The sequence below is a fragment of the Acetobacterium sp. UBA5834 genome (assembly GCF_002435675.1).
Classification (GTDB): domain Bacteria; phylum Bacillota; class Clostridia; order Eubacteriales; family Eubacteriaceae; genus Acetobacterium; species Acetobacterium wieringae.
The window spans coordinates 1-45,753 of the sequence record NZ_DJGY01000025.1 but is presented as its reverse complement, the minus strand read 5'-3'; the positions used below and the strand labels follow the sequence as shown (position 1 = coordinate 45,753).

At 46.9% G+C, this 45,753-nt stretch carries 41 protein-coding genes; 31 read left to right on the top strand and 10 right to left on the bottom strand.

The genetic code is table 11. The features are described from left to right. The first annotated feature begins 38 nt into the window (after window positions 1-38). Both B3F51_RS05475 and B3F51_RS05470 read left to right on the top strand, forming a co-directional pair. Window positions 39-179: a hypothetical protein gene (locus B3F51_RS05475; RefSeq protein ID WP_175440908.1), complete on the top strand. Its 141-nt coding sequence runs from the start codon at window positions 39-41 to the stop codon at window positions 177-179. Beyond that, on the top strand, window positions 176-1,273 hold the full coding sequence (locus B3F51_RS05470) for a 6-phosphofructokinase (RefSeq protein ID WP_250933663.1): 1,098 nt from the start codon (window positions 176-178) through the stop codon (window positions 1,271-1,273). Before B3F51_RS05475 ends, B3F51_RS05470 begins: the two co-directional genes overlap by 4 nt. A 137-nt stretch (window positions 1,274-1,410) precedes the next feature. Here B3F51_RS05470 and B3F51_RS05465 read toward each other — a convergent pair whose 3' ends face one another. Then, the gene (locus B3F51_RS05465) at window positions 1,411-1,695 is read right to left on the bottom strand and encodes a hypothetical protein (RefSeq protein WP_070370436.1); all 285 of its coding nucleotides are present in this window, start codon (window positions 1,693-1,695) and stop codon (window positions 1,411-1,413) included. 225 nt (window positions 1,696-1,920) lie between these two features. Here B3F51_RS05465 and B3F51_RS05460 point away from each other — a divergent pair, with 225 nt between their 5' ends. Next, window positions 1,921-2,724 carry a ZIP family metal transporter gene (locus B3F51_RS05460; protein ID WP_070370437.1) on the top strand — a complete coding sequence of 268 codons (804 nt, stop codon included), beginning with the start codon at window positions 1,921-1,923 and terminating at the stop codon, window positions 2,722-2,724. Between the two features lie 47 nt (window positions 2,725-2,771). Then, window positions 2,772-3,599 (top strand): deoxyribonuclease IV, encoded by an 828-nt coding sequence (locus tag B3F51_RS05455; RefSeq protein WP_286945927.1) that lies wholly within the window; start codon window positions 2,772-2,774, stop codon window positions 3,597-3,599. 126 nt (window positions 3,600-3,725) lie between these two features. On the opposite strand, the gene B3F51_RS05450 is transcribed toward B3F51_RS05455, so the two are convergent. Together B3F51_RS05450 and B3F51_RS05445 are read right to left on the bottom strand one after the other, a co-directional pair. Next, window positions 3,726-3,878, bottom strand: coding sequence for a hypothetical protein (locus B3F51_RS05450; protein WP_228881208.1), 153 nt, complete (start codon window positions 3,876-3,878; stop codon window positions 3,726-3,728). 11 nt (window positions 3,879-3,889) lie between these two features. Further along, the gene (locus B3F51_RS05445; RefSeq protein ID WP_286945925.1) at window positions 3,890-5,047 is read right to left on the bottom strand and encodes a uroporphyrinogen decarboxylase family protein; all 1,158 of its coding nucleotides are present in this window, start codon (window positions 5,045-5,047) and stop codon (window positions 3,890-3,892) included. Between the two features lie 191 nt (window positions 5,048-5,238). On the opposite strand from B3F51_RS05445, the gene B3F51_RS05440 reads away from it, so the two are divergent. From B3F51_RS05440 to B3F51_RS05405, 8 genes are all read left to right on the top strand, one after another. Further along, window positions 5,239-5,550 (top strand): ArsR/SmtB family transcription factor, encoded by a 312-nt coding sequence (locus B3F51_RS05440; RefSeq protein WP_070370440.1) that lies wholly within the window; start codon window positions 5,239-5,241, stop codon window positions 5,548-5,550. 24 nt (window positions 5,551-5,574) lie between these two features. Then, window positions 5,575-7,785, top strand: coding sequence for a heavy metal translocating P-type ATPase (locus B3F51_RS05435; RefSeq protein ID WP_286945923.1), 2,211 nt, complete (start codon window positions 5,575-5,577; stop codon window positions 7,783-7,785). A gap of 337 nt (window positions 7,786-8,122) precedes the next feature. Continuing rightward, on the top strand, window positions 8,123-8,752 hold the full coding sequence (locus B3F51_RS05430; RefSeq protein WP_070370442.1) for a cobalamin B12-binding domain-containing protein: 630 nt from the start codon (window positions 8,123-8,125) through the stop codon (window positions 8,750-8,752). 244 nt (window positions 8,753-8,996) lie between these two features. Continuing rightward, window positions 8,997-9,776, top strand: coding sequence for a formate/nitrite transporter family protein (locus B3F51_RS05425; protein WP_070370443.1), 780 nt, complete (start codon window positions 8,997-8,999; stop codon window positions 9,774-9,776). A 249-nt stretch (window positions 9,777-10,025) separates the two neighbouring features. After that, window positions 10,026-10,676, top strand: a complete 651-nt coding sequence (locus tag B3F51_RS05420; RefSeq protein WP_070370444.1) for a cobalamin B12-binding domain-containing protein — start codon at window positions 10,026-10,028, stop codon at window positions 10,674-10,676. A gap of 28 nt (window positions 10,677-10,704) precedes the next feature. Beyond that, on the top strand, window positions 10,705-11,409 hold the full coding sequence (locus B3F51_RS05415; RefSeq protein WP_286945920.1) for a GntR family transcriptional regulator: 705 nt from the start codon (window positions 10,705-10,707) through the stop codon (window positions 11,407-11,409). Window positions 11,410-11,431: 22 nt separating this feature from the next. Continuing rightward, window positions 11,432-12,127 (top strand): DUF1638 domain-containing protein, encoded by a 696-nt coding sequence (locus B3F51_RS05410; RefSeq protein WP_070370446.1) that lies wholly within the window; start codon window positions 11,432-11,434, stop codon window positions 12,125-12,127. Window positions 12,128-12,312: 185 nt separating this feature from the next. Beyond that, window positions 12,313-13,800: a UDP-N-acetylmuramoyl-L-alanyl-D-glutamate--2,6-diaminopimelate ligase gene (locus B3F51_RS05405; RefSeq protein ID WP_286945917.1), complete on the top strand. Its 1,488-nt coding sequence runs from the start codon at window positions 12,313-12,315 to the stop codon at window positions 13,798-13,800. Between the two features lie 37 nt (window positions 13,801-13,837). Here B3F51_RS05405 and B3F51_RS05400 read toward each other — a convergent pair whose 3' ends face one another. After that, window positions 13,838-15,736, bottom strand: coding sequence for an ABC-F family ATP-binding cassette domain-containing protein (locus tag B3F51_RS05400; RefSeq protein WP_286945915.1), 1,899 nt, complete (start codon window positions 15,734-15,736; stop codon window positions 13,838-13,840). A gap of 137 nt (window positions 15,737-15,873) precedes the next feature. Here B3F51_RS05400 and B3F51_RS05395 point away from each other — a divergent pair, with 137 nt between their 5' ends. Next, window positions 15,874-16,347 (top strand): gamma carbonic anhydrase family protein, encoded by a 474-nt coding sequence (locus B3F51_RS05395; protein ID WP_084633523.1) that lies wholly within the window; start codon window positions 15,874-15,876, stop codon window positions 16,345-16,347. 56 nt (window positions 16,348-16,403) lie between these two features. Here the strand turns inward: B3F51_RS05395 and B3F51_RS05390 are convergent, their stop codons facing one another. Then, window positions 16,404-16,898 carry an ECF transporter S component gene (locus B3F51_RS05390; RefSeq protein ID WP_070370449.1) on the bottom strand — a complete coding sequence of 165 codons (495 nt, stop codon included), beginning with the start codon at window positions 16,896-16,898 and terminating at the stop codon, window positions 16,404-16,406. Between the two features lie 221 nt (window positions 16,899-17,119). Further along, window positions 17,120-17,710: a hypothetical protein gene (locus B3F51_RS05385; protein ID WP_148638454.1), complete on the bottom strand. Its 591-nt coding sequence runs from the start codon at window positions 17,708-17,710 to the stop codon at window positions 17,120-17,122. A 611-nt stretch (window positions 17,711-18,321) separates the two neighbouring features. Between B3F51_RS05385 and ileS the strand changes: the two genes are divergently transcribed. After that, a complete protein-coding gene (gene ileS / locus B3F51_RS05380; protein ID WP_286806278.1) occupies window positions 18,322-21,420 on the top strand; it encodes an isoleucine--tRNA ligase in 3,099 nt (1,032 codons plus the stop codon). 66 nt (window positions 21,421-21,486) lie between these two features. Here ileS and pheA read toward each other — a convergent pair whose 3' ends face one another. After that, window positions 21,487-22,383, bottom strand: coding sequence for a prephenate dehydratase (gene pheA, locus B3F51_RS05375; protein ID WP_250933645.1), 897 nt, complete (start codon window positions 22,381-22,383; stop codon window positions 21,487-21,489). Window position 22,384: 1 nt separating this feature from the next. Further along, window positions 22,385-23,020, bottom strand: coding sequence for a lactate utilization protein (locus B3F51_RS05370; RefSeq protein WP_070370455.1), 636 nt, complete (start codon window positions 23,018-23,020; stop codon window positions 22,385-22,387). Window positions 23,021-23,141: 121 nt separating this feature from the next. Between B3F51_RS05370 and B3F51_RS05365 the strand changes: the two genes are divergently transcribed. From B3F51_RS05365 to B3F51_RS05345, 5 genes are all read left to right on the top strand, one after another. Beyond that, window positions 23,142-23,876 (top strand): HAD family hydrolase, encoded by a 735-nt coding sequence (locus B3F51_RS05365; RefSeq protein WP_070370456.1) that lies wholly within the window; start codon window positions 23,142-23,144, stop codon window positions 23,874-23,876. 170 nt (window positions 23,877-24,046) lie between these two features. Next, window positions 24,047-24,319, top strand: coding sequence for a Veg family protein (locus B3F51_RS05360; protein WP_026395084.1), 273 nt, complete (start codon window positions 24,047-24,049; stop codon window positions 24,317-24,319). A gap of 139 nt (window positions 24,320-24,458) precedes the next feature. Then, on the top strand, window positions 24,459-25,691 hold the full coding sequence (locus B3F51_RS05355) for an arginine deiminase (protein ID WP_228881253.1): 1,233 nt from the start codon (window positions 24,459-24,461) through the stop codon (window positions 25,689-25,691). Window positions 25,692-25,746: 55 nt separating this feature from the next. Next, window positions 25,747-26,730 (top strand): ornithine carbamoyltransferase, encoded by a 984-nt coding sequence (argF, locus tag B3F51_RS05350; protein WP_070370458.1) that lies wholly within the window; start codon window positions 25,747-25,749, stop codon window positions 26,728-26,730. Window positions 26,731-26,772: 42 nt separating this feature from the next. After that, window positions 26,773-28,257, top strand: coding sequence for a phosphomannomutase/phosphoglucomutase (locus tag B3F51_RS05345; protein WP_286945912.1), 1,485 nt, complete (start codon window positions 26,773-26,775; stop codon window positions 28,255-28,257). A gap of 67 nt (window positions 28,258-28,324) precedes the next feature. On the opposite strand, the gene B3F51_RS05340 is transcribed toward B3F51_RS05345, so the two are convergent. Further along, on the bottom strand, window positions 28,325-29,035 hold the full coding sequence (locus B3F51_RS05340) for a FadR/GntR family transcriptional regulator (protein WP_070370460.1): 711 nt from the start codon (window positions 29,033-29,035) through the stop codon (window positions 28,325-28,327). A 622-nt stretch (window positions 29,036-29,657) separates the two neighbouring features. On the opposite strand from B3F51_RS05340, the gene lctB reads away from it, so the two are divergent. The 7 genes from lctB (at window position 29,658) to B3F51_RS05305 (ending at window position 36,835) form a co-directional block, all read left to right on the top strand. After that, window positions 29,658-30,461: a lactate dehydrogenase subunit LctB gene (gene lctB, locus B3F51_RS05335; protein WP_070370461.1), complete on the top strand. Its 804-nt coding sequence runs from the start codon at window positions 29,658-29,660 to the stop codon at window positions 30,459-30,461. Window positions 30,462-30,480: 19 nt separating this feature from the next. Continuing rightward, window positions 30,481-31,737, top strand: coding sequence for a lactate dehydrogenase subunit LctC (gene lctC / locus B3F51_RS05330; protein WP_286945909.1), 1,257 nt, complete (start codon window positions 30,481-30,483; stop codon window positions 31,735-31,737). 1 nt (window position 31,738) lies between these two features. Continuing rightward, window positions 31,739-33,139 (top strand): lactate dehydrogenase subunit LctD, encoded by a 1,401-nt coding sequence (lctD, locus tag B3F51_RS05325; RefSeq protein ID WP_148638465.1) that lies wholly within the window; start codon window positions 31,739-31,741, stop codon window positions 33,137-33,139. 8 nt (window positions 33,140-33,147) lie between these two features. Beyond that, on the top strand, window positions 33,148-34,689 hold the full coding sequence (locus B3F51_RS05320) for an L-lactate permease (RefSeq protein WP_286945906.1): 1,542 nt from the start codon (window positions 33,148-33,150) through the stop codon (window positions 34,687-34,689). A 235-nt stretch (window positions 34,690-34,924) separates the two neighbouring features. Then, complete coding sequence (larA, locus tag B3F51_RS05315) at window positions 34,925-36,196, top strand: nickel-dependent lactate racemase (protein WP_286945904.1); 1,272 nt, start codon at window positions 34,925-34,927, stop codon at window positions 36,194-36,196. Window positions 36,197-36,318: 122 nt separating this feature from the next. Beyond that, entirely contained in the window at window positions 36,319-36,582 is a 264-nt protein-coding gene (locus tag B3F51_RS05310; protein ID WP_070370466.1) for a type II toxin-antitoxin system Phd/YefM family antitoxin, read from the top strand. Beyond that, window positions 36,575-36,835 carry a Txe/YoeB family addiction module toxin gene (locus tag B3F51_RS05305; protein ID WP_070370467.1) on the top strand — a complete coding sequence of 87 codons (261 nt, stop codon included), beginning with the start codon at window positions 36,575-36,577 and terminating at the stop codon, window positions 36,833-36,835. Before B3F51_RS05310 ends, B3F51_RS05305 begins: the two co-directional genes overlap by 8 nt. A gap of 59 nt (window positions 36,836-36,894) precedes the next feature. On the opposite strand, the gene B3F51_RS05300 is transcribed toward B3F51_RS05305, so the two are convergent. Next, complete coding sequence (locus B3F51_RS05300; protein WP_228881267.1) at window positions 36,895-37,320, bottom strand: pyridoxamine 5'-phosphate oxidase family protein; 426 nt, start codon at window positions 37,318-37,320, stop codon at window positions 36,895-36,897. 266 nt (window positions 37,321-37,586) lie between these two features. On the opposite strand from B3F51_RS05300, the gene B3F51_RS05295 reads away from it, so the two are divergent. The 5 genes from B3F51_RS05295 to B3F51_RS05275 form a co-directional block, all read left to right on the top strand. After that, a complete protein-coding gene (locus B3F51_RS05295; RefSeq protein WP_286945902.1) occupies window positions 37,587-38,213 on the top strand; it encodes a hypothetical protein in 627 nt (208 codons plus the stop codon). Between the two features lie 357 nt (window positions 38,214-38,570). Then, on the top strand, window positions 38,571-40,940 hold the full coding sequence (gene hsdR, locus B3F51_RS05290; RefSeq protein WP_286945900.1) for an EcoAI/FtnUII family type I restriction enzme subunit R: 2,370 nt from the start codon (window positions 38,571-38,573) through the stop codon (window positions 40,938-40,940). Window positions 40,941-40,970: 30 nt separating this feature from the next. Continuing rightward, a complete protein-coding gene (locus B3F51_RS05285; protein ID WP_286945899.1) occupies window positions 40,971-42,440 on the top strand; it encodes an HsdM family class I SAM-dependent methyltransferase in 1,470 nt (489 codons plus the stop codon). Continuing rightward, on the top strand, window positions 42,441-43,901 hold the full coding sequence (locus B3F51_RS05280; protein ID WP_286945897.1) for a restriction endonuclease subunit S: 1,461 nt from the start codon (window positions 42,441-42,443) through the stop codon (window positions 43,899-43,901). Between the two features lie 53 nt (window positions 43,902-43,954). Next, a partial coding sequence (locus B3F51_RS05275) for a P-loop NTPase fold protein (RefSeq protein WP_286945896.1) occupies window positions 43,955-45,753 on the top strand: 1,799 nt, incomplete at its 3' end.

Sequence of the window (45,753 nt, the reverse complement as noted above, 5' to 3'; positions counted from 1 at the left end):
GTCAATTTAGTTGGTCAAAAACATAATATCAGTATGAGATGATAACAATCGAAGGGATCAATGCTATTTTAGAGTTGCATAAAGATCCCGATCATGCATCGGGCTGGTTGATGGCAACGAAAGACGGCTGGTTTGGGCAGATTAAATTTATTTACCCAGGAAATGGAGCAAAACAATGAACAATCAGGTAAAAAAAATTGGAATTCTAACAGGTGGTGGCGACTGTCCCGGTTTGAATGCCGTAATTCGGGCAGTAACCAAAGCGGCGATCGCCAATTACGGTTACGAGGTGATTGGTTATAAGTTTGGGTACCGGGGGTTATACAATAATGACTTTATCAAATTGGATGCCCATAGCGTATCAGGAATTCTCCACAAAGGAGGAACCATCCTTTATAGCTCAAATAAGGATAATCTTTTTGACTACCAGGTGGAAGAAAATGGCCAGTGTGTTAGAAAAGATGTGTCCGATGTGGCGGTAGAAAATATGAAGAAAGAAGGGGTGGATGTCCTGGTGGTTCTCGGCGGGGACGGGACCCTGACCAGTGCCCGGGATTTTGCCAGGAAAGGAGTCAAGGTTATTGGGGTGCCTAAAACCATCGATAATGATTTATCTAAAACGGATGTGACCTTTGGCTTTAATTCAGCAGTTGATGTGGTGGTGGATGCCCTGGATAAGCTGCATACAACAGCAGAGTCCCACCATCGGATTATGGTTCTGGAAGTAATGGGTCGAAATGCCGGCTGGATTGCCCTCCATGCCGGGATTGCCGGTTCTGCCGATGTGATTCTGATACCGGAAATACCCTTTTCGCTGGATGCCATTGTCACAAAAATGAATGAGCGCAGCCAGCGGGGCCTGCCCTTTAGCATCATTGTGGTGTCCGAAGGGGCCATGGAAAAGGGTGGGGAGCTGACGGTTGCCAAAATTGTCAGTGACTCTCCGGATCCGGTGCGTCTCGGAGGCATTGGCAATAAGCTGGCCATAGCGCTGGAAGCACGAATCACTGATCACGAAATTCGCAGTACGGTTTTGGGTCATCTTCAGCGGGGGGGCATTACCTCGGCTTATGATCGACTCCTGTCGACCCGTTATGGGGTGGCAGCGGTGGAGCTGATTGCTGAGGGTAAGTTTGGAAATATGGTGGCGCTCCAGGATGGCAAGATGACCAGTGCCCCGTTGGAAGAGGTGATCGGCAACAATAAACAAGTGGGCGTTGATTCGGAGTTGATTCAGGTGGCCAAAAGTCTGGGGGTATCCTTCGGCGAATGACCGGGGATCACTGCCAAGGTGATTCGTGTTTAGTAAAAAAATGCCCGGACAGAAAAGTATTTCTGCCTGGGCATTAAGGGAAATCAGGATAATTTAATAACTGCGGATAAAGACTGCAGTAGAAAATTACTCAGTTCTTATTCTGGAGTTACTTCGGGGGTGTCGCTGGTGATTTCGTCAAGATCTTCTTCGAGCACCACATCATCGTCGTCGACTAAAATTTCTGAAAGGACTTCAAAAAAGAAACCTTTTGCAGAAGCCAGCGATTCGTTGTGGGCGAACATTGCCAGTTTGTGGTAATCGACAAAACCATCTTCATCAGCATACGGTTTGAGTCGTTGCAGAAAAAATTCTTCGGTAATGGCATCTTCAAACTTTTCCTGAACCGTGTTAAAGACTGTAATTAATTCACTTTTTTTCATTGTTATTACCTTCTTCAGCGTTATTTCAGCCGGTGCCGACTGATAAATTAATTATAGGAGCGGGAAGCCAAATAAACAAGGTTTATTTGCAAAACCAGACAAGAAATTTGGGCGAAACCGTTTTAAAAGAAAGAATGGATTTTTGACGCCATTTTATAGTATACTTGATAATAAATTAGAATGATTTAAATTATCCACTGTAACGAAAGGAAGTGAAGCGAGTAAATGGACTTTTTATTGGAATATCCGCCAGTTTTGCTGGCTCTATTTGCCGGATTGTTCACCTGGTTTGTCACCGCTTTAGGGGCATCTCTGGTCTTCTTTTTCAAAGAAATTAACATTAAGGTATTAAATGCCATGTTGGGTTTTGCCGCCGGGGTGATGATTGCTGCCAGCTTCTGGTCGCTGTTGGCCCCAGCCATTGAGATGGCCGAGGGAAGTCCCTTGCCAGCTTATGTGATTGTGTCTCTGGGTTTTCTGGGGGGCGGTTTTTTCCTTTGGCTGGTGGATCGCCTGCTGCCTCATGTTCATCCTGGTACCAATCACCGGGAGGGGATTAAAACCTCCTGGCAACGCAGTGTATTGCTGGTTTTAGCAATTACTTTCCATAATATTCCCGAAGGTCTGGCGGTGGGGGTGGCTTTTGGTGGTCTGGCTTCCGGTTCTCCGGCAATGACCCTGGCCGGGGCCGTATCGCTGGCTTTGGGGATCGGTCTGCAGAATTTCCCGGAAGGAGCAGCGGTATCGATTCCCCTGCGGCGAGAAAACATGAGCCGACGCAAGGCCTTTTTGATTGGTCAATTCTCTGGTATGGTGGAGCCCGTTGCAGCGGTGATTGGGGCAGCCGCAGTAGTCTTTATCGCCCCGATGCTGCCCTTTGCCCTGGCCTTTGCCGCCGGTGCCATGATCTATGTGGTGGCAGAAGAGTTGATTCCGGAAGCTCGGCTGGGTCATGAAGGCGATATTGCTACCATCGGCGTCATGTTTGGTTTCACCCTGATGATGATTCTGGATGTGGCTTTGGGATAAAAATTAAGACTAATAGTTAAATTGAGACCAGCGAACGAGGAGAAAAAATGTTAATAATCGGACCCCACCTGTCAATTGCGGGTGGATTTACGAAGGCGGGTCAGGAAGCCGTAAAAATTAAAGCCAATACCTTCCAGTTTTTTACCCGAAATCCCCGGGGTGGTAAGGCCAAAGCACTCGACCCGGAGGATGTGGCCGGACTCCGGCAGATTATGCTAGCGCACCAGTTTGGTGACCTATTGGCTCATGCGCCCTACACCTTAAATATGTGTTCGGCTACTCCGAAGACCCGGGAATTTGCCCGGATGGTATTTAAAGAAGATTTGCTGCGACTGGAAGAGCTGCCCTGTGAGCTTTATAATTTTCACCCCGGCAGCCACACCGGACAGGGGGTGGAGCAAGGCATTAGCTGGATCACCCAGATTCTCAATGAGGAAATGTGGCCCGAGCAGAAGGCCACCGTAGTGTTGGAAACCATGTCCGGCAAGGGCACTGAAATCGGCCGAAGTTTTGACGAATTAAAAAGGATCATCGATCAGGTGGCATTAAAAGATAAAATGGGGGTCTGTCTGGATACCTGTCATGTTTACTCAGGAGGATATGATGTGGTCGGAAATCTGGAGGGGGTGCTGGAAGATTTTGAGCGGATCATCGGTTTGAACTATCTCAAATGCCTGCATTTAAATGACAGCATGATGCCGTTTAACAGCAACAAAGACCGCCATCAAAAGATTGGTTTGGGAACCCTGGGGATTAATGCCTTTAAGCAGATTGTCATCCACCCCCAACTAAAAGACCTGCCTTTTTTTCTGGAAACGCCCCAGGCAGATACGCAGGATTATCAAAAAGAAATCGAATTGCTCCGATCTTTTTAGATCCGGGGGAAAATCCGGCGTAATATAACAAAAAAAGCAGGGATGGCTGACCCATCTCTGCTTTTTTGTTGTTTGGAGCTAATCCTTTACTGGCGCTGTGATACTGGCGCTGTGATTTTAATCGAGTTAGATTAATAAGGATAATACATAACCCAACAGGACATCTTCATTAATGTCCCAGGGATCCGCCATAATGCTTTCATCCGCTTCGGTTAATTCTGGATGTTGGGCCATATGGGTTTTAAAATAGTTCAGATATTCAGAGTCAATGGTTTCCATATCATACCTCGCTAGTACTTTCCGTGATCGACTACATATTGATGAACCGCCTGGAGTTTCTTAAGATCCAGGCCTTTGCCCCGGATAATTGCTTTGCCGGTGGTAAAGATATAGCCGCCGCCGGGTGCACCGGCATCGATCATCTTTTTTGCAATATCGATACACTCTGTGGTGGAGTGGGATTTCAGGACTTCAATGGGATAATTGCCCATGACGCACATGGTTTTACCGACCTTTTCTTTAATCGTCTTCATGTCGCCGTATTCAAAAATTCCGATCACATGGGGGGGGAGACTGGTCAGGTGATCATAAAACTTCGACCAATTCCCCTCAATAAATAAGGCGACGGTATAACCCATCCCAGTGAGGGTATTGACCAATCGGGAGAAGGTCGGCCAGTAAAAACGCTCAAACTGCTGGGGACTTAAAAAAGCGGGCATGTGCAAGGGCATAAAAATAGCAGGGATTCTTTTTGGCGGACCGGAATAGCTAGTCACCCCCCAGCGTAGCATCAGCGGCAGCAGCGCTTCACAGGCCTGCTCCACCAGTTCGGGGCAGCGGTGCATATCCACCGAAATGCCCATAAAACTGCGGAGCTGATCGGCCAGAAAATCAAAGGGGGCTTCGATCATATTGTCAGAAATAATTGGAACTTCCGCTGTATCACGGCAATGGGCATCAATTTCCTTTAAAATCTGGCTGTGGCGCAGATAACTCAGGGCTCCTTTGGCCAGGTTGAGTCCGCCCAGCATTCCGGGTTTTGCAAAGGCTTTGTACTGCCGGGGCAGAACCTTTTCTACCAGGGTTTTAAAGGGATCCTTGATCAGCTCTTCATACTCACTGGGCAGCATTCCGCAGACTTCAGGATGCTGCATAAAGCCATCCTTATTGGGCACGAAATTCTGAGATTCGATGATGGTGTACATTCCCGGACAGCGCAAAAAAGCCGCAAAGGCGGCATCGACCTTCATATCCTGATAGTAAACGGGCAGACATTCCCGGAGAATCTCCAGATTCCAGGTGGCTGTTTTAAGGTGCTGACCACAATAGTCCACCGCCACTTCCGGGCTGTTTAAGGCAAAAATAGGGATCCGGTCTGGTTTTTCCAGATTTACGGCTTTTTCAATACGGATCAATCGTTCGTCCAATAATCCTTTGGCATCACTCATTTATTGCGACCTTTATCCTTTTGCGTTGAAATCAGCTGAAATATTGTATGTGTTCAAATTATCATTATTTTTGACAATTGTCAATCTTTATTGAGACGAAAAGTGTTTGAAAATAAGGCTTGATTCGGGCACCAAAATGTGCTACTATGATGTTAATAAGTGAGCAAGTGTTCACATATTAAGGAGATACAATGAGTAAAGTTTTGAAAAACGATCATACCGAGGAAACCTTGTTTGAGGTGGCTGAATTTTTTAAGGTACTGGGTGATCCAACCCGCATAAAAATCGTCTCGGCGCTGTTTGAAAATGGCGAGTTGTGTGTGAATGATATTGTCAACCTGGTGGATGTCACCCGAACGGCGGTATCTCATCAATTGCGAATTCTTAAAGACAAACGGATCATTAGTTATCGAAAAGAAGGTCAAATGAAATTTTATCATCTGGATGATGCGCACGTGGAAGTGATTGTCCTCTTAACCATCACCCATTTAAGCCATCATTAGGAGTATTGAAAAGAGGTTATCAGCATGAAGCTATTTTTAGAAGGACTTAACTGTGCCAATTGTGCCGGAAAAATTGAAAAATTGGTTGGTAAAATGCCAAATGTTCAGGCAGCCAGTCTGTCTCTGGCCACCGGATCATTGGTGATTGATGAAGGGGAGGGATTTGCTCAGGACGAAACCTATGATGCCATTGTCAAACTGGTGCATTCGCTGGAGCCCCATGTTGTGGTTTCCAAAAATCGCAAATCAACGGCAGCAGCCGAGCCCTGTGGTTGTGAGGGTCATGGTCACGAACATGTTCATCATTCGGGTGAGAAATCTCAATCCGCAGGGCATTCCCACGCAGGAGCTCTGGGCGATATGGATAAACGGCAGAAACTGGAACTGATTACGGCCATTGGATTGTTTATTCTGGGTTTTGTGTTTCAGGCGTTTCTGCCCGCAAATCTGGAAGTCGTCACGATTGGGATTTTTCTGGGGGCCTATTTATTGGCCGGGTATCGGGTGATTCTGTTGGCCTTTCGTAACATCGGACAAGGTCAGATATTTGATGAAAATTTTCTGATGACCATCGCCACCTTTGGGGCCCTGGTTTTAACCGAATGGCCGGAAGCTGCTGGGGTTATGATCTTTTTTGGTATCGGCGAATATTTCCAGGATCGGGCTGTCGACAATGCCCGCCGTTCAATTGCCGAAACAATCAGCTTTAATGCCATTACTGCCAATCGGGTTGGCCCCGAAGGGGAGGTAGTTATTGATGCCAAACGAGTAAAGGTGGGTGATGTGCTGGTGATCAAACCCGGCGAAAAAATCCCTGCCGATGGGATCATCATGGATGGGATTTCCCATTTGGATACCTCGCCGCTGACGGGTGAATCCTATCCCCGGAAGGTCGAAAAGGGGGATGAAATCCTCAGCGGGATGATCAATGGTAATGCGGTGCTGAAGATGCGGGTGACGAAAGACTACGAAAACTCCACGGCCATGAAAATTATGCACCTGATTGAAGAAGCCAGTGATAAAAAAGGTAAAACCGAAAAATTCATCACCCGGTTTTCTCATTATTATACCCCGATTGTGGTCTTTTCAGCAATTGCTATGGCCATTATTCCGCCGCTTCTGATTCCTGGTGCGTCCTGGGAAACCTGGTTTTATCAGAGCCTGATCTTTCTGGTGGTGTCTTGTCCCTGTGCCCTGGTATTATCGATTCCGATCAGTTATTTTGGTGGGATTGGCCGGGCTTCCAAGGAAGGGGTTCTGATTAAGGGTGGAAATTATCTGGATGTTCTTTATCAAGCGGATGTCTTTGTCTTTGACAAAACCGGAACCCTGACTCAGGGTGAATTCAAGGTCATCAAAACTGTAGCGGCTCCAGGCTTTAGCGAAGCAGAAGTGTTAGCGGCCGCAGCTGCCGGGGAACACTATTCCAACCACCCCATTGGCAAGGCAATTACGGCCCATGCCCAAATTATTGTTGATGAAACCCGGTTAAAAAATTATGCCGAAATTCCCGGCAAAGGTACCCGGGTGGAAGTGGACAATCAGGTAATCCTGGCTGGAAATAAGAGTCTTCTGATCGATCATCAGATTGAACTGGCCGAAAATGATGAGGCGGGTACCATTGTCTATATTGCCATCAATAAGCAACTGGCTGGGTACCTGGTATTGGGGGACAAAGTCAAAGATAATACCTTTGCCACCTTGCAACAGCTCAAAAAACTGGGCGTCAAAAAAACCGTGATGCTCAGTGGGGATAATGCCCAGGTTGCCAACCAGATCGGTCAGCAGCTGCAGCTTGATGAAGTGATGGGCGATTGCCTGCCCCAGGATAAGGTGACGGCCTTTGAGCGAATCAAGGCTGACAATCCGGAGGGTAAAACCATCTTTGTCGGCGACGGCATGAACGATGCCCCGGTGCTGGCGATGGCTGATGCGGGGATCGCCATGGGGGCCCTGGGTTCAGACGCCGCCATTGAGGCAGCCGACATCATTCTGATGAAGGATGATCCCATGGATATTGTCAAGTCGGTGGACGTTGCCAAATATACTCGCCGGATTATGATTCAGAATATTGTTCTGGCTCTGGGGATTAAAATTACGGTACTGACTTTGACCTTCTTTGGCATGGGTGAGATGTATCTGGCAATTTTTGCCGATGTTGGTGCCGCCATCCTGACTATTTTAAATACCACCCGGATTCTCCGTTATCGGGGAAGCTGGCAGAAAACAAAATAGAAAAAATGAAAAATCGCTGTTTATCAGCGATTCAGACTGTCAAAAAAGATAACCTAGTACCGACAATTGTTACATCATGTTGTACGCATCGGAGCGGACACGGCAACGCCTGTCCGATTCCGCAGCGTACAACAGATTAACAATTGGTCGGTACGGGAGTTTTTCGACAACCGCAATCGCTGTTTATCGGCGATTTTTTTTGGTTAAAATTTACCCGTCAGAATTGGAAGCGTTTACTTGACAATCGGATGTTAAAGGTGTATCATACGACTAAACATGTACACACATGTCACACAAGTTTTTTATGAGATGATTTTTTTAAAGAAGGGGTATTAAAATGCTGGATTTAAAGGTATTAACACAGGCAGTTGGAGATTTAGAAGAAGAAGATGTAATGGATCTGCTCAATGATTTTGTGGCGACGAATCCTTCTGAAGCAGAAGCACAGGAAGCCGTTGCTGCCTGTCAGGGTGGTATGGCACTGGTTGGTGATCTGTTTGAAAAAGGCGAATATTTTGTTGGCGATCTGATCTTTGCTGGCGAATTGTTAACCGAAGCTATCAATGTGCTAAAACCGGTTTTAGGCGGTGATGATTCAGCAGTTGCTGGAACGATCGTTATCGGAACGGTTCATGGTGACTTACACGATATCGGAAAAAATATCTTTAAGAGTATGTCGGAAGCGGCAGGATTTGAAGTGATTGACCTGGGGATTGATGTGGCTCCAGAAATCTTTGTCGAGAAAGCCAAAGATTGCAATCCGGCGATCATTGGTATGAGTGGAGTCTTAACATTAGCGATCGATTCGATGAAAGAAACGGTCGATGCGCTCAAAGCTGCTGGCATCGATGCTAAAGTGATCATTGGCGGAAATCCGGTTACGAAAGAATCCTGTGAATATGTGGGTGCTGATCAATTTACCACCAATGCAGCAGAAGGCGTTAAAATCTGTCAGGGATGGGTCTAAGCCTTAATAACCCCAAAATAAAATAAAAATACGAGGATAAAGGGGAGCGTTAGCTCGGATCTTTATCCTTTTTTTATTTACACGAAAGAGAAATAGGATGACTCTTGATCAAATAGAGACATCTTTATTAGCGCTAAATTTATAAGATTTGTAGATATTTGTATATACAGGTCGATATAAGTATGGTATAATTTCGACAAACGATTTCATCAAAATCGGAAAACTTTATGTTTAGGAGGAGAGGGTGAATAATTTTTTTAGTCCCGCAGAAATCTGCGAGAACATGGTGAACGGATGTAATAATAAAGCCAAGCTGCCAATCAGTAAAATGCTCGTTTTGGGTATTTTTGCTGGTGTCTTTATTGGTTTTGGGGCTTATGGTTTTACGGTTATTACATCGGGTGCCGGTACTGGTTTTGAAGCGACCTTTGCCAAGTATATTGGGGCTGGGGTTTTCCCGGTGGGCCTGATGCTGGTGGTTATTTGTGGTGCAGAACTGTTTACTGGAAACAACCTGATGACCTTATCACTTTTCAAAAAAGAAATTACCGTCGGCGCAATGTTGCGTAACTGGGGTGTGGTCTGGGCAGCCAATCTGGTGGGATCTGTTTTACTGGCTTATTTAATGTCACAAAGCGGTCTCTATGGTGAAGCGATGACAGCAAAAGCTATTGGCATTGCCGAAGCAAAATGTGCGATTCCTTTAATGCCAGTGATCATCCGGGCGATTTTCTGTAACATGCTGGTTTGCCTGGCGGTCTGGATGCAATCCGGGGCCAAAGATATCATCGGTAAGATCTTTGCGATCTGGTTCCCCATCATGCTCTTCGTTTTGTCTGGTTTTGAGCATAGTGTGGCCAACATGTTTTTTATTCCCATGGGGATCTTCTGCGGCGCAGATGTAACCTGGGCCCAGGCTTTTCTGAACAATATTCTTCCAGTAACCTTGGGAAATATTATTGGTGGGGCCGTTATCATTCCTGCTTGCTATCATTTTACCTATGCTAAAAAATCAGCGGCATAAAAGTTGACAGTTTAGTAACTTTTGCTCTTCATTAAGAGAAGAGCAAAGGCCTCTAAACTTAAAGAAATAAAAATTTGTATGATAAATATCAATTATACCATTATCAAAAAAAATAATTTAGGTTATAATTAAAAGAACTTTGAAAAATATTAAACTAGAAATTCCAGGTGTGATCATTTAGATAAAGCCAGGTTGATAAACGTGGTGGTGGTATTCAATTTACACCTTTAAGGGAGTGGAACTTAAATTATGAAACATAGCATTGTAAGATCCATCGAAGGATTATATGAGGATCGAACCCTGGAACTGGTACGGATTGCTATTCGAAAAGGGTTTAAACCAATTGACATTTTTAATTGGCTCCAAACCGGAATGGAACGGGTTGGTAAATTATACGAAACCAGTGATTATTTTATTGCGGATTTGATTTTTGCCGGGATCATTTTTCAGGAAGTGATGGAGCTGGAAGAATTAAAAGAAGTTACTAAGGTAACCCCTAAAAATAAGATCGGGCGACTATTGCTTTTTTCGGTGTTTGGAGATTGTCACGATATTGGCAAAAATATTTTTGGTTCCTTTGCCAGAACTGCCGGATTCGAACTCATTGATTTAGGGACGGATGTATCGCTGTATCAGGTCATCGAAGCTATTGAAACCGTCAAACCGGATATCATCGGCATGAGTGGTATGCAGCAGGAAACCATTTATGAAATGCGGGCGGTAGTCTGTGAATTGGTTAACCGGGGCATCCGGGATGATTACCGGGTCATTATCGGTGGTGCTGTCATTGATGAAAAGGCAGCTCAGATAGTTGGTGCCGATTTTGCCACTAAAGATGTGATGACTGGGGTCGAGAAATGCAAATTATGGATGATTGAAAAAACCGGAAAAAAACAATAAATAGAAAATAGACCAAGGTGGTAGAGAAATGGGATCCCCCGAATATTTAAAAATAGTCGATGCAATAAAAAATAGAATAACCAGTGAAGAAATTAAACCGGGTGATGCCATACAATCTGAGAATCTTCTCTGTGAAGAATTTAATGTCAGTCGCATGACGGTCAGAAAAGGGTTAGCTGTACTTGTCAATGAAGGGTATATTTACTCCATACCAGGTAAAGGAAACTATGTTTGTGAGCCGAATCTGGATTCGTACACCCTTCATTTTGATGAAATGATGACGACTGAAAAAAAAGGTGAGGAAATCCGACTGATTGAAGTCAACGTCGTGAAGCCCAGCTATGAGGTGGGCTTTAACCTGGAAATCTCCGAAAACAAACATGTCATCGTGGTCAAACGGGTATTTGTCAGCGATGGGGTGGTAAAGGCCTTTGATGTTAAGTATATTCCGTATTACCGGGGCATTCCGATTGTCGAGAAAGAAATTCGCTATGCGACCTTTCCCGAAATGGTGGCCAAAAAGAACTCCATTTTTGCGATGACCAAAAAGCTGAAGATTCGGGCCATGGCAGCAACCGGCGAAGTTAGTCAGGTGCTGGATATCATGGAAGGTGATCCGGTGCTGGTGGTGGAACAGAAGCTGATGGATGAAAAAGATCACCCCATTGGATGGGGTCTTATGTACTTTACCGGTGACGATTCAGGGTTGGAGGCAGTCGCTTCCTTCGATTAGTTATGAATAACTGAGGTATGGGATGAAAGAAAGTATCTTATTAATTGCGTGTGGAATGATTCAGGACGAGATGAGCTTGGCGATGAAAAATACCGGCATCAATTATGACACCATTTGGATGAGTGCAGAACTTCATAACAACCCGGATATGCTAAATCAGGAACTGCAAAAAGAGATCAACCGTCATCAGGAATACGACACCATTCTGCTCAGCTACGGGAATTGCGGCAAAGCCCTGATCGGATTGCGTAGTGACCATGCCAGATTGGCGCTGTTGCGCTCTGAGGATTGTATCCAGATTCTGCTTCATAATAAGGAGAAACTCAAATCGATCCGGGGTGAAACCTACTTTATCACCCGCGGTTGGATGATGGGGAAAAAGTCTTTAAAAGAAGAATATCATTATGCCATCAACAAATATGGGCCCAAGCGGGCTGAAATGATCATGGAAATTATGTTTAAAAACTACAAGTCCCTGATGATGATTGATTCAGGTGCCTATGATCTGGATGAGTGGATTCATTGTGCCCGCCACCTAAGCCAGGTGCTGAAACTGGATTTTGTAATCACCCAGGGTGATGTGGAAATCCTGGAAATGTTTCTGTCGCTTAAATGGGATCACCGGGTGGCCGTGATCGAGCCGGGACAGGAAGTGACTAAGGACGATTTTGGGGTGGAATGTGTTGTGGCATCCTGTGCCAATATGTTTAAAATGTAAAAATGCGGATTTGATTGACTTACTCGGGAGATACGAAAAACGTGTCTCTCTTTTTATTTTGTGTTGCCGCAGACTATTGTGCCAAAGGGTTGACTCCCGGCAGTCATACAGGTGTAGACAGACAAATGGGAAAACAGTATAATAATAAATGAGTTTTACGGATGATAAACAAGAGAGGAAAACCAATGAAACTGGAACTATTGTTAAACGAACTAAAAATAATCGAAGTAAGAAACAGTCTACCGGACTGTGAGATAGAAAAAATTTGCTATAATTCCCGGGAAGTCGTCCCCGGCAGTCTGTTTGTGGCCATCCCTGGCTACGTCACAGACGGGCATCGCTATATCGGTAATGCCATCGATGGTGGTGCGGTTGCCGTAGTTTACCAAAATGATCTGGCTGACTATCAGCCGGAGGTCTGCTACATTAAAGTCGCTGATTCCCGCTATGCGCTGGGAAGCCTGGGAAGCTGCTTTTACGGGAAGCCATCGCAGTCGATGTTGGTCACCGGGATTACCGGAACCAATGGAAAAACCTCGCTGACCTATATGCTTAAGCATATTTTTGAAAGCGAAGGTAAGAAATGCGGTTTGATTGGCACCATCCATAATCTGATTGGCGACCAGGTGGTTGATAATCGAGGCCGGACGACCCCGGAATCGCTGGAAGTCCAGGAGATTATTAAAGAAATGAAGGATGGCGGTTGCAGTCATCTGTTTATGGAAGTTTCTTCCCATGGTCTGGCTCTAGATCGGGTCAATGGGGTGGATTTTGATTATGGTATTTTTACCAATCTGACCCAGGATCATCTGGATTATCATAAAACCTTTGAAAATTATTTCGAAGCGAAAGCCAAACTTTTTTTTCAGCAAAACAAGGCTAGCATTGTCAATGGCGATGACCCCTGGGGGCAGAAGCTCTGTGAACTGCTGGCACAAAAATCGGCGACGTCGGTGATTACCTATGGCTTAAAACCAGGGAACGATTATTATGCCAAAGATCTGGTTTTGGAAACGACGGGAACGGCGTTTACACTGGTTACTCCAGTGGCACAAGAAAAACTGTTTTTAAATATTCCCGGTGAGTTCATGGTTTATAATGCCCTGGCAGCCATCTGTGTCGCCGTCGCCGAAGCGGTGCCGATGAGCGTGATTCGGGAGGCCCTGGCGACGATGCCGGGGGTTTCCGGCCGGATGGAAATTCTCGATGTGGAAGCCCCCTTTGATGTGGTCATTGATTACGCCCATTCGCCCGATTCGCTGGAGAAATTGCTCCAGTCGGTGCGAAAAATATTTTCGGGTCGGATTGTTCTGGTCTTTGGCTGTAACGGCGACCGGGACAAGGAAAAACGGCCAATCATGGGCCGGATCGCTGGCACCTATGCCGATATGGTGGTGGTCACCTCGGACAACCCTGCCAGTGAAAATCCGATGGATATTATCAATGCGGTGGTGGCGGGGGTTCGGGAGAAAACCGATCAGGTTGCCACGGTTGAAGTCCGGCAGGAAGGGATCTATTATGGTGCTACCCTGTGCGGTCCGGGAGATGTGTTGGTGCTGGCTGGAAAAGGCCATGAAAAACAGGAGATTATGAAAGACGAAACCCTCTATTATAACGAATGGGACACCGCCCGGGAAGCCGTTGCCCGGTTGAAAGGGAAGTCCGATAATTAGAAAAGGACAAGCAAAAAGCGCCCATGAGGCGCTTTTGTCATTTTTCCAGGTTTTCCAGAGTTTCCAGCCGATCCATGATGGCCAGCAATTCGTCTTCCAGTAGGGCCTTTTCGTTGGCCAGTTCCTCTAAGACGGTGTAATCCCTGGTGGTTTCTGACAGCTTCTGAGTGACAAAATCCAGTCGTTGATCCTTGGCTTCGAGATCCAGCAGCAGGGCTTCCTGCTCCCGTTTTTCCTTATAGGTCAGGCCGGGCTTGCGGGTTTTCGGTTTTTCACTGGCCGGGGCGGCGGTTTTTTTCTCCGGCTGTTCCGGGCTATTGTCTTTGGTACCCAGGCCAGTCAGGGGATGTTTTTTGATATAGTCCGAATAATTCCCGGTTTGGCTGGTGATCTGGCCTTTACCGTCAAAAGATAAAATCTGTTCACAGGTACGATCCAGAAAATAACGGTCATGGGAAACGGTCAGTACCGAGCCCTGAAACTCGTCCAGGTAGGCTTCCAGAATCGTCAGGGTGTCAATGTCCAGATCGTTAGTGGGTTCATCAAACAGCAATACATTGGGAGCCATCATCAGGATGCCCAGCAGATAGAGCCGCCGTCGTTCGCCGCCGGAGAGTTCGGAGATATACACCCATTGGCTGTTTTTATCAAACAGAAAAAGCTCCATCATTTGAGCGGCGGTGACCGTTTCACCCCGGGAATTTTCCATGACTTCGGCTTTTTCCCGGATATAATCAATGGCCCGGAGGCTCAGATCCATATCCTCGGATTCCTGGGAAAAATAACCGAGTTTAACGGTATCCCCCAGGGTGATGGTGCCGCTATCCGGCTTAAGTTTTCCGGCCAAAAGATTGAGCAGGGTCGATTTGCCATATCCGTTTTTACCGATGATCCCAATCCGTTCACTGGGACCGAGGATCATCGAAAAATCGCTGATAATTTTCTGGGGGCCAAAGGATTTGCATAAATGCTCGATTTCAATGACTTTTTTACCCAGCCGGGAAAAGCCCACCGAGATTTCCATTTGATTTTCGGACAGATCGGTGGCCTGGTCTTTAATTTCTTCAAACCGCTGAATTCGGGCTTTCTGTTTGGTGGTTCGGGCCCGGGCCCCCCGGCGGATCCAGGCCAGTTCCCGGCGGTAGAGGTTTTGACGCTTGGCTTCAATGGCGTTTTGAGCTTCCCGGCGATTGGCTTTCTGTTCTAAAAAGTCTGAATAATTGCCGGTATACTCATAGAGCTGGCCTTTGTCCAGTTCAATGGTGCGGTTCACCACCCGATCCAGAAAATAACGGTCATGAGTTACCATCAGCAGCGCCCCTTTGCGGTTTAACAGGTAGTTTTCCAGCCAGGCAATGGTGTCATTGTCGAGGTGATTGGTCGGCTCATCGAGAATCAGCAAATCACAAGGTGTCAGCAGGGCCGAGGCCATCGCCACCCGTTTGCGCTGGCCACCGGAAAGCTGCTTGATTTTTTTATGGTAGTCGTGAATACCCAGCTGGGAGAGGATTGTTTCGACCTGGGATTTTAGATTCCAGAGGTTTTCGTCATCAATACGCTGAGATAACGACAGCAGCCGCTTTTGCAGGGGGGCATCTTCCGGGGAATCTTCCAGGGCGGCCAGGGTGGACTCATAATCCCGGACCAGGTTCATTTCCGGCGAGTTGGCGCAAAAGACCTGGGAAAGCACCGTGGTATCCGGGTTAAGATCGGGATCCTGGGGCAGGATTTCGACCCGCTTGGTGCCAAAAAATTTAACTGCACCAGCGTCGGGGCTGTCGAGGCTTCCAATAATCTTAAGCAGCGAGGTTTTACCAGAGCCGTTGACCCCAATCACCCCGATCTTGTCAGTGTCGGCGATGGAAAAAGAAATATCATGAAAAAGGGTTTTGACCCCATAGGTTTTTTTTAAGTTCTCAATACTGGCTATATTCATTGACTCGTCCTTTGTGTTTTTGTTTTGCTGATATTTTATCATAAATTGGGGGATCTTGGAAAAACTTTACAAAAAGTCCTGAAAATAGTATCATGTAGTCATAATAATTCGAAGTAGATTAAGGTGGGGTGAACAGAATGATGTTGGGTAAAACCGTTTTTATTGCAAAAAGTGCCGATGTAGTGGGTAAAGTAAAGCTGGGTAATTTTATCTCGGTGTGGTTTCAGGCAGTCATCCGGGGGGATGTGGACAGTATTACCATTGGCGATCGCACCAATATTCAGGATGGTACGGTGGTGCACGTGGCTCCAGGTTATCCCACAGTCATCGGTGCTGGCGTGAGCATTGGTCACAATGCCATTATTCACGGCTGCGAAATCGGGGATAATGTCTTAGTGGGGATGGGGGCGATTATTCTTAACGGAGCCAAAATCGGCGATAACTCCATTGTCGGTGCCGGTTCACTGGTGACTCAAGGCAAGGTCTTTCCGCCCAACTCACTCATCATGGGCAGCCCAGCTAAGGTGGTTCGGGAACTGAAGCCGGAAGAAATCCAGAGCATCCGGGACAATGCCGAAGAATATCTGGATACCATGAAGGGTTATATGTAAACCGTCTGCTAACTCTGAGCAAATAAAAAAAGACCCAAGGGGTCTTTTTTAGATGGTTAAAACTTGACCGGGGTCAGGCGAAAGCGTTCCAGTGGTTTGTGTAAAATGGTGACCAGGACAACCCCAAATACGCCCTGCAACAGGCTAAACGGGACGTTGACCAGCGGACCGGCAATATTGCCGTACATAATCACTTCAGAAACGTAGTAAACGGCCGTCATGGCAATCACTGCCGGGAACATCCCAAGGAGGATATTTTTGTCAGGGAAACGCTTCATCAGATAGCCAAAAATAAAGGCCATTGAGCCTTTGGCAATAAAAGTCGGCAGCACATAGGCGCCGTAACCGCCAAAATAGTCAGCGCTGGCCGAGCCGATGGCGGCAGCAATCAGACCGCCCCAGGGCCCCAGGATATAGGCAGATAACAGTACCGCCCCATCGCCGGGATGGATGTAACCGGTCGGCAGGGGAATCTTGATCAGGGAGGTCATGATGAAAGTCAGGGCCATCATCAGGGCAGTGTAGGTGATTTTTCTGGTTTGTTCGTTCATTTTCTTTCCTCGTTTTCTAAAAAATGCCAGGCATTTGCAAAATGGATCAAGATTGCGCAATCATGATGGGTGAAAACAGGCCACAGCGGCCAGGTGTTTTTGCAATTGCCGATAAAAAATACTAAGCCGCAGAAAACCCTTGGCTTAGTATAGAATTATCCCATATTATTTTTAGAATACAAGGGTTTGAATGACCTGATTTTTTTAAAAATCTGAACCCATCAAACCTGCTCAATAAAGATACTGACAGCACTCACACCGGGAAGGTCAGTTTTATCCGGATTGTTGGGGGAAATGGTCAGGCTGATGGTATAGCCGCTGACAGTTCCCTTCAGATTGGTGGATTCAGAAACGGTTTCCTCGCTATAATCCGGGGCGACAGCCAGCAGACTCTGGTAAAAACTAAGGATTTCATCAGTGGAAAAATCCGAAACATAGGCCGCTTTCCAGCCTGGTTTGCCTGCGGCGGTGGTGATCTGGTTCGATTCGGAAACGCTGGTTACGCCATACAGCGGAACCATCTGGATGGGATAATTGCCCGCCAGTAGACCGGCTTCATCAACATAGAGATCGGCCTGATTTTCGGAAATGACCGTTTGCATGTCCTGGGGCACCACAATAGCAGTGGTAGCGGTGGTATCCGGCAGATTATTTTTAATTTGGTCAGGTTGTTTGGTCGTTGTTGTTTCTTCAGCGGTTGTTTTTTGATCGGTCGTTTTTTCGTCATTCATCAGCTTTGGGATCATAAAGACGGCGCCAGCAATCAGAACCCCAATTAGGACAACCGAAAGAATAATATAACGTGTTTTCATAATGACTCCTTTTTGGAAATGGACAGATCAATTGGAAACGGCGGTAGTCAAATCGTTTTGTTTCCCAATGATCTGTGTAACGAATGAATAGTTCGCCCTTATTATAACCCATATTCTTAATTTTTTGAATAAACATTTCAAAAAACTTGATTTTATTAAGGATATTGGATAGAATATAAAACAGACCTTTTTACTTTTAAATCGTTATTAACTATTGTATTCAACTAACTAAAAAAATAAATGTCAGGATAAGGACGCTGTGGGGAATGCTTTAACAGAGAGATGATCACTTCGGTGAAAGATTGTCAAAAGATACCTCAGAGAGATCACCTTTGAACAGGATTTCTGAAGACTTAAGTTGGCCATTGGTTAATTAAGCTTAGGAAATCCCGGGGAATCGTTAACTTCATGGAGTGGGCAGTTGCTGCCAACTTGGGTGGTACCGCGATTTTTCGTCCCTTGGATTTTTCAGGGGGCGTTTTTTGTGTTTGGCGAGTCTTGTGCGATTACGGATTGCGTGATCCCAAAGCGTATTACTTAAGCGCAGAAAATAAACACAGATTAAGCAATGCAGTTATGTAAACTAAGAGAGACTTAATGGAGGTAGAAATATGGCGCAGTTTAAAACATTAATAGAAGGAAAAATTGGCGACAGAGAAGATGCAATCTCAAAACAATGGGAAGCGATGAATCTGTTGCAGCAGAGTATTGATAACCGGGCGGGGAAACAGGACTTTGTTTTTTATGAGGGTCCCCCAACGGCTAACGGCCGTCCCGGAATCCACCACGTGCTGGCCCGGACACTGAAAGATACGGTCTGTAAATATAAGGTCATGGATGGCTATCGGGTGCTGCGTAAAGGCGGCTGGGATACCCATGGTCTGCCGGTGGAAATCGAAGTGGAAAAACAGCTGGGGCTGTCCAGCAAACCGGAAATTGAAGCCTATGGCATCGATAAGTTCAACGAAAAATGTAAGGAGTCGGTCTTTAATTACGAAGGTCAATGGAAGGAAATGAGCCGCAAAATGGGTTATTTCATTGACATGGAAAACCCTTACATCACCCTGGATAACAATTATATTGAATCGGTCTGGTGGATTCTCGATAAATTCAATAAAGAAGGGTTTCTCTATGAAGGGCATAAGATCATGCCCTATTGCCCCCGCTGTGGTACTGGTCTGGCCTCCCATGAGGTCGCTCAGGGCTATCAGGAAATCAAAAGCAACACCGTTGTTGCGGCCTTTAAACGCAAGGATGCCAACGAATACTTTTTAGTCTGGACCACTACCCCCTGGACGCTGGCGGCCAATGTGGCACTGGCCGTTCATCCCGAGGCCGATTACATCAAAGCCCGCAGCAATGATGACGTGTATATTTGCGCCAAGGTGCTGGCGCCCAAACTCCTGGGCGATGACTACGAAATCATTGAAGAAATGAAGGGAAAAGACTTGGAGTACGTTGAGTATGATCAGCTGATGCCCTTTGTGACGCCCGATAAAAAAGCTTTTTTTGTCACCTGTGCCGACTATGTCACCACCGAAGATGGTACCGGGATTGTTCATATCGCCCCGGCTTTTGGGGAAGATGACTACAAGGTTGGCCGGGCCTACCATCTGCCGGTGCTGCAGCCGGTGGCCGAGGACGGCAAATATACCGACACCCCCTGGAAGGGACAATTTGTCATCGATGCCGATCTCGATATCATCAAATGGTTAAAAGCCGAAGGCAAGCTGTTCAAAAAAGAAAAGGTGCTCCATAATTATCCCCATTGCTGGCGCTGTAAAACTCCGCTTTTATATTATGCCAAACCGAGCTGGTATATCGAAATGACCAAGATCAAAGATACCCTGATCGCAAATAATAATGGCGTTGAGTGGTACCCGGATTTTGTCGGCGAAAAACGTTTTGGCAACTGGCTGGAAAACCTCAATGACTGGGCGATCTCAAGAAGTCGCTACTGGGGAACGCCGCTGCCGGTGTGGCGCTGTGATGCGTGCGGTAAGCTGGAAACCGTCGGTTCCCGAAAAGAACTGGTGGAACGGGCCATTGAGGGGATTGACGAAAGCATTGAGCTGCACCGCCCTTATGTGGATGATGTTCATTTCACCTGCCCGGATTGCGGCAAAACGATGACCCGGGTCAAAGACGTTATCGACTGCTGGTTTGATTCCGGCTCGATGCCTTTTGCCCAACATCACTATCCCTTTGAAAACAAAGAACTGTGGGAAGAACAATTCCCGGCTGATTTTATCTGTGAAGGGATTGACCAGACCCGGGGTTGGTTCTATTCATTACTGGCGATTTCTTCCTTTGTCACCGGTAAAGCGCCCTATAAAAAAGTGCTAGTCAATGACCTGATCCTCGATGCCGACGGCCAGAAAATGTCCAAATCCCGGGGCAATACGGTTGATCCCTTTGAAATGTTTTCTGAATATGGGGCGGATGCGCTGCGTTGGTATCTGCTTTATGTCTCGCCGGCCTGGACGCCAACTCGTTTTGATGTCAAGGGGATTAAAGAGGTGCAAAGTAAATTTTTTAATACCTTAAAAAATACCTACCATTTCTTTGCCCTGTATGCCAATACCGATAGCATCGATCCAAGAGAATTCTTTGTGCCCTATGCCAATCGTCCCGAAATTGATGCCTGGATTCTTTCTAAATACAACCGTCTGGTTAAAGAAGTCCGGGAAGAAATGGACGTCTTTGACCTGACCAAAGCGGTCAAAAAAATCCAGAATTTTGTTAACGAAGATTTATCCAACTGGTATATCCGCCGCAACCGTCGCCGGTTCTGGGGAACCGAACTGACGGAGGATAAAAAAGCCGTTTACAACACCACCTGGGAAGTGCTTGAAGGGGTGGTTCGGCTGTGTGCGCCCTTTGCGCCATACATCACCGAAGAACTGTATCAGAAGCTGACCGATGGCGTATCCGTCCATCTGGCGGATTACCCGACCGTCAATGAAGCGCTGATTCAGGATGCCATCGAAGAACCGATGGATCTGGTACGGGAACTGGTCAGCCTCGGTCGTGGTGCCCGGGAAGAAGCCCAGATCAAGGTTCGCCAACCGCTATCCAAGATCATTGTCGATGGCAAGTACCGGGAAACCCTGGGCGATCTTTGCGTCCTGATTGAAGAGGAACTAAATATTAAAAACGTCGTCTTTGAAGATAATCTTGGTGACTTCATGAACTATGCCTTAAAACCCGACTTTAAGGTCGCGGGCCCGATTCTCGGTAAGAATGTCAAGCTGCTGGGCAAGGCCCTGGCTTCAGTGGAAGCCAGTGAGGTGGTGGCCAAGCTGGAAACTGACGGCAGCTTTGTGATTGAGCTGGATGGCGAAAGCCTCGAACTGCGCAAAGATTTCATCGACATCCGGATTTCCGCCAAAGAAGGCTTCAATGTCCAGATGTTTAACAATAAGTTTGTCATCCTCGATACCAGCCTCACACAAGAGCTACTCGATGAAGGCTGTGCCCGGGAGTTTGTCTCCCGGATTCAGCAGTTGCGAAAAGCCAACGGCTTCGAAGTGATGGATCGCATCGATATCACTTACAGCAGTGATGAAGCGATGGATCGGGCGATTGAGATCTATACTGATTTTATTAAAACCGAAACCCTGGCTGATACGATTACGGTTAAGGCCGGTGTTGGGGAAGTGTTTAATCTCAATGGCCATGATACCGGGATTGAACTGACAAAGAAATAAAATAAACCCCGATCAAACAGGTGTGATGCTTGATCGGGGTTTGTTGTTTTTTGCAATGAAATAATCCTATTTTTCTTCATACTGGGGATAATAGCCCAGAAACTGAAAATATTCGGCCTTTTCCTGAATAATCGGCAGTAGGTTGACCAGAGTGTTTTGGGAGATATTGCCGGTGAAATCGACAAAAAACAGGTATTCCCAGTTCTCTTTTAACAGTGGCCGGGATTCGATCTTACAGAGGTTGAGTGAAAACACCGAAAAGATCCCGATGATTTCATAGAGCGCCCCGGGACGATGGGGCAGATGAAAGGCGATGCTGACCCGGGTGGGGTTTTCAAACAGTTCAATCTGCCGTGAAATTATCACAAACCGGGTGACGTTGGTCTGGGAAAAGTTGATATTCTCCGCCAAAATCGATAGATTATAGATTTCCCCGGCCCGTTTGCTGGCAATGGCTGCCATTGTCGGGTCGTTCTGGCTGGCCACGTACTCGGCGGCAATGGCGGTATTGAAATAAGGAATGCATTTCCAGTCGGGATAATCCTTTAAGAATTCCTCGGATTGGGAAAAACCCTGGGGGTGGGAATAAACCTCGCTAATGCGCTCCAGACTGGCGCCCTTGGGGGCCAGTAGACAGTGCCTGGCCTTAATTTCCTGCTCGCCGACGATATAATACTGGTAGCGGGACAGCAGATCATAAACGGCTGCAATTGATCCGGTGGAGGAGTTTTCAATTGGTAGCACTCCGTAATCAATGGACCCCTGGCTGAGAGCGACAAACACATCTTCAAAGGTCTTGTAGGCAAACAGTTCACAGTCATGTTTAAAGAAAGACAGGCTGGCTTCTTCACCATAAGAACCCCGGGTACCGGCATAAGCCACCCGCGGTTCTTTTTTTAAGGTATGGGGATAGACCGCAAAGGCCTCATTTAAACAAACAATGGGATTGGCTTGATGCTGCATCTCAGTAGCCCAAGTTCTGGCCCACCAGAATCACCTTGATCCGGCCGGGAATGCGGCTGTGACGGGTAGTCACGATATTGACACACATGCAGTCATCACTATGGCAATTGGCACAGTTGCCGGTCTCATAACAGGGGGTTTTGGCGTTTAATCGGATGGCGTTGATTGGTGCCGCCACGTTCTGGGCCCGATAAATGGCGGCGTCGACATTGGCCACCACTTTGTTGATGCCAGCGATAACAATCACCTGTTCCGGGCCAAAGCACATCAGGGCCACCCGGTTGCTGAGTCCGTCGATATTAACCAGTTCACCAGACATAGTGATGGCATTGGTACCGGTCAGAAAGGTGTGGGCCAGTACGCCCTGGGCCACCACCTCTCTTTTTTCCTGGTGGGTTTTAGCCAGGCTGCGGTCAATATATTGATAGTTGCCATTTTTAATCGCATCGAGTAAGCCAATTTCCTTGATCGATTCGGAACCGCCATGGGTGACGCTGGCACCTTCTGGAATCAGTGACAGGGCCAGTTCCAGGGCCTCACTGGCAGTTTGGCAATAGTAGCCTTCAAAATTTCGTTTTTCAAGTTTTTTGATTAAAGATTTACTGAGATTTTGATAATTCTCTTCCTTATAACCCAAAATATTACCTCCAGAGATAAGAATAATCTTATTATAATCCAAAGCTGTTAAAAAAACAAAATTTATTGTTAAAATGGGGTATAATATTAAAAAACATGCAATCGCAGAAGAGGAGGACGTCATGCATAAGTATAAAGGAATTGTTTTTGATTTAGACGGTACCCTGGTCAATTCACTGGAGGATCTGATCGATTCGGTCAATGGGATTATGAAATATCATCAATTTCCCACCCATTCCTATGAAGTGGGAAAACGGTTTATTGGCAGAGGGCTTAGAAATCTGACCCGGGATGCCTTGCCGGAAAAGTATCGGGATGATGAAGCCTTTGTTGACAAGTTGACAGAGATGGTACGGTCGGAGTATTCCGCCAACTATTTAAAAAAAACCAAACCCTACCCGGGGATTACCAAACTGCTTGATTATCTTAAGGCCAATGATATCCCCTGGGCGGTTTGTACCAACAAGCCTGATCTTGAGGCCAAAACATTGGTTAAAGCCCTGCTAGGGCAGTATGATTATGTGGATGTCCGGGGCTTTACCAAAGATGCCCTGCGAAAACCCAATCCGGCGGTGTCCCTGGAGTTGGTGGCCAAAATGGGGCTGACACCCCAGCAATGTCTTTACGTCGGGGATTCCACTGTCGATTATGAAACCGCGATCAGAGCCGAAATGCTGCCGGTTTTATGTACCTGGGGCTTTGAATCTTTTGAAGTTCTGACCAAGCTGGAAGATGCCATTTGGCTCCATAACCCGATGCGGATTGTCGATGCCCTGCGTTACGGTCGGGAAATGTACTCGGTATTTAATGAACACCCGGACCCCAACCCCGATGCCCAGAAGAAAAAACATCGCTAAGGCCCGGGAAAAAATTTAGCAATGAAAAAATGTAAACGTTAAACAATATGTAAACGAAAATCAAATTTACATATTGACAATAAAACCAGGTCTTGTTATAATAAAAAATTTTACTTTTGCTTTAATCTGTGGTATACTAACGTAGAGAAAACCACAGAGAGGTGAAGTTCATGCCAAAAGCTACGATTATGGACATTAGACGCGAGGTGGAAAATTATCTGGGCAGACGAGTCAAACTTGAAGCACATAAAAGCAAGAAAAAACTCTACCAAAAAGAAGGGGTAATTGAAAGCACTTATCCCAGTATTTTTACCGTCCGGGTTCAAGAAGATCAACGGAAAGAACAGAAACTATCGTTTAGTTATTCCGATCTCTTAACTCAGAGTGTGAAAATTGTATTACTAGATGAGAATGAAGCGGATGGGGCACTGTTGGTTTCATAACGACAAGATAAACGATTCACATAAAGGGAAGAACTCCGGTTCTTCTTTTTTTGTTGCGACAATCTTGCGTAATTCTAGTAGGTTTTTTAGCAAACCGATGGTATAATAACCGGGTATTGAAAATTTTGGAGATAAAAAAATGAATGATAAGAACCTGAAAATCGAATCGGAAATTGGCAAGCTCAAAAAGGTGTTGCTCCATCGGCCAGGTAAAGAACTGGAACGGATTGTCCCGGATTCGCTAAAAGAACTTTTATTTGAAGATATCCCTTGGCTTAAGCGGATGCAGGAGGAACACGATGCCTTTGCGGCTATCTTAAGAAAACGGGGGTCCGAAGTCTTCTATGTTGAGGATCTGCTAAAAGATATACTAAAAGACACCTCAGTCCGGGAAAGCATCATAGCTGAAGTGATTGATAAAAATCCCTCATCGGGCAACTATATCGATGGGTTTTTAAATGAATACCTGATGTCTCTCGACAGCAATGCTCTGGGCGATGCGTTGATTGCGGGAGTGCTGCAAAAGCAGCTTGATCATCTGGAACGGCATCTGGTCTTGACCGATTATTTAAAAGGCCCGGAACCTTATGCCTTTTATTTAAACCCGCTGCCGAATTTATATTTCATGCGCGACCCGGCGGTGACCATTCATGACGGAATGGTGATTTCGGCCATGGCCACCCGCACCCGCAAACGGGAAAGTCGCTATCTGGCAGCGATTTATGAGCATCATCCGCTGTTTAAAAACTGTGACAATAAAACCTTTTACCAGGATACCAACTTCTTTTCGGTGGAAGGCGGCGACATCCTGATTTTAAGCCCGACGGTAGTGGCGGTGGGCTGCAGTGAACGGACCGAGGTTCAGGGGGTGGAAGAACTGGCCAAAAACCTCTTTGCTGCCGAGATTGGGATCACAAAGGTGCTGGCCGTAAAAATTCCCAGCAACCGAGCCTTTATGCATCTGGATACCGTCTTTACAATGGTGGACGTCGATAAATTCATTGTTTACCCGGGGATTCTGGAACAGGTCGAAACCGTCATTATGACGCCGGGAAAAGACGGCTATCTGCAGTATCAAAAGCAGGACAGTCTCAAAGAAGCCCTCAAAGCAGTGCTTGGTTTACCAGCCATTAACCTGATTGAAAGTGGCGGCGGTAACCCGGTTGCTGCTGCCCGGGAACAATGGAACGACAGCACCAACACCCTGGCGATTGCCCCGGGGGTGATCGTGGCCTACGCCCGAAATGAGCGCTCCAATGAGGTGCTCACCCAAAATGGCATTGAAGTGATTGGGATTGAAGCCTCTGAGCTGGTTCGTGGCCGGGGCGGCCCCCGCTGCATGACCATGCCCTTGTATCGGGACGGGTTTTGATTTCGAAAATTAATTTATAAAATAAGCTTAACAAGCGATAAACGGAGGAAACATGATGAATTTAAAAGGACGTCATTTATTGACATTAAAAGATTTTAGCCCGGCGGAGATCCAGTATCTGATTGACTACGCCGCCGAACTCAAAGCCAAGAAAAAATCAGGGGTGGTGGGCGAACTGCTTAAAGGCAAGAACATTGTGCTGATATTTGAAAAAACCTCAACCCGGACCCGTTGCGCCTTTGAAGTGGCCGCCTTTGATGAAGGGGCCAATGTCACCTTTTTGACCAATAGTCAGATGGGTAAAAAGGAATCGATTGAGGATACCGCCATCGTGCTGGGTCGTTTTTATGATGGCATTGAGTTCCGGGGCTTTGAACAAGAGACGGTTGAAATGCTGGCCAAACATTCCGGCGTCCCAGTCTGGAACGGCTTAACTGATCTGGATCACCCCACTCAGGTGCTGGCCGATATGCTGACCATTCAGGAAAATTTCGGCAGTGTTAAAGGCAAACGTCTGGTCTATGTCGGCGATGCCCGAAACAACATGGGTAACGCCCTGATGATCGGTTGTGCCAAACTGGGAATGCATTTTGTGGCGGTAGCGCCGGAATCATTATTTCCGGAAGAAGCCTTGGTCGCTGAAATGAAGACCCTTTGTGAAGAAACCGGGGGAACCATCACCCTGACCGCTGATATAAGCACCGGTGTGAAGGGCGCTGACGCCATTTATACCGATGTCTGGGTTTCCATGGGCGAAGAAGATCAGATGGCTGAGCGGATCAAACTGTTATCGCCCTACCAGGTGAACATGGAAATGATTAAGGCCACCGGCAATGATGAGGTCATCTTCCTGCATTGTTTACCGGCCTTCCATGATCAGGAAACATCGGTGGCCCGGGAAGTTAAAGAGAAGTTTGGGCTGGCTGAAATGGAAGTCACCGATGAGGTCTTCCGCAGCAAGCATTCCAAGGTTTTTGATGAGGCCGAGAATCGGATGCATACCATCAAAGCCGTCATGTGCGCCTCTTTGGTTGGCTAAAAGGCCCGATTGATACGGGTGATTGATAACCAGGAGAACAACATGGAAATTAAAGATATTAAAAAATTACAAAACGGTTCCGATGTCCGGGGGGTGGCCCTGGAGGGGATTCCCGGCGAGGCCGTTAATTTTACCCAGGACATGGCCATGAAAATTGCCTTTGCTTTTGCTACCTGGCTTGAGCAAAAGCTGGGGAAAACCCCGCTGACCTTTGCCGTCGGCCGTGACAGTCGACTGTCCGGGCCTCACATCGCCCAGGCGGTGGCATTGGGGCTGGTCAGTCGGGGACACCAGGTCTATCAATGCGGCATCAGTACCACCCCGGCGATGTTTATGACCACCCTCGATCCGGTTATCGAGGCCGATGGGGCGGTAATGGTCACCGCCAGTCATCTGCCCTTTAACCGCAACGGACTGAAGTTTTTCACCAAAGAGGGCGGCCTCAATAAAGAAGATATCACAGCCATTCTGACGCTGGCTGAGACCGTTGAAACATCGTTTACCCCCGGCGGACAGGCCCGGGATTATGATTTTCTGCCGACCTATTCCCAGAATATTTTAAACATCATCCGGGCCAAAACTGGCAGCGAGCAGCCCCTGGCAGGCGCCAAAATTGTGGTTGATGCCGGTAACGGGGCGGGCGGATTTTTTGCCAGCCAGGTGCTTAAGCCGCTGGGCGCTGACACCACTGGCAGCCAGTATCTGGAGCCTGATGGCCATTTCCCCAACCACGTGCCCAACCCCGAGGATGCCGTAGCCATTGCCCATATCACCAAGGCGGTGTTGGACAACCAGGCCGATCTGGGGATCATCTTTGATACCGATGTCGATCGGGCGGCGATTATTGATGAAAAAGGTAACGCCATCAACCGTAATGGCTTTATCGCCTTTATTGCCAGCATGCTTTTATCCGACTATCCCGGCTCGACAATTGTTACCGATTCGATTACCTCCACCGGGCTAACGGCCTTTATTGAAAGCCATGGTGGCCACCATCATCGCTTTAAGCGGGGCTATAAAAACGTCATTAATGAAGCCATCCGCTTAAATAACGAGGGGATCGAAACCCATCTGGCCATGGAAACCAGTGGCCACGGGGCTATTAAAGAAAACTATTTTCTTGATGACGGGGCCTATCTGGTGACCATGGCGCTGATCAAGTTTGCCCAGTTGTTTAAGGCTGGCCAACCAATCAGTTCGTTTCTGGCCGGTTTAAAAGAACCGGTGGAAGCTAAGGAAATCCGCTTAAAAATTATGACGGGTGAATTTAAAGCCTATGGCGAAAACGTGTTGACGGAGTTTGCCGCTTTCGCTGCCAGCCAACCCGGCTGGACGGTGGTCGATCCCAACTATGAAGGGGTCCGGGTCAGCTGTGACGAGGCCGCCGGAAACGGCTGGTGCCTGCTGCGGATGTCCCTCCATGACCCGATTATGCCACTGAACATCGAATCTGATACAGTGGGTGGTTGCGCGGTCATTGAAACGGTCCTGCGCGACTTTCTGCACAAATTTGAAGCATTGGTATAGTCAAAAAAACGATAAAAAAGCCGGATGGCAAACCCCATCCGGCTTTTTTTTCGTTTAAACCATTAAATCAGTGTTCATCAATTTCCAGCCCGGCCACAAAGCCGTCAATCAGATCCATATGCTGGGACATGGCAAAGGCGGCGTTTAAGGGCTCCTTTGCTTTAAGGGCGTTTAAGATATGGCGGTGCTGGGTGTCAATCACCGGTCCCCGGTCGGGATCATCGAGAATGGCAATCCGGATATCCTTGATCAGGGCTTCAATCAGGGTTGCCGAGGACTGCAGAACATTGCGGATCATCCGGTTTTCCGAAGCCAGGGCGATTTCGTAGTGGAAGCGTTTGTCCAGCTCGGCCCGGACGGTTTCGTCGGTTTCGGTTTCGATGGCATCACAAATTTTTTCCAGACTGGCAAACCGTTCCGGTGTCATTTTTTTCGCCGCCAGCTTGGCCGCCTCCGTTTCCAGGGCCCGCCGCAGCTCTTGCACTTCGCTGAGTTGACCGTTGCTGAGCCAGAACATAATCGTCAGCGGCTGGGTCAGGGTATCTTCAAAATTTTCGGCAATAAAATTGCCTTCACCCTGCTGACAGACCACCAGACCGATCATCTCAAGGGCCCGGATCGCCTCCCGGATCGTCGCCCGGGATACCCCCAGCTGCTCCGCCCATTGCCGTTCCGAGGGCAGGCGGTCGCCGCTTTTTAAATTTCCCCGGATAATATTTTCTTTAATCTGCTCGAGGATCTGCAAATAGATTTTCGTATGGGCTATTTCTTTAAACATCTCAAAGTCACTTCATTTCATTCGATTTTTTATAAACATCATAATACACTATTTTACCACAGTCGCTTTTAAAATTCAAAAAGATCAATAGTTGGTAAATAAATAATTTCTGCACAGTTTGTCAAAACAGCTAAAGTAGTACCGACAATTGTTAGATCGTGTTGTACGCATCGGAGCGGACACGGCAAAGCCTGTCCGATTCCGCAGCGAACAACAGATTAACAATTGGTCGGTACGGTGCTTGTGAGGACAACCCGATCAAAATAAATATTTTCTGAAAATGTTATTTTATTACTTGACAAAGATTTACGAAAGACATATAATGGCAACAGGTTAGTGGTCTGACCACCAGACCAATAGTAGAATTTTATCAGAATTTTGTCAAGTGGTTTATGAATGGGTTTAAGAGGGTTTAACAGTTTTTGTCAACGGAAAATTCGGTTGACGGCGAAATTTGTCCACCAGGAGTGAAGTCCTTGCTGTCTGTGCCAAAACGGACAGCAAAAGAAATTTCGCAGCGGTCTTCACTTAAACAATGATTAGTAGAATCAGGCGTTTGTCAAACTGGGCCCAAAGCTCACGGCAGCTCGCAATAATCAATTTTATTTTATGGAGGGTGAGTATGAAAATACTGGTATGTATCAAGCAGGTTCCCGGCACGTCCAACGTCGAAGTGGATCCGGAAACAGGGGTTCTGATTCGGGATGGGGTTGAATCGAAGCTCAATCCCTATGATTTATATGGTCTGGAAACGGCATTCCGTTTAAAAGAAGAGTTGGGCGGCACCATTACGACCTTGTCGATGGGGCCGATGCAAAGTAAAGAGGTGCTACTCGAATCCTTCTATATGGGCGCCGACTCTGGCTGTTTATTATCAGACCGCAAATTTGGCGGTGCCGATGTCGTTGCCACCAGCTATACCCTGGCTCAGGGCGCCAAAAAACTGGGCGACTTTGATCTGATCATCTGCGGCAAGCAGACCACTGATGGCGACACTGCCCAGGTCGGTCCGGAAATGGCCGAATTTTTGGGGATTCCCCACGTCACCAACGTCATTAAAATTCTGGTGGCCGATGAAGCGGGCCTGACTCTGCAAATGAATATGGAAGAATCCTTAGAAATCCAACGGGTCCCATACCCCTGTCTGATCACGGTTGATAAGGACATTTACACCCCCCGGTTGCCATCTTATAAACGAAAACTGGAAATTTCCGAAAATCCCGAAATTACCGTTTTGACCCTGAAGGATATGTACGACACCGATGCCAAAAAATATGGTCTCAGCGGGTCGCCGACCCAGGTGGAGCGGATCTTCCCACCGGAAAGTAATGTTGAAAAAGTAAGCTTTGAGGGCGATGGAACCGTGCTGGCCCAGGCACTTCATGGCATTTTGACTGAAAAAAAATATCTGAGTAAAGATAATTAGGCAGGAAAGGAATAAAATCATGGCAGGAATTAAAATAATTACCGAAAACGTCGATCAGAAAACCTTTGAGGCACTGGCAGAGATTTGCCCCTTTGATGCCTTTTCATATGTAAACGCTCGTCTGGAAGTCACCGCCGCCTGTAAAATGTGCAAGATGTGTTTAAAAAACGGCCCCGCCGGGGTGCTGGAACTCGAAGAAGACGAAAAAATCAGTATCGACAAAAGCCTCTACAAGGGTATTACCGTCTATGTCGATCACATTGAAGGAGTGATTCATCCGGTTACCTTTGAACTGATTGGCAAGGCCCGGGAACTGGCCGCCGTCATCGGTCATCCGGTTTACGCCCTGTTTATGGGCACCAACATCACGGCCGAAGCCAGTGAGTTGCTTAGCTACGGGGTCGATAAGGTCTTTGTCTATGATCAGCCGGAACTTAAACATTTTGTGATTGAACCCTATGCCAACGTTCTGGAAGACTTTATCGAAAAGGTTAAACCGTCTTCGATTTTAGTGGGTGCTACCAACGTCGGCCGGTCGCTGGCCCCCCGGGTGGCTGCCCGTTACCGCACTGGCCTGACCGCCGACTGCACCATTCTGGAAATTAAAGACAATACCGATCTGGTTCAGATCCGGCCAGCCTTCGGCGGCAATATCATGGCCCAGATTGTTACTGAAAACACCCGTCCTCAGTTTTGTACCGTCCGTTATAAAGTCTTCTCGGCTCCGGAACGGGTCGCTGATCCCTGGGGCAGCGTGGAAGTGATGGAAATTGGCAAAGACAAGCTGGTATCCGCTATTTCGGTGCTGGAAGTCATTAAAAAAGAAAAAGGGATTGATCTGTCGGAAGCCGAAACCATTGTGGCGGTCGGTCGGGGCGTGAAGTGTGAAAAGGATCTGGAGATGATCCATGAGTTTGCTGAAAAAATCGGCGCTACCGTGGCCTGTACCCGGCCTGGTATCGAAGCTGGCTGGTTTGATGCCCGCCTGCAGATTGGCCTCAGCGGCCGAACCGTTAAACCGAAACTGATCATCGCACTGGGGATTTCCGGGGCCGTTCAGTTTGCCGCCGGGATGCAGAATTCAGAATATATCATTGCCGTGAACAATGATCCTAAAGCACCGATCTTTAACATTGCCCATTGCGGCATGGTCGGCGATCTCTATGAGGTCATTCCGGAACTGTTAAAAATGATTGCCGATCCGGAAAGTGCTGCCGCCGGGAAAACCGTGGCAATGCCGGAAGCCATGGAAACACCAGAAAGGATGGTTGGCTAAGATGAATTACAAAAAAGTGGAAACAAACGATATCGATTTTTTAAAGGCCCTGATTCCCGCCGAACGGATTTTTGTTGGCGATCAGATTGGTGAAGATTTTAGTCATGATGAGCTGGGTAGCATTCATTCCTATCCGGAAGTGCTGATCAAAGTCACCACCACCGAAGAAGTGTCTAAAATCATGAAATATTCCTATGATCATAATATCCCAGTCGTCGTCCGGGGGTCCGGTACCGGCCTGGTGGGGGCCTGTGTGCCACTGTTTGGCGGGATCATGTTAGAAACCACGCTGATGAATAACATTCTTGAGCTGGACTCAGAAAACCTGACCGTTACCGTGGAACCCGGCGTCCTCTTAATGGAACTGTCGAAATTTGTGGAAGAGCACGATCTTTTTTACCCCCCCGATCCCGGTGAAAAATCGGCGACCATTGCCGGTAATATCAGCACCAACGCCGGTGGTATGCGGGCCGTCAAATACGGTGTTACCCGGGACTATGTCCGGGGCCTGACCGTGGTGTTATCCAATGGCGAAATCATCGAGCTGGGGGGTAAAATTGTTAAGAACAGCTCCGGTTACAGCTTAAAGGATCTGGTGATCGGTTCCGAAGGAACCCTTTGTGTGATCACCAAGGCGATCTTAAAACTGCTGCCGCTGCCCAAGATGACCTTAAGCCTCTTGATTCCCTTTGATAATATCAGCGATGCTGCCGGAATTGTGCCCAAGATCATCAAATCCAAGGCGATCCCGACGGCCATCGAATTTATGGAACGCCAGACGATTCTCTTTGCTGAAGATTTTCTCGGTAAAAAATTCCCGGATTCTTCCAGCAATGCCTACATCCTCTTGACCTTTGATGGCAACTCCAGGGAACAGGTGGAAGCCGAATACGAAGTGGTGGCAAACCTTTGTCTGGCCGAAGGCGCCAAGGATGTCTATATTGTCGACACTGCTGAACGGAAAGAATCGGTCTGGTCTGCCCGGGGCGCCTTTTTGGAAGCGATTAAAGCCTCAACCACCGAAATGGATGAGTGCGACGTGGTGGTTCCACGAAACCGGATCGCCGAGTTTATTGAGTTTACCCATGAACTGGCCCGGGAAATGGATGTCAGAATCCCCAGCTTTGGCCATGCCGGCGACGGCAACCTGCATATCTATGTCTGCCGCGACCAGCTTGACCAACAGGAATGGGAAGCCAAGCTTAACGAAGCGATGGACCGGATGTATGCCAAGGCTCTGACCTATGAGGGTTTGGTTTCCGGCGAACATGGCATCGGCTATGCCAAACGCCAATATCTGCTTAATGATTTTGGCACCGAACATCTGGCTCTGATGGCTGGCATCAAACAAACCTTTGATCCGAAAAACCTGTTAAATCCTAAAAAAGTCTGTCAGATGTAGGAGGAGATATGGATAACCTGTTACTCTTCTTCATCGCCCTGATCCCGGTAATCTGGCTGATTGTCTCCCTGGGGGTCTTAAAGATCCCCGGCCAGAAGGCCTGTCCGATTGCCCTGGCGATGACCATTGTGCTGGCCATTCTGGTCTGGCAGATGCCGGTACTCGATAGCCTGACGGCTGCCCTGGAAGGGGCGGCGATGGCGATCTGGCCGATCTTCCTGGTCATTATTGCCGCGGTTTTTACCTATAATCTGGTGACCCATACCGGCGGCATGGAAACCATCAAAAAAATGATGAGTTCGGTCTCCACCGATCAACGAATTCTAGTCTTAATTCTGGCCTGGGGCTTTGGAGGTTTTCTGGAAGCCATAGCCGGGTTTGGTACCGCCGTGGCAATTCCCGCCAGCATTTTGGCGGCTCTGGGCTTTAATCCGGTCTTTGCTGCCATTATCTGTCTGATTGCCAACACCACCCCCACCGCTTTCGGGGCCATCGGGCTGCCGGTCAGTACCCTGGCCTCGGTGACGGGCCTCAATGTAAACGATTTGTCCTTTACCATTGCCATCCAGCTGTTTGTGATGATTGTGATTATTCCCTTCATTCTGGTCAGTCTTACCGGCAAAAGTGTTAAAGCCATCAAGGGGGTTTTCCTGATTACCCTGATGGCCGGTTTATCTTTCGGGTTGCCGCAGATTTTTGTCGCCAAGGTGCTGGGCGCCGAACTGCCGGCGATTGTCGGCTCGGTGATCTGTATGGCGGTGGTGATCACCATGGCCAAGGTCTTTTATAAGGATACCGCCGCTAAAGATGCCGAAAAGATTCCGCTCAAAACTGCCGTGATGGCCTGGCTTCCCTTTATTCTGGTCTTTGCCATTATTATTCTCTGTTCGTCGCTGTTCCCGGCCATTAATGGGCTGCTCAAGCAGGTCAGCACCACCGTGCAGATTTACACCGGCCCCCATGGCAAGCCGATGACCTTCTACTGGCTGGCCACCCCGGGAACCCTGATTATCATTGCCACCTATCTGGGCGGGCTTATCCAGGGTGTCAAGTTTGGGGCGATCAGCACGATTCTTGGTAAAACCGTCAAGCAGATGTTTAAATCCGCCATTACGATTATGTCGATTGTGGCCCTGGCCAAGGTGATGGGGTATAGCGGCATGATTGGTGTCATTGCTCAGATTCTGGTGCTGGTCACCGGCGATTTCTACCCCCTGATTGCGCCGTTGATTGGGGCCCTGGGCACCTTTGTCACTGGTAGTGACACATCGGCCAACGTGCTCTTCGGCGGGCTCCAGGTGGAGGCAGCCAATGCCATCGGCATGAGTCCCTACTGGCTGGCCGCCGCTAACACCGCGGGTGCCACCGCCGGGAAGATGATCTCGCCCCAGAGTATTGCCGTGGCCACCGCTGCCACTGGGATTATTGGCAGCGAGGGCAAGATTCTCCAGGCCACCATGAAGGTTTGCGCCGTCTATGTCATCATCATCGGACTGGTGGTCTATTTCGGAGCACCGCTGATTGTCGGGCTGTTGAGCACCTTTGGATAATTCGTATGTCAAATGAAAAAAGTAACGTATCATTTGAATGAAATAGTGCAATGTAGGGGCGATCCTTGATCGCCCGTCACTGCTCAAATGCCATATGAATCGATGACGTACTTAAATTCAACTGATATCAAATAAAAGAAAAATTAAATAAAGAGAAGTCATCTTTGAAAGTTAAGACATTAGCAGAAATTAGAATTCTGTTAATGTCTTTCGTCTAATCAGAAAGGATACGTTTATGGAAATCAAAATACCTTATGGAAAAGAAAAACAAGCGTTGGTGCTTGATGAGGCGTGCCTAAATGGCGTGTTGCTCTCTCAGATTGAAGACTATCATCCCGAGCAAACTGAGAGCGAGCTGGTGGCAGCAGCCATTGCCAACCCCGAGGGCTCAGATAAGCTTTGTCAGCTGGCCGTGGGCAAACAAAAGATCGTAATTATTGCCAGTGACCATACCCGGCCGGTGCCCAGTAAAATTATTATGCCGCAGATGCTAAAAGAAATCCGTCGGGGCAATCCCGATGCGGAGATCACCATCTTGATTGCCACCGGTTTTCACCGCCTGACTACCCGGGAGGAACTGGTCGCCAAATTTGGCGAAACCATCGTCGATCAGGAGCGGATTGTCGTCCATGATTCCGGTGATGACAGCAGCCTGGTGGAAATCGGCACCTTGCCCTCCGGCGGGGCGCTGATCATCAACAAGTTAGCAGCGGAGGCTGATCTGCTGGTTTCGGAAGGCTTTATTGAGCCCCATTTCTTTGCCGGTTTTTCCGGCGGCCGGAAGAGCGTGCTGCCGGGCATTGCCAGCCGGGTCAGTGTGCTGGCCAATCATTGCGGTGAATTCATTGCCCATCCCAAGGCCCGGACCGGGGTGATTGAGGGCAACCCCCTCCATATCGATATGCTCTACGCTGCCCGCACCGCCAAGCTGGCCTTTGTGGTCAATGTCGTGATCAATTCCGAAAAAGAGGTGATCTATGCCGTCGCCGGAGATTGCGATGCCGCCCACATCAAGGGCCGGACCTTTCTGGAAAAACTCTGCAAGGTCAAGGCAACCCCCAGCGATATCGTCATTACCAGCAACGGCGGCTACCCGCTGGATCAGAACATCTATCAGGCCGTGAAAGGAATGACCGCCGCTGAAGCCGCTGTCAAGCCCGGCGGGGTGATTATCATGCTGGCCAAATCGAACGATGGCCACGGCGGGGCCGCCTTTTTTAACACCTTCCGGGATGAAAAAAATCTCGAACGGATGCTGGCCGGTTTTGTCAGCACCCCCCGAAACGAAACCATCCCCGATCAGTGGGAAGCCCAGATCCTGGCTCGGATTCTTTTAAAAGCCAAGGTCATTTATATCTCGGCTGCCCCGGATGAGATGATTAAAGAATTCCAGATGACTCCGGCTAAGGATGTCAATGAAGCGTTGAGCTTAGCCCGGGAATATCTGAACAATGAAGCGGCCACCGTCACGGTGATCCCCGATGGGGTCGCGGTGATTGTGGAGTAAAAAAACCGAAAGGGAAAAAGCCCATTTCTTAAATTTGAAGCAGTAGGCTTTACAGATGATGAGTAGCATGGTACAATTATTTGTACAAGATATAGTACAAATAAGAATATGAGGTGGAAAAAATGTTAGCCGTAAATTATTCAACCATTCGCAGTAAGTTAAAAGATTATTGTGATAAAGCCACCGACGAAAATGAGACTGTCATTGTAACCCGTAAGGATGAAAAGAATGTGGTCATTATGAGCCTGGATAAATACAACGAAATCATGAGAACGGCCCGTAATGCCGAATATCTTGATATGATTGACCGCAGCATCGAACAAGTCAGACAGGGCAAAGTGGTTGTCAAATCAATGGCCGAGTTAGAGGCGCTGGCTGATGAGTAATCTGACCTTTTCGGATAAGGGCTGGGAAGACTATCTCTATTGGCAATTGACCGATAAAAAGATGTTGCGGAGAATAAATGAATTGCTAAAAGATATTCAACGAAATGGCTATACCGGAATTGGTAAGCCTGAGCCCCTGAAGTATCGTAAAGCATGGAGCCGGCGCATCGATTTGGAACACCGTCTGGTCTATGCCCTGGATGAAGATGGAAATATTTATATTCTTTCGCTCAAAGGACATTATCAGGATTAAAAAAAAGCGAGGTTTAAGCGGTTAAGCTTAGACCTCGCTATTTTTATAAAGCGGTAAACTTATAATTCACCCTGCTCAGCGGCCACCGGGCCATCCAGCAGCAGATAGGACTGTAACTTAATCGCAAAGACAAGGCTGTCGGGATGACTGAGGATTTCGGCCAGTTCCGGATGTTTTTCGGCGAACGTGGTCTTGATCGGCAGGACTTCAGCCTCGGTCAGGGGCGTAAATAGACCGGCAAAGGTCACCGAAACGATGTTGGCTCCCTGGCCTTGGTGCTGGCGGCTATCGACCAGGATACTGACCCGGGGATTGGCCAGCAGATTCTTAAATTTGCGCGACTCCCGGGTGGAGACCAGATAAAGTGTCCCCAGATCGTCGCTGGGCAGATAGGTCATCAACGAGCAATAGGGGTTGCCCGCGGCTTCGGTACATAAAACACAGAGGGAATTGTCGCGCAGAAGCGATTCCAGTTTAGCTAACATATTACCACCTTTCATCAGCGGGAGGAAGGGGAAGCCATCCTCTGGGCCGCATAAATAAATTTTGACAGGCCAGGGATGGTTCTTCTGAACCACCCGGATAATCACCGTAAAGGAATCCTTAACGGTTGCGGATGTTAATCTGATTATAGCACAGGTAGGTAGCCTTGGGTAAAAAATCAGCTTGAATGGGTGGGGTGGTGATGATTAATCAGCTGGAAACGGGGTATAACATAAACACCATAAACTAATTTTACAGGAGGTGCACGATGATGAAGGTTAGTGCTAAAAACTGGGGTTTGATCGGGTTTGTGTTGCTTTGTTCACTGGTTCTACTAACCGGCTGCGGTCAGCCGGCGGGGCAAAAAGACAGCTCTGATCAAGTGGCTGGACAGACGACGGAAAAAGAGAGCACGGATCAGGCTGGCGAAAATGTCAGTGATTTTTTCAACAAGGTGCAAATCGGTCAGACTAAAGCGGAAGTCGATGCGGCATTGGGTGTCACCCCGACATCCCCTGTGGAAGGGGCCTTTGATTATGTGGATGAAAATGGTAATGGGGTGACCGTCATTTTTATGGAACGGAGTCTCGGCGATGGCAGTCCCAAGGTGGCTTTATCGAAAAAGTTGATCGGAACCGAAAAATATATTACCGAAGCGACGGATGATCAACGGATTACCGCAGAGCAAGCCGAAAAAATTACCGAAGGGATGACCTATGATGAGGTCAAAGGGATTTTAGGACAGGACGGATTTGTGGTGAGTGAGACTGAAGGGAGTGGCGGTGCCATTACAACCGAACGGTATTGGGTCAAGCCGGGGATCGCCTCAATGCTCAGTGTCACCTTTGCTGGCCCAGCGGGAAGCGATCTCAGTACCTTTATCTTGAATTTTTAGAGACGATCAAGGATCAGATAAGGCTTAACAATTTCAGCTTATCAAAAAAGTGCCACCGCTTTTAGTTGTGGCACTTTTTTTAGTGAGGGCAGGGCTGGGATGATGCAGGGATGGCAGGGCTTGGTGGGCCGCCCGGGACTACCCCCTGGAGCTGGCCTTTCTTTATCAGGGGGTGCAGTTTTGTGAGCTGAAATCGGCGGCGGCGCTTAAAAATTTGACATTTGCTAAATAAAGTGAATAGGGGGAAGGAACGTGGCGAAAAACGGTGATTTCTTCTAGCCATTTAAGCGGTTGAGGCGTATAATTAAAAAGACTGACAAATTTTAGGTGCGTAACGAAATGAAGGGGGTCAAATTCATGGGGAAGAGCCATTTGTCTGAAGAAGACATCAAAGCCAGATACATCACACCGGCCATCACGACGGCCGGATGGGATCTCAATAAGCAGGTGCGATTAGAATACGCCTTTACCGCCGGGCGGATTATTTTGCGGGGCAATATCACCGCCAGAGGCAAGCAGAAACGGGCGGACTATCTGCTATCATATAAAAACAATTTTCCGCTGGCGATTGTTGAAGCCAAAGATCAGAATCATCCGGTGGGGGCGGGGCTCCAGCAAGCCATTGAGTATGCCCGGGTTTTGGATGTTCCCTATGTTTACGCCTCAAACGGCGAGGGTTTTGTGGAGCAAAATTTGCTTACCGGTACCGTCAGGGAACTGAAGCTGAGCGAATTCCCAGCGCCGGAAGCTTTGTATCAGCGCTACCGCGAGGATAAGGGCATTGACGGCGCCAAAGAAAAGGTGATGTTTGCGCCTTACTACTATGTGCCCAATTATAAAACGCCCCGCTATTATCAACGGGTGGCCATTAACCGGACCGTCGAGGCGGTGGCCAACGGGCAAAACCGGGTGCTGGTGGTCAGTGCCACCGGCACCGGAAAAACCTTTATGACCTTTCAGATCATTTACCGGTTATGGAAATCGGGCCTGAAGAAAAAAATCCTTTTTCTGGCCGACCGCAATGTTTTACTCGATCAGACCATCACCGGTGATTTCAAGCCCTTTTGCGGCAAAATGACCAAGGTACAGCATAAAAATCTGGACAGCTCCTATGAAATTTATCTGGCATTGTATCAGCAGTTGGCTGGCGATGAGGGCGAGGAAACCTATCGTCAGTTTCAGCCAAACTTTTTTGATCTGATTGTCATTGATGAGTGTCACCGGGGCAGTGCCCGGGAAGAATCGGCCTGGCGCAAAGTGCTGGATTATTTCACCGCTGCCACCCATATCGGCTGCACCGCCACCCCCATCGAAACCAAGGATGCCTCCAGCTTTACCTATTTTGGCGAGCCGATTTATGAATACTCCTTGAAGCAGGGCATTGATGACGGCTTTCTGGCTCCCTATAAGGTCATCCGCATTGGCCTTGATAAAGATCTTGAAGGCTATCGCCCGGAGCTTGGCAAGGTTGACAAACATGGCTATGTCATCGAAGACCGGGAATACAATATCAAAGACTTTGACCGCAATCTGGTCATTGATGACCGCACCCGGGTGGTGGCCGCCAAAATTACCGAGTTTTTAAAAAAGACCGACCGTTTCAGCAAAACCATTGTTTTTTGTGTCGATATCGAACACGCCGAACGGATGCGCCAGGCTCTGATTAATGAGAATAAAGATCTCTACGCCCAAAACGACCGCTATATCATGCGGATCACCGGGGATAACGACGAGGGCAAGGCCCAGCTGGAAAACTTCATCGATGAAGAAAGCTGCTATCCGGTGATTGCCATCACCAGCAAACTGATGACCACCGGGGTTGATGCCAAGATGTGCAAACTGATTGTGCTGGAGAACAACATCAACAGCATGACCGAGTTCAAGCAGATTATCGGCCGGGGCACCCGGCTGCTGGAGGACTACGGCAAAACCTATTTTACGATCATGGATTTTCGCAATGCCAGCCGCCTGTTTGCCGATCCGGCCTTCGACGGTCAGCCGGAAGTGGTGATTGACCTGGGTGGTGATGATCCGGTAATTGACCCGCTGCCCCCGACTGATGAAGGGGAAGGGGATGTTATCGGCGGCGATGGGGTTAAAGAAGACGGCGGGGACTTTGTCATCGGCGATCCCCCGCCATTTGTCGATGATGGAGACGACAAACCGAAAAAATATTATCTTGGCGATATAACCGTCCGGGTTCTTTCCGAACGGGTACAATATGTCGACAAGGACGGCAAACTGATCACCGAAAGCCTGATCGACTACACCCGCAAAAATATCCGCAACCAGTTTAGTAACCTTGATGATTTTCTGCGCAGCTGGACAAAAGCTGCGAAAAAGCAGGCAATTATTGAGGCGTTAAAAGACGATGGGGTGCTGTTGGAGGCCGTCCGGGAAGAAATGGGCCAGACCGAGTTGGACGACTTTGATCTGATTTGCCACATTGCCTATGACAAGGCTCCGCTGACCAAAAAAGAACGGGCCGAGAATGTCCGAAAGCGGCATTATCTGTATAAATATTCCGACACCGCCAAACAGGTGATTGAGGCGCTGCTTGATAAGTATGCCAATGACGGCATTGGCGAGATCGAAGATACCAAGGTGCTGCAACTGACAGAGTTTGCCAAAATCGGCAGCCCAATGAAGATCGTCAAGGCCTTTGGGGGTAAAAAAGCCTACCTTGAGGCCGTCATGGAACTGGAAAATGAAATCTATTATGCATAAGCAACATAAATAAAAGAAGGCAGGAAATAAATGGCAATTAGTAACTTAGTAAAACGCATCCAGGATGTAATGCGCAACGACTCCGGCGTCAATGGCGATGCCCAGCGGATTGAACAGATCGTCTGGATTCTGTTTTTAAAAATATATGATGCAAAAGAAGAAGCCTGGGAACTGATTTATGACAACTACCGCTCAATCATTCCCGACCAGCTTAAATGGCGGGAGTGGGCCGTCGATCATAAAGACGGACAGGCCCTGACCGGCGATGCCCTGCTTGATTTTGTCAATAACACCCTTTTCCCGACCCTGAAGAACTTGGAAATTGATGAAACCACCCCGATGAGTCAAGTGATTGTCCGCTACGCCTTTGAGGATGCCAACAATTACCAGAAAGACGGGGTATTACTGCGCCAGGTGGTCAATATCATCGATGAGATTGATTTTACTGAATACACCGAGCGCCACGAGTTTGGGGCCATCTATGAAGCCTTTCTCAAGGATTTGCAGAGTGCCGGTAATGCCGGGGAGTTCTACACCCCCCGGGCGGTCACTGATTTTATGGTGACGGTGGTTAAACCGGTACTGGGTGAAAAAATTGGCGACTTTGCCTGTGGCACCGGCGGTTTTCTGACATCGGCCCTGGCCGCCCTTGATGGGCAGGTGGGCAATTCCCTGGAGAAGCGGGAGCTCTATAACCGCTCGGTTTACGGCATTGAGAAAAAATCCCTGCCCCATCTGCTCTGCGTGACCAACATGCTGATCCACGACATCGATGATCCCAATATCCTCCACGGCAACGCCTTGGAAACCGACTATAAGGAATTGCGCAAGATGGACGCCTTCGATGTGATTCTGATGAATCCCCCCTATGGTGGCAGCGAGAAGGACAGCGTCAAAATCAATTTCCCGACAGAACTGCGGAGCTCCGAAACCGCCGATTTGTTTATGAATGTGATTATGTATCGGCTGAAGCAAAACGGCCGTTGCGGGGTGATCATTCCTGATGGCTTTTTGTTTGGCACCGATAATGCCAAGTTTAACATCAAGAAAAAGCTGACCGATGAATTTAACCTGCATACCGTTGTGCGCCTGCCCCACAGCGTTTTTGCGCCCTACACCTCGATTCGCACCAATATTCTGTTTTTTGATAAAACCGCCCCCACCAAAGAAATCTGGTTCTACCGGGTCGATATGCCGGAGGGCTATAAGAATTTTTCAAAAACCCGACCGATGAAGCTGGCTCATTTTGACAAAGCCCTGAGCTGGTGGGTCAACCGGGAAGAAATCGAAGTCGACGGCTTTGCCAAGGCTAAAAAATACAGCCTGGATGAGATCGTCGCTCGCAGCTACAACCTCGATTTGTGCGGCTTTCCCCACGAAGAAGAAGTAATTCTTGAGCCCCTGCCGCTGATTCAGGAATATCAGGAAAAGCGGGCTTCTCTGAATGACCAAATTGATCATGTGCTGGAACAGATTACGGCCATGCTTGAGGAAAATTAGATGAAAGCGCAGGATTTAAAAAACAGCATTCTGCAGCTGGCGATCCAGGGGAAACTGGTGGGGCAGCGGGAAGAAGAGGGCACGGCCCGGGAGCTGCTTAAAAAAATTGACGCCGAGAAGCAGGCGCTGCTAAAGGACGGGAAGATTAAAAAACAGAAAGCGCTACCGGGGATTACGGAAGATGAGATACCCTTTGAGATACCGGAGAGTTGGGAATGGGTGCGGCTTGGGGAGATAACTCATAACTGGGGGCAGAAAAAGCCTGATGTAACATTTGATTATATTGATGTTGGATCGATAGATAACATCAAAGGTATTCTTAGTAATAACGAAAATCTTATGAATCCAGAAGATGCACCATCAAGAGCGAGGAAAATTGTAAAAGAAGGTACAGTGCTGTATTCGACGGTAAGACCATATTTATTGAATATTTGTATTGTTGACAAAGAGTTTGTTCATGAGCCAATTGCAAGTACGGCTTTTGCGGTTTTACATCCCTTTAACGGCATTAATAGTTATTTTCTTTATTTAGTTCTTCGAAGTCCTATGTTTAGTTCCTATGTAAGTTCTGTAATGAAAGGTGTTGCTTACCCGGCAATCAATGATAATAGCTTGCTAGGTGGATTACTGCCTCTCCCCCCACAGGCTGAACAAAAACGCATTGTCGCAAAAATCGAAGCCTTAATGCCATATATCGATCAATACGATGCTGCCTATTCCGAAGTGGAAGCGCTTAATAAAAAATTCCCGGAAGAGCTCAAAAAGTCGATTTTACAGTATGCCATCCAGGGCAAGTTGGTTATGCAGCGCAAAGAAGAGGGCACCGCCGAAGTACTCTATCAGCAGATTCAGGCCGAAAAGCAAAAGCTGATTAAGGAAGGCAAGATCAAAAAGGCCAAAGCCCTGCCGGAGATTACGGACGATGAGATTCCCTTTGATATTCCGGAGAGTTGGAAGTGGGTGAGGTTGGGGGAGATTGTTTCAATTTTAGGTGATGGAATCCATGGTACACCTATATATAATGAAAAAGGTGACTACTATTTTATAAATGGTAACAATTTAAATGAAGGAATAATAGAAATAAAAGATAATACAAAAAAAGTTGATGTAGAACAATTTCATAAACACAAAAGAGAACTTAATAAAAATACAGTGTTGGTTTCAATTAACGGTACAATTGGTAATATTGCATTTTATAGTGGTGAAAAAGTTATACTTGGAAAAAGCGCTTGCTATTTTAACCTTATGATTGAAAATTTAAAGTACTATCTATACTTGATTATCAAGACAAAGTACTTTACAGATTATGCAATCAAAAGAGCGACTGGTACAACGATTAAAAATGTCTCATTAATGGCAATGAAAGAGTTTATCTTACCTCTCCCCCCGCTGGCAGAACAAAAGCGCATCGTAGCAAAAATCGAAGCTTTAATGCCGTATATCGATAAATATGAGTGCTGATTATTTAAATTTTGTAATGTAATTTGTGGCTTTATAAAAAGAAGGGTATGCAGATGAGCGAAAAAAACTACCAGCTTAGAACATTTATTTCAAAAATTTTAATTGCCCTTATTATATCATTAATATTTTTCAGCACGGTTAAAATCAATTTGTGCGTTTTCTTTATCGTGTTCGCATTTATATGGGCAGTGGTGATTATTAACAGTCGAATATCTGACAATATCAAGCTTTACGATTCTTTGATACTGATTTCACTTGGTATTCTTGCAGGCATTATTGCATTGCAATATGCCGAAATCCTAAAAATTGATGTGATTGAATTTAAGTTTATGAGTGCTTATGCGGCCTTTCTTGCGATGATCTCACTTTATACATGGCTCAAGAATTCACAAGAAGAAGAAACCGAAGCTCTAAAACCGCTAAGGAAAAGGCAAAGAGATTTAGAACGGCTTTTGTCTTATGTCGAAATGTTTGAAATCATTGCACTGAACGGGAGATGGGGAACTGGAAAAACATTTTTAGTTAACGAATTAAAGAAAAATCCGCAAATTAAGGAAAAGTACGAGATGATTGAAATTGACGTTCTAACTTGCGATTTGAATGAACTCTTGCTGATTCTAGTCAAAGAAATGGAAAGGCTTTTATTAAGAAATCGAATTGTTTCCAGGTATTCAAATAAGCTTAAAGTGTTATTAGGTAGCAACAAGTTTTTGGTTCAATTGCAGTCTTTGTTTTTGGACAGCACACAATCTTTTGCAGAGGCAATCAAAGGCCTGCAGAATGAAATATCACGCCTTAAAAAAGATGTTTTAATAATTTACGAAGATATTGATCGAATTAATGATGTGAATATTATAAAAAGAATCTTTAGCATCAATGAAAAACTTGCAAATAAAAAAATTAGAATCATATATCAGTACCATGAAGAAAATCTCAAAAATATGGGCTTTACTGATGACTATCTGGAGAAATACTTACCGTTCAAATTAAATGTGACTGAAAGTGACTTATTTGAGACGATTCTCTTTATCTTGAAAAAAGATATGATCAAAGAAAGTTTGCTTAAAATCGAAGATTTTAATTTTTTGAGAAAAGAGTTACAAGCTACAAAAACTACATTTCTAAGCAGTTATTTTGATATCGGTATAGAGGTTTATTCACAATTTACCAATTTACCTTTTCGTAAGGTTGAAAATTTCTGTGCCGAATTGGTTAGTACATTGAAAAAATATGATTATAAAGAGTATAAGGAAACGGTGATTGCGTTTTTTGTAGTAAAACATTTTATAACATCAGTCTACGAGCAATTAACCATTGAAAGAGGCTTGTTGGAAGCAATAAGGTTTGAGGTTGAAGGCGAATATTATTCGTTGGCAGAATTAAGAGAATTAAAAAAACAAGACAAACTTTGGACATATCAACTTCAGAAAATTATTGATATTGAAGAAAATAAAATGAAATTTGGCGTTTTGAATCTATTTAACTATGAAAATATTGAGATAGAAGACGATATACCGCCTGAAAAGAAGTGGAAAAATATGATCGAAGAATCAGATCGATCAATAACCCAAAGAATTAGTAATGAAAAGAAAGATCAAATCATTTGGAATTTATTAGCAGCTGGTAAATCAGAACTCACGGATTATGAATTTTGTGGAAAAAAGCTTGTTGAAGATGTATTTAGTGAACCGAAAGAAAGAAGAGTTGCAGCATATAATTTGTTTCGCCAATGTTTATTTACATTGAATAAGAATGAATTTGACAACGGAACCATGTTTTTGTTTGGGATTCCACCATTTATCCAGTTATTTAAAGCCTTCCGCACTTTGGTTTATAATGTACACGCTTGTCA

Coding starts and splice junctions, on each gene's coding strand:
- lctC (WP_286945909.1), top strand. CDS start 30,481: ATGGCAGGAATTAAAATAATTACCGAAAACGTCGATCAGAAAACCTTT.
- B3F51_RS05415 (WP_286945920.1), top strand. CDS start 10,705: ATGGGATCCCCCGAATATTTAAAAATAGTCGATGCAATAAAAAATAGA.
- B3F51_RS05475 (WP_175440908.1), top strand. CDS start 39: ATGATAACAATCGAAGGGATCAATGCTATTTTAGAGTTGCATAAAGAT.
- B3F51_RS05445 (WP_286945925.1), bottom strand. CDS start 5,047: ATGAGTGATGCCAAAGGATTATTGGACGAACGATTGATCCGTATTGAA.
- B3F51_RS05470 (WP_250933663.1), top strand. CDS start 176: ATGAACAATCAGGTAAAAAAAATTGGAATTCTAACAGGTGGTGGCGAC.
- B3F51_RS05410 (WP_070370446.1), top strand. CDS start 11,432: ATGAAAGAAAGTATCTTATTAATTGCGTGTGGAATGATTCAGGACGAG.
- B3F51_RS05340 (WP_070370460.1), bottom strand. CDS start 29,035: ATGTTTAAAGAAATAGCCCATACGAAAATCTATTTGCAGATCCTCGAG.
- B3F51_RS05280 (WP_286945897.1), top strand. CDS start 42,441: ATGAAAGCGCAGGATTTAAAAAACAGCATTCTGCAGCTGGCGATCCAG.
- B3F51_RS05395 (WP_084633523.1), top strand. CDS start 15,874: ATGATGTTGGGTAAAACCGTTTTTATTGCAAAAAGTGCCGATGTAGTG.
- B3F51_RS05285 (WP_286945899.1), top strand. CDS start 40,971: ATGGCAATTAGTAACTTAGTAAAACGCATCCAGGATGTAATGCGCAAC.
- B3F51_RS05345 (WP_286945912.1), top strand. CDS start 26,773: ATGGAAATTAAAGATATTAAAAAATTACAAAACGGTTCCGATGTCCGG.
- B3F51_RS05400 (WP_286945915.1), bottom strand. CDS start 15,736: ATGAATATAGCCAGTATTGAGAACTTAAAAAAAACCTATGGGGTCAAA.
- B3F51_RS05305 (WP_070370467.1), top strand. CDS start 36,575: ATGAGTAATCTGACCTTTTCGGATAAGGGCTGGGAAGACTATCTCTAT.
- lctB (WP_070370461.1), top strand. CDS start 29,658: ATGAAAATACTGGTATGTATCAAGCAGGTTCCCGGCACGTCCAACGTC.
- B3F51_RS05320 (WP_286945906.1), top strand. CDS start 33,148: ATGGATAACCTGTTACTCTTCTTCATCGCCCTGATCCCGGTAATCTGG.
- B3F51_RS05435 (WP_286945923.1), top strand. CDS start 5,575: ATGAAGCTATTTTTAGAAGGACTTAACTGTGCCAATTGTGCCGGAAAA.
- B3F51_RS05300 (WP_228881267.1), bottom strand. CDS start 37,320: ATGTTAGCTAAACTGGAATCGCTTCTGCGCGACAATTCCCTCTGTGTT.
- B3F51_RS05455 (WP_286945927.1), top strand. CDS start 2,772: ATGTTAATAATCGGACCCCACCTGTCAATTGCGGGTGGATTTACGAAG.
- B3F51_RS05390 (WP_070370449.1), bottom strand. CDS start 16,898: ATGAACGAACAAACCAGAAAAATCACCTACACTGCCCTGATGATGGCC.
- B3F51_RS05360 (WP_026395084.1), top strand. CDS start 24,047: ATGCCAAAAGCTACGATTATGGACATTAGACGCGAGGTGGAAAATTAT.
- B3F51_RS05420 (WP_070370444.1), top strand. CDS start 10,026: ATGAAACATAGCATTGTAAGATCCATCGAAGGATTATATGAGGATCGA.
- B3F51_RS05450 (WP_228881208.1), bottom strand. CDS start 3,878: ATGGAAACCATTGACTCTGAATATCTGAACTATTTTAAAACCCATATG.
- B3F51_RS05460 (WP_070370437.1), top strand. CDS start 1,921: ATGGACTTTTTATTGGAATATCCGCCAGTTTTGCTGGCTCTATTTGCC.
- B3F51_RS05465 (WP_070370436.1), bottom strand. CDS start 1,695: ATGAAAAAAAGTGAATTAATTACAGTCTTTAACACGGTTCAGGAAAAG.
- B3F51_RS05440 (WP_070370440.1), top strand. CDS start 5,239: ATGAGTAAAGTTTTGAAAAACGATCATACCGAGGAAACCTTGTTTGAG.
- ileS (WP_286806278.1), top strand. CDS start 18,322: ATGGCGCAGTTTAAAACATTAATAGAAGGAAAAATTGGCGACAGAGAA.
- hsdR (WP_286945900.1), top strand. CDS start 38,571: ATGGGGAAGAGCCATTTGTCTGAAGAAGACATCAAAGCCAGATACATC.
- B3F51_RS05355 (WP_228881253.1), top strand. CDS start 24,459: ATGAATGATAAGAACCTGAAAATCGAATCGGAAATTGGCAAGCTCAAA.
- B3F51_RS05430 (WP_070370442.1), top strand. CDS start 8,123: ATGCTGGATTTAAAGGTATTAACACAGGCAGTTGGAGATTTAGAAGAA.
- B3F51_RS05365 (WP_070370456.1), top strand. CDS start 23,142: ATGCATAAGTATAAAGGAATTGTTTTTGATTTAGACGGTACCCTGGTC.
- B3F51_RS05310 (WP_070370466.1), top strand. CDS start 36,319: ATGTTAGCCGTAAATTATTCAACCATTCGCAGTAAGTTAAAAGATTAT.
- larA (WP_286945904.1), top strand. CDS start 34,925: ATGGAAATCAAAATACCTTATGGAAAAGAAAAACAAGCGTTGGTGCTT.
- lctD (WP_148638465.1), top strand. CDS start 31,739: ATGAATTACAAAAAAGTGGAAACAAACGATATCGATTTTTTAAAGGCC.
- B3F51_RS05405 (WP_286945917.1), top strand. CDS start 12,313: ATGAAACTGGAACTATTGTTAAACGAACTAAAAATAATCGAAGTAAGA.
- argF (WP_070370458.1), top strand. CDS start 25,747: ATGAATTTAAAAGGACGTCATTTATTGACATTAAAAGATTTTAGCCCG.
- pheA (WP_250933645.1), bottom strand. CDS start 22,383: ATGCAGCATCAAGCCAATCCCATTGTTTGTTTAAATGAGGCCTTTGCG.
- B3F51_RS05295 (WP_286945902.1), top strand. CDS start 37,587: ATGATGAAGGTTAGTGCTAAAAACTGGGGTTTGATCGGGTTTGTGTTG.
- B3F51_RS05385 (WP_148638454.1), bottom strand. CDS start 17,710: ATGAAAACACGTTATATTATTCTTTCGGTTGTCCTAATTGGGGTTCTG.